Source organism: Bacteroides sp. QWL-09, from assembly GCF_058683585.1.
In genome coordinates this window covers 1,787,818-1,845,488 of the sequence record NZ_CM178748.1, presented here as the reverse complement: position 1 = coordinate 1,845,488, position 57,671 = coordinate 1,787,818, and the positions used below count along the sequence as shown (strand labels likewise).

General features: G+C 41.3%; 29 protein-coding genes, 4 tRNA genes, 6 rRNA genes and 1 pseudogene (2 of these 40 only partly in view). 29 read left to right on the top strand and 11 right to left on the bottom strand.

The window, feature by feature from the left end; translation table 11 throughout:
* On the bottom strand, positions 1-2,933 hold the 5' portion of the coding sequence (gene cas13a, locus AC4PG5_RS07180) for a type VI-A CRISPR-associated RNA-guided ribonuclease Cas13a (protein ID WP_492028263.1). The gene continues 751 nt to the left of window position 1, outside the view; 2,933 of the gene's 3,684 nt are visible here — the first part of the coding sequence; it begins with the start codon at positions 2,931-2,933; its stop codon lies off the left edge, out of view.
* Positions 2,934-3,573: 640 nt separating this feature from the next.
* On the opposite strand from cas13a, the gene AC4PG5_RS07175 reads away from it, so the two are divergent.
* From AC4PG5_RS07175 to AC4PG5_RS07165, 3 genes are all read left to right on the top strand, one after another.
* Positions 3,574-5,097, top strand: a complete 1,524-nt coding sequence (locus AC4PG5_RS07175) for a BACON domain-containing protein (RefSeq protein WP_492028262.1) — start codon at positions 3,574-3,576, stop codon at positions 5,095-5,097.
* Between the two features lie 92 nt (positions 5,098-5,189).
* Positions 5,190-7,865 (top strand): S8 family serine peptidase, encoded by a 2,676-nt coding sequence (locus tag AC4PG5_RS07170; RefSeq protein WP_492028261.1) that lies wholly within the window; start codon positions 5,190-5,192, stop codon positions 7,863-7,865.
* Between the two features lie 12 nt (positions 7,866-7,877).
* Positions 7,878-8,831, top strand: coding sequence for a PorV/PorQ family protein (locus tag AC4PG5_RS07165; protein WP_492028260.1), 954 nt, complete (start codon positions 7,878-7,880; stop codon positions 8,829-8,831).
* A gap of 144 nt (positions 8,832-8,975) precedes the next feature.
* Here the strand turns inward: AC4PG5_RS07165 and bglX (AC4PG5_RS07160) are convergent, their stop codons facing one another.
* From bglX (AC4PG5_RS07160) to AC4PG5_RS07135, 6 genes are all read right to left on the bottom strand, one after another.
* Positions 8,976-11,243, bottom strand: coding sequence for a beta-glucosidase BglX (gene bglX, locus AC4PG5_RS07160; protein WP_492028259.1), 2,268 nt, complete (start codon positions 11,241-11,243; stop codon positions 8,976-8,978).
* A gap of 93 nt (positions 11,244-11,336) precedes the next feature.
* A complete protein-coding gene (locus AC4PG5_RS07155) occupies positions 11,337-13,463 on the bottom strand; it encodes a glycoside hydrolase family 97 protein (protein WP_492028258.1) in 2,127 nt (708 codons plus the stop codon).
* 151 nt (positions 13,464-13,614) lie between these two features.
* On the bottom strand, positions 13,615-15,852 hold the full coding sequence (gene bglX / locus AC4PG5_RS07150) for a beta-glucosidase BglX (RefSeq protein WP_492028257.1): 2,238 nt from the start codon (positions 15,850-15,852) through the stop codon (positions 13,615-13,617).
* 23 nt (positions 15,853-15,875) lie between these two features.
* Positions 15,876-17,486, bottom strand: coding sequence for a glucoamylase family protein (locus AC4PG5_RS07145; protein ID WP_492028256.1), 1,611 nt, complete (start codon positions 17,484-17,486; stop codon positions 15,876-15,878).
* A gap of 110 nt (positions 17,487-17,596) precedes the next feature.
* Positions 17,597-19,099 carry a RagB/SusD family nutrient uptake outer membrane protein gene (locus tag AC4PG5_RS07140; protein WP_492028255.1) on the bottom strand — a complete coding sequence of 501 codons (1,503 nt, stop codon included), beginning with the start codon at positions 19,097-19,099 and terminating at the stop codon, positions 17,597-17,599.
* Between the two features lie 12 nt (positions 19,100-19,111).
* Complete coding sequence (locus AC4PG5_RS07135) at positions 19,112-22,171, bottom strand: SusC/RagA family TonB-linked outer membrane protein (protein WP_492028254.1); 3,060 nt, start codon at positions 22,169-22,171, stop codon at positions 19,112-19,114.
* A gap of 380 nt (positions 22,172-22,551) precedes the next feature.
* Here AC4PG5_RS07135 and AC4PG5_RS07130 point away from each other — a divergent pair, with 380 nt between their 5' ends.
* Both AC4PG5_RS07130 and AC4PG5_RS07125 read left to right on the top strand, forming a co-directional pair.
* On the top strand, positions 22,552-25,347 hold the full coding sequence (locus AC4PG5_RS07130) for a helix-turn-helix and ligand-binding sensor domain-containing protein (protein WP_492028253.1): 2,796 nt from the start codon (positions 22,552-22,554) through the stop codon (positions 25,345-25,347).
* A gap of 140 nt (positions 25,348-25,487) precedes the next feature.
* On the top strand, positions 25,488-26,396 hold the full coding sequence (locus AC4PG5_RS07125) for a DMT family transporter (RefSeq protein ID WP_492028252.1): 909 nt from the start codon (positions 25,488-25,490) through the stop codon (positions 26,394-26,396).
* A 25-nt stretch (positions 26,397-26,421) separates the two neighbouring features.
* Here the strand turns inward: AC4PG5_RS07125 and AC4PG5_RS07120 are convergent.
* Positions 26,422-26,484, bottom strand: a pseudogene (locus AC4PG5_RS07120) (hypothetical protein); the annotation flags it as partial.
* Between the two features lie 1,157 nt (positions 26,485-27,641).
* Here AC4PG5_RS07120 and AC4PG5_RS07115 point away from each other — a divergent pair.
* The 11 genes from AC4PG5_RS07115 (at position 27,642) to rrf (AC4PG5_RS07065) (ending at position 39,401) form a co-directional block, all read left to right on the top strand.
* Positions 27,642-29,165, top strand: a 16S ribosomal RNA gene (locus AC4PG5_RS07115).
* Positions 29,166-29,308: 143 nt separating this feature from the next.
* Positions 29,309-29,382 (top strand) — tRNA-Ile (locus AC4PG5_RS07110).
* A gap of 44 nt (positions 29,383-29,426) precedes the next feature.
* Positions 29,427-29,500 (top strand) — tRNA-Ala (locus AC4PG5_RS07105).
* A gap of 126 nt (positions 29,501-29,626) precedes the next feature.
* Positions 29,627-32,508 (top strand): 23S ribosomal RNA (locus AC4PG5_RS07100).
* A gap of 81 nt (positions 32,509-32,589) precedes the next feature.
* A 5S ribosomal RNA gene (gene rrf / locus AC4PG5_RS07095) occupies positions 32,590-32,700 on the top strand.
* 143 nt (positions 32,701-32,843) lie between these two features.
* On the top strand, positions 32,844-32,996 hold the full coding sequence (locus tag AC4PG5_RS07090) for a hypothetical protein (protein ID WP_492030773.1): 153 nt from the start codon (positions 32,844-32,846) through the stop codon (positions 32,994-32,996).
* Positions 32,997-34,342: 1,346 nt separating this feature from the next.
* Positions 34,343-35,866 (top strand): 16S ribosomal RNA (locus tag AC4PG5_RS07085).
* 143 nt (positions 35,867-36,009) lie between these two features.
* Positions 36,010-36,083, top strand: a tRNA-Ile gene (locus AC4PG5_RS07080).
* Positions 36,084-36,127: 44 nt separating this feature from the next.
* Positions 36,128-36,201: transfer RNA gene (locus AC4PG5_RS07075), tRNA-Ala, on the top strand.
* A 126-nt stretch (positions 36,202-36,327) separates the two neighbouring features.
* Positions 36,328-39,209, top strand: a 23S ribosomal RNA gene (locus AC4PG5_RS07070).
* An 81-nt stretch (positions 39,210-39,290) separates the two neighbouring features.
* Positions 39,291-39,401: ribosomal RNA gene (gene rrf, locus AC4PG5_RS07065) — 5S ribosomal RNA — on the top strand.
* The 16S, 23S and 5S rRNA genes sit together here with 4 tRNA genes alongside, the layout of an rRNA operon.
* A gap of 190 nt (positions 39,402-39,591) precedes the next feature.
* Here the strand turns inward: rrf (AC4PG5_RS07065) and AC4PG5_RS07060 are convergent.
* Entirely contained in the window at positions 39,592-40,746 is a 1,155-nt protein-coding gene (locus AC4PG5_RS07060) for an IS256 family transposase (protein ID WP_492028251.1), read from the bottom strand.
* 715 nt (positions 40,747-41,461) lie between these two features.
* Between AC4PG5_RS07060 and AC4PG5_RS07055 the strand changes: the two genes are divergently transcribed.
* The 9 genes from AC4PG5_RS07055 (at position 41,462) to AC4PG5_RS07015 (ending at position 51,908) form a co-directional block, all read left to right on the top strand.
* Positions 41,462-42,958, top strand: a complete 1,497-nt coding sequence (locus tag AC4PG5_RS07055; protein WP_492028250.1) for a 2-isopropylmalate synthase — start codon at positions 41,462-41,464, stop codon at positions 42,956-42,958.
* Between the two features lie 34 nt (positions 42,959-42,992).
* Positions 42,993-44,387: a 3-isopropylmalate dehydratase large subunit gene (gene leuC / locus AC4PG5_RS07050; protein WP_492028249.1), complete on the top strand. Its 1,395-nt coding sequence runs from the start codon at positions 42,993-42,995 to the stop codon at positions 44,385-44,387.
* A 48-nt stretch (positions 44,388-44,435) separates the two neighbouring features.
* Complete coding sequence (leuD, locus tag AC4PG5_RS07045) at positions 44,436-45,026, top strand: 3-isopropylmalate dehydratase small subunit (RefSeq protein ID WP_492028248.1); 591 nt, start codon at positions 44,436-44,438, stop codon at positions 45,024-45,026.
* Positions 45,005-46,537 carry a hydroxymethylglutaryl-CoA lyase-like TIM-barrel protein gene (locus AC4PG5_RS07040; RefSeq protein ID WP_492028247.1) on the top strand — a complete coding sequence of 511 codons (1,533 nt, stop codon included), beginning with the start codon at positions 45,005-45,007 and terminating at the stop codon, positions 46,535-46,537. The genes leuD and AC4PG5_RS07040 overlap by 22 nt, the downstream gene beginning before the upstream one ends.
* Positions 46,538-46,617: 80 nt before the next feature.
* Positions 46,618-47,679: a 3-isopropylmalate dehydrogenase gene (leuB, locus tag AC4PG5_RS07035; RefSeq protein ID WP_492028246.1), complete on the top strand. Its 1,062-nt coding sequence runs from the start codon at positions 46,618-46,620 to the stop codon at positions 47,677-47,679.
* Between the two features lie 205 nt (positions 47,680-47,884).
* Positions 47,885-48,619: a glycosyltransferase family 2 protein gene (locus tag AC4PG5_RS07030; protein ID WP_492028245.1), complete on the top strand. Its 735-nt coding sequence runs from the start codon at positions 47,885-47,887 to the stop codon at positions 48,617-48,619.
* A gap of 3 nt (positions 48,620-48,622) precedes the next feature.
* Complete coding sequence (locus AC4PG5_RS07025; protein ID WP_492028244.1) at positions 48,623-49,267, top strand: lipid-A-disaccharide synthase N-terminal domain-containing protein; 645 nt, start codon at positions 48,623-48,625, stop codon at positions 49,265-49,267.
* Positions 49,257-50,798, top strand: a complete 1,542-nt coding sequence (locus AC4PG5_RS07020) for an ArnT family glycosyltransferase (protein ID WP_492028243.1) — start codon at positions 49,257-49,259, stop codon at positions 50,796-50,798. The genes AC4PG5_RS07025 and AC4PG5_RS07020 overlap by 11 nt, the downstream gene beginning before the upstream one ends.
* Before the next feature lie 84 nt (positions 50,799-50,882).
* Positions 50,883-51,908, top strand: coding sequence for an NAD-dependent epimerase/dehydratase family protein (locus AC4PG5_RS07015; RefSeq protein WP_492028242.1), 1,026 nt, complete (start codon positions 50,883-50,885; stop codon positions 51,906-51,908).
* On the opposite strand, the gene AC4PG5_RS07010 is transcribed toward AC4PG5_RS07015, so the two are convergent.
* Positions 51,903-52,568 carry a phosphatase PAP2 family protein gene (locus AC4PG5_RS07010; RefSeq protein WP_492028241.1) on the bottom strand — a complete coding sequence of 222 codons (666 nt, stop codon included), beginning with the start codon at positions 52,566-52,568 and terminating at the stop codon, positions 51,903-51,905. The genes AC4PG5_RS07015 and AC4PG5_RS07010 overlap by 6 nt on opposite strands.
* Before the next feature lie 17 nt (positions 52,569-52,585).
* A complete protein-coding gene (locus AC4PG5_RS07005) occupies positions 52,586-54,418 on the bottom strand; it encodes an LTA synthase family protein (protein ID WP_492028240.1) in 1,833 nt (610 codons plus the stop codon).
* Positions 54,419-54,507: 89 nt separating this feature from the next.
* Here AC4PG5_RS07005 and cysK point away from each other — a divergent pair, with 89 nt between their 5' ends.
* From cysK to AC4PG5_RS06985, 4 genes are all read left to right on the top strand, one after another.
* Positions 54,508-55,446, top strand: a complete 939-nt coding sequence (gene cysK / locus AC4PG5_RS07000; protein ID WP_492028239.1) for a cysteine synthase A — start codon at positions 54,508-54,510, stop codon at positions 55,444-55,446.
* Between the two features lie 39 nt (positions 55,447-55,485).
* Positions 55,486-56,310: a tetratricopeptide repeat protein gene (locus AC4PG5_RS06995; protein WP_492028238.1), complete on the top strand. Its 825-nt coding sequence runs from the start codon at positions 55,486-55,488 to the stop codon at positions 56,308-56,310.
* Positions 56,311-56,635: 325 nt separating this feature from the next.
* Positions 56,636-57,097 (top strand): helix-turn-helix domain-containing protein, encoded by a 462-nt coding sequence (locus AC4PG5_RS06990; RefSeq protein WP_492028237.1) that lies wholly within the window; start codon positions 56,636-56,638, stop codon positions 57,095-57,097.
* 99 nt (positions 57,098-57,196) lie between these two features.
* Positions 57,197-57,671, top strand: the start of a protein-coding gene (locus AC4PG5_RS06985) for a dipeptidyl-peptidase 3 family protein (RefSeq protein WP_492028236.1). The gene runs 1,574 nt beyond the window's last position; only the first 475 of its 2,049 coding nucleotides appear in the window; its start codon is at positions 57,197-57,199; its stop codon lies off the right edge, out of view.

Sequence of the window (57,671 nt, the reverse complement as noted above, 5' to 3'; positions counted from 1 at the left end):
TTTTTGTTAAGAGCGATCTTGTTTTTATTTCCTTTGTTGATCTCCACCCATTTCTTATGTAACAAGTTTCTCGTTTCCATATACTCTTCAATGAGTGAACGTCCTTTTTCGGGGATCTGAACTTTAAAGCTCTGCCATTCTGAATAATCTTTTGCGGTCACTTTAAAGGAAGGACTGTTTTTATCCGCTGTTTCTTGCTCGATGAGCTTTTTAAGGAGTTCCATTGTACCATATTTACGTATTAGGCGAATGGAGGCGTGAACCACCGGGGTGTAGTTGTCTTGTTGCATGTAACAGTCGTTACCAACGAATTGAGCCCCTTCTTTTTCTACGAAAGGCGATAAATCTGTTTCCCATCTCGTTTTCTCGGCGTCCGTCATTCGTCCACCTATTTTATTTTCCTCTTCGTCGGCTTTGTTCTTGGGACTATCGACGCTCAGTAGGCAAAGTCCGAGGATGTCGATGATAAACGAGAATTTCGTTCGATCTTTCTTCTTCATAGCCGAAGCTTGATATTTAATAAACTCGTTGCGAAGATCGCTCAGGTGTTGTGCATCGAGTAATTTGCAAAACGTATAGAAGGCGATATGGGCGTCCGAGTTGCTGTTGATCTGATGCTGAATGTTGATCTGGTCGATGAGTGTACGGTACTCGGGCTGAGTCTCTTCTTTGGATAGCTGTTGATTGGGGCTCAACAAAAAATCAATTTTTTGTTTTTTGAGGAAGTCGTCGAAGCCTTTAGCAAATAAACGCTCGATGAAACGTCTGGTATGATAAAATTGTCCGGCGCCTTTTTCTTTTTTCTTGTTTTCCTCTTGAACGGCTAAGCTGTGAATCTTGCTAAGATAATCTGCTATCGATTCCTTGTCCTTATCCATGGGAGGTATCTCCTTAAACGCATACTGATATTTTGAGTTTTTGTGGGCGTTTGACGACTTTTTGTCCTTTCCGGCCAGCTCTCGGTTCTTTTTTAAGACGAAGTTAACTGTTTTACCGAATTCTTCTTTATTACTATTGCTTAAAAACTGATTTAAGAAACAGTAGTTATAAACAAGCTTCAAGAGAAAACGATAGCTATCATAGGCTTTTGAGCCTTTCGTATCTTTAGCTGTTTTATCCTTTAAATGATAGAACGTTAGTTGGAGTGTGGATTTTCCTTCTTGCAAGCTGGATCCTTCGCTGTATATGGTTTTGAATCCCGGTGCAAATGGGATGGGGCATTTAGAGAGCGAGAACTTAAACCTCGATAAGAAAGTCTGAATATTCTGGGACGTGTAATAGTTGAGTACGTCGTTCGACTGTAACTGTTCTACAAAACGCGCTTTGGCTTGAGACAGATCGTTGTCGAGATAGGTCTTAAAGCGGGTGTTTGTATAGTGTTTGTCCAAGGGCCCGTCATAATCGAAGGTGTCGAGGTTGAAGATTGTGTTCAGACTGTCGGTCTTGTAGTGAACCACCTCGTTTCGTATCTTTTGTACGGCTCCACGCATGGCCCAGATGGTCTGTTTGAAGGATTCGATCTCGGTTGCACTACCGTAAGCGAGTTCCTCGTCAAAGAACAAACGATAGATCTCATTGCTGAAGTGATTCTCGCCATCGGTTGATGGGGTTGCTGTTTCGGGAGTTTCAAAGGCTTTGAGGCTTTTGGTTAGATCTGTGTGGCCTAAGATATCTTGAGTCTGTTGGCGGTCGACGATGTTTCGGATGTTGTTGGTGGCAAAGGCGCAGGCTTCGATGAGGTTAAGGACGAAGAATTCGTTGCGCTTAACCGAAGAGAGGGTCGAGCTGTTGGTCTCCTCGTTGAATTGATGCAAGGCGGCTTTCCCTTTTTGTAGGAGTTGCTGGTGTATGGCGTTCTCTATCTGATGGGTAACGGTGTTGTGAATGGTCTTCGGATCGAGATAGTGTTGAGCTTGCTTTAAGGTTAGAGTTTTGTTTTTATTCTTGTTCTTTATGGGGAAGTAATGTTCGATGTACTTCACCACTTCATTATAATAGATCGTCAGTTCTTTGTTGGCACGGTTAGCCAAATAATTGGGATTGTCTTTTCCGTTTCGGTCTTTTGCTCCAAAGAGGTCTTTCTGGTAAAGTTGCAACGCTTTCTTAACCGAGAGGTTGAATTGGAAATTGGTCTCATCACTGGGCTCTGGAAAGAGGAGAGATGTGGCGTCGAGTCCAAAGGTTTCTTTTAGATGGCTCAAGTTGAGCTTCCCGTTTGCTTTATAATCTGCTTCCCACTCTTTTAGACACGTTTTTCGCGAACTGAGGGTATTGTCTTTGTCGTAATCGACCACAATCCGGTTCTCGATGACCGATTTTCGGGTAAAGTTTTTCTTGGTTTCGAGATAATATGATACCCATTCTTGATAAGAGATGAGGTCTCTAGAGTCTTTTGTGGAGAGGTAACTCGAGAGGTCGTCTAGAAGACAAAAATTCTTTGGCTGATTGGTCTTGTCTCTGTAGTTGAGTGAGGAACGGAATTTGTGTTTTAAGCGGTGTTTTAGTTGGGCCATTTCGTCAGATGAGACGTCGAGTGGTTTTAATTGAACGCTTTTGTTCTCTATAATACCATTGATGATGCTGTCGAAAAGTTTCTCTAGCTTAGAAGCAAGTGATTTGGCTAAGTAGCCCGGTTTACTTTTGCAATCCTCGCATAACTCTTTTCTGTTTTTCTTCGATTGGCAGGTTTCGCAAAGTTCGATCTTTATCTTCGAGCTGTCTTCGAGTGTCTTCTTGAGTATACTGGTTTTGAAATTGTCATTTTTTAGATGATTGATAATTCTGCAGGTCTCATCTTTGGGATCGCTTGGGGAGTTTCTTTTTGTATTTGGATATTCTAAAATGAGCGATCCTTTATTACTCCTGCGATGCATCAGCACCATTGGCTTTTTAGCCTCTTCGCCTTTGTCTATTTTAACTTTGGTTATTCTCATGATAAATTTGATTGACGATTATAAATTTGATCAAAAATAAGGAATAAAAAGAAATATAAAGTGGTTTTTGAGCTTAAAAGCAAAATGATTTTTTGGCACTTTTATGTTAAACATTAATATGAGATAATAATTGGGACAACACTTTGTCGTCATAAGGCCATTTTGTCTAGAGTCGTTTTTTAATCTAGATTTTTTTCTATTTAGTTAATGGCTTGAAAACGTTGAATTAATCGATGATCTCTGTTTTATGTTTATTGTTTTCGATGTTTATTTATTAAAAATAATAAAATTATTATTCAACTTTTTTATTTTACTATTGTTGTATTACATTATAATTCGTTTTTATTTCTGTGAAATATTTTTTTTGAAATAAAAAATAGATATTTGACTTATTGCTTCTTATTTATTTGTTTTATATTTTATTTTGATGCTTATTTTGATGCATTGACAAATTCTTGTCTTAAATTATCTCTAAATTTATGCAACGTGATTCTAATGTTGTTTGTTCGTAATTTTTTTATTGTATATGATTTAATGTTGTAATATAAATATGATTTTATTTTAGCTATAGGATTAATAAGGTTTTCGTTCTATAGTGGCATTTGTATTCAGAACCTGTTATTTAAATCTACAAAATCTTATGAAAAAAAACGTGCTTTTAATTGTTCTGATTAGTCTTTTAGGCTTTTCATCTTGTCAACAAGATGACGACATTGATTTGAGTGTTTCAGAGTCATCACTGGATTTACCAAAAGCTGCTTCTGAAAATAGAATTAGTATTACAACTAATTCTGATTCGTGGAATGCGTTCTCTAATGTAGAGTGGATTTCAACTGAGGAAGAAAATGAGGAATTGATCGTTACCGTAACGGAAAACAACACGACACAGGACCGTATCGGTAAGGTTGTGGTGATTGCCGGAGAGATGACGCAGACCATTGATATTCATCAAGCTGCTTCCGACGTTACGATCGTAACCTTGCCTGATCAGCTGGATATAGACCAGTGGGGAGGAACGTATCAGTTTGATGTTGATGCAAATACGCAGGACTGGGCTATCTCGTCCGATGTGGATTGGGTCAAACTGACTCCAAAACAGTTTAAGGGAGAAGTGGTTGTTGAGGTTGCTGAAAATACCGAAAGACTTTCAAGAGTTGCGACTCTTAGCCTTACCGGTGGCTCAACGGTCAAGCAATTCTTGATTAAGCAAGATGGAATCATGTTCTTTATCTTCCCATGTTTGGACTTTGGATCTAACGGGATTGCCATTAAGAATTTTGAATTGGCTCGTCGGAGTGACTTGGTTAAACAACCGGATGGATTATTTAATGCGGATCAATGGATGTACCAAACGAAGAGTAAAGCTTTTGATGTGATTACTTATCAGATTCCTGCAGCCGGCTTAGCTAAAGTGATTTTGTTTGCGGCTAACCAAGATATTCTTACCACTGAGTTGGACAATTACAAAACGTTCTTATTGGATAATGGCTATACTGAAAAAACGACAAATGTATTTGTTAATCCTGAAAAGAATACTGAGGCTGCCATTCATCCTGAAGCCCAAGATCCACAAATCATCTTCTCGTTTGTTCCGACTCAACCACAAGCTTATCCTACATTTAGTGCATTCCCTTATGGATTTGAGAATTTCAATGGGCTAGAAGCTGATGTCAGGGCTTATGAAGCTGCCAATAATGGAACGTTTAATGATACGAAATCAAGTATTGATCCGGCGGAAGACAGTAATTTCTTGTTCTTTGACGTGGCTAATAGTGAAGCGGTCGCTAGAGCTTATTTTATTAATAATGCTGACCCGAAGGTTGTTTCTGAAACGGCTCAATATTTTAAAGATTGGTCGAAAGGTTTCTTCCAATCTAATGGACAATATTATGTAACAAATGAGTTTTCTGCCTTATTGGAAAAAGAAGGTTTTGAATTTTCTAACCCATATAAGGATTGGTTGGTGTATAAGAATGCTGCAAAGAAATTGACGATGGTGGTTAGGGTTGCAAAATATACCGATTTTGATTACCCTGTTCTTGATCTGCAAATTTTCCAAACTTCTGAGGCTTCATCTGCTTCGGTTTGGTTCGAAAGAAGAGCAAAGAAGTCTTTGAAAACCGAAAAGATTACGCTGTCTCGTTATGGACGCTTTCTTAAATAATGGGTCATAGATGAGTTGTTGAGTAAAATGCCTCGACACGATTTGTTTGAGGCATTTTATTCTTGTGTTTTGTTAATCTTAATGTTGTGTATATGAAAAAAAAATATGTGATGCTTTTCTTGTCCGGAATGTTCCTTTTCGGATGTAATGAAAATGAGACTGAACCACTGATACAAGAGGATCATGTGGTTAAAGATATTGGTTGTGAACCGGGAATTATTCGTGTAAGGCTTACTCGAGAACTCGGAGATCATTTAGTGGTTGATCACCAAAATGCACAGGTACGAAGTGGCATTAATACGATTGATTCTTATCTGAAAGAGATTGGCGCAACTCGCATGGAGAGGGTTTTCCCTAATGCCGGGCAGTTTGAAGAGAGAACGCGTAAGGAAGGTCTGCATCTCTGGTATGATATTGTTTTTGATCGGTCGAAACCTGTGACGAGGGTCGCTAACGATATGGAGAATATTAAGGGGGTTGATTATGTCGAGAAGATTTATAACCCTTATTTACCTCCTTGCCGGGTCTGGCGTGCTGAGGGAACAACGGCCACGCGGGCGAATACGATGCCTTTTGATGACCCGAAGCTCTCTTTGCAATGGCATTATAAGAATTTTGGAACGTTTTATAAGGCTGTTGCCGGTGCGGATATTAACCTTTTTGAGGCTTGGAAGCAAGAAACCGGTAAGCCGAATGTGATTGTTTCGGTGGTTGATGGCGGTATTGATATCACTCATGAGGATTTGAAAGAGAATATTTATGTCAATCAGGCTGAGTTTCATGGTGAGGCAGGCGTGGATGATGATCAGAATGGATATATCGATGATGTTTATGGGTATAATTTCTGTGATAGTTCTCCGGAGATTCTTCCTGATGATCATGGAACACATGTTGCCGGAACGGTAGCTGCCCGAAATAATAATGGTATTGGGGTTTGCGGTGTTGCCGGTGGTGACGGAACGTCGGGCAGCGGGGTGCGACTGATGAGTTGTCAGATCTTCGTTGAAAAAAGGAGTGGCGGTAGTGCTACGGCGATTAAGTATGGAGCTGATAATGGAGCGGTGATCAGTCAGAATTCCTGGGGATATAATTATCCGGGACCGTCGACTATCCCTGCTTCCGAGAAAGCTGCTATCGACTACTTTATTAAATATGCGGGTTGTGATAATGATGGAAAACAGTTGCCTAATTCTCCGATGAAGGGAGGCGTGGTGATTTTTGCTGCCGGAAATGATGATCAGGATTATCGGTCTTATCCTTCGGCTTATGCTCCGGTGGTTTCTGTTTCGGCTATGGCACCCGACTTTAAGAAGGCTTGGTATACGAATCGGGGGGACTGGATTACATTGATGGCTCCCGGTGGGGATGAGTTTTATTCTAAAGGCATGGTCTATAGTACGACTCCCGGAAATACTTATGGGTATATGCAGGGAACTTCTATGGCGTGTCCTCACGTTTCGGGTATTGCAGCTCTTATCGTGTCTAAATTTGGTCATCAGGGTTTTACGAACGAAGATTTAAAGAATCGGTTGACGACTTCTTTTTTACCTCATGATATTGACGTGATAAATCCTCAATATAAAGGTCGATTGGGTAAAGGGTATATCGATGCCAATAAAGCGTTGGCTGTTAATGCTCAGAAAGCACCCGCACAGGTTGCTGATGTGGAAAAGACGGCTAGCTTTGTTTACTTAGATTTGTCTTGGAAGGCTGTTGCCGATGAAGACGATCAGACCGCTTCTCTATATAAGGTTTATTACTCAACGAGTGAGTTAAATGCCGGTAATTATCAATCGGCTTCGGTTAAAGTGGTCGATGGTTTTATATATAAGCCGGGCGATTTGATCTCTTTTAGACTGACGGATCTAAAAATGAATACCAATTATTACTTGGCTTTCGTCGCTGAGGATAGATGGGGATTGGCTTCTGCTCCTACGTTTGTAACGGCAAAGACAAACGAGAATCATCTTCCGATATTGACTCTGGAGGGTGATGAAAATATTCGAATTACCGGCAGTGAGGCTGCTCAAATTAAAGTGTTGATCAATGAACCGGATGGACAGAATTGGAATTATTCAGTGGTAGGCAAGACAACTGGCGTTACGATCTCAAAAGTGACCGGTGGTCTTCTATTGAAGATTTTGGCATCGAATGCTTATGGACACTATTCGTTTGATTTGAATGTGACGGATGAACTGATGGGCAAAACAACGGTCACCATTAATTATGAGATTTATGAGAATCATCCCCCTCAGTTAATCAAAAAGGTCGATCAGTTGTTTATTCCTCTCAATAAACAGGTGGTGCTTAATTTGAGTGATTATTTCAAGGATGAGGATGGACAGCCTTTGACTTATAAGATCGAACGATCCGGTAGCTCTAGTATAAAGGCGGCGCTTCAAGGCGATCAACTGTCGATCAATGCACTTAAACTGGGTGGAACGCAGATCACGGTGGCGGCATACGATCCCCAAGATAAAAATGTCAGAACAACTGTCAAAGTGATGGTGGTGACGAACGATCTGGTCTATACGGCTTATCCGATACCGGCAACTAAGGTGTTGAATGTGAGATTGAATGATGAGGTTCAAGATGCGGTGATCACGGTTTATAATATCATGGGAAATCCGGTACTGAAGAAGGTGGTACATGTTCAAGACGGGAATCGGTTGGTAGCCTTGGCTGTTTCCGGTTTACCTCCATCAACGTATGTGTTGCATGTTGAATCGAATGGGAAGTTGTATAAACAAACTTTTATTAAAAAATAAATTGATCTGACTATGTTGAAGAAAATATTTATGTTGATGGTCTCTTTGGGCTGCACCTATTGGGTGTGTGCACAAGAGAGTCGTTATCTCCCTTTTCTTGAGATAAACCCCGATGTTAGAGCGGCTGCTATGGGGAATTCCACGATGGGGGAAGCTAGAGGAATGTATCTTTACTCTAATCCGACTTCTTTACTGAATGAGGAGTGTACTAAGAGAATCTATTCTTCTTATACTTTTGCTTTTTTGCCTAAGATTAATGATGATCGGGAGCGCTATCATGCTTTCTCAGCAGGTCTTCGTTTGTTTGATAGGCATGCTTTAATGGTGGGATTTCGTTATATCGGCGGATTATCTGTGAATGCGGTCGATGCTAACGGTAATCCTCAATCGGCCATCAAACCGAACGATTGGTCTATTGATCTGGCTTATGCTTTTAAGTTCAACGATCGATGGTCGGCTTATTTAGGTGGAAGTTTTATTCAGTCAAAATTGGATAAATCCTCTTATCTGATGGGAGCTAATGGTGGGGTTTATTACAAGAGTCAATGTAATCGCTGTCATCGTGCTTCTTATACCCTTGGTTTGGGATTTAACAATATCGGTGGGGCAACGATGAAAGCTAAAGGAATTAGTGACTTGAAGATGCCGGGATCGGTAAGTGCCGGGGGATCGATGGCGCTTCCTTTTAATAAGAATCATCGTTTGAACGCGACGTTGTCTACCCGCTATTTTATGATCCCCTCGTCGGCTGCGACGCTGACCACAAGCTTGGGATTAGAATATGAACTGTTTAATCGAGTGGCTTTTCGTACCGGATATTTTATGGATGGGGATGTCTCGGCTAATAACTATTTTTCTATGGGAGTTGGTTTGAGATGTAAGTTTGGTAGTATTGATGCGGCTTATGCCATGAAGAAAAACAAAGATTTTAATGTTATCCGATTGGGGGTCTCTTTCCAGATGTAACCTGATTTGTGAGTGATGGACTCGTTTGAGTCATTGATTGAATCCCCATGAACAACCGAGTGATACCGGTGTTTATGGGGATTCGCCAGTTTTTAAGATTGAAATCTGTTCGAGTATACTCGACTAGCTCGTGGATTTATAGATTTATTGCAAACTGAACTTTGCCGTTTGTAGCGATTCGCTATTGGTCCCGATCATTACTTGGAAGTCGCCCGGTTCGCAAACGAAATCGAGATTGCCGTTGTAGAACTTGAGCATCTCGCTATCGATGGTGAAGGTGATTTCTTTTGACTCTCCTGCTTTGAGGGCGATCTTTTGGAAACCTTTCAACTCTTTGACCGGACGCGTGATGGAGCCAACTTCATCTTTTAAATAGAGCTGAACGACTTCGGTACCTGCACATGGGCCGCTGTTGGTCACGGTGACTGTGGCGGTGAGGCTCTGGTTGATGTTCATGGTCTGTGCGCTCAGGGTGATGGGGCTATACTTGAAAGTGGTGTAGCTTAATCCGTATCCGAAAGGATATAGAGGGGTGTTGCTGACATCCAGATAATTGCTTCTGAACTTCTCGAAGCTTTTTCCGAGTAAAGGGCGTCCGGTGTTTTTGTGAGCATAGAACAAAGGCACTTGTCCCACATTTCTTGGAAATGAGGTGGTGAGTTTTCCCGAAGGGTTCACGTCTCCAAAGAGGACGTCACCAATGGCATAAGCGGCTTCTGTTCCACCAAACCAAGCATTGAGGATGGCCGGAACGTTCTCCGATTCCCAAGATAGAACTAATGGGCGACCGGTGAAAAGAACGAGTACAACGGGTTTACCGGTTTTCAACAAGGCTTGGAGAAGCTCTCTCTGAGCATCGGGCAGCTCGAGGTTGGTACGCGAACTTGACTCGCCACTCATCTCTGACGATTCGCCGAGTGCGGCAATGATGACGTCGGATTGTTGGGCTACGGCAAGTGCCTCTTTCAAGAGATCGTCTGAGCTGCGTTGGTCGCGGCCTAGGGAACGACCGAATAGGGTTGCGCGTTCTTCGTATGCGGCGTCGTGCATCAGGTTACTGCCTTTGGCATAGACGATGTCGGCTTTCTTGCCAACGACACTTTTCAAGCCATCGATGAGGGTAGCGGCACTGTTTTCACGCGCTGCAATGCTCCAAGTGCCGACCATGTTCGAACTGGTGTTGGCCAACGGACCGACCACGGCGATTTTACCTTGTTTCTTCAGAGGGAGTAGATGTTGATCGTTCTTGAGCAACACACAACTTTCGGCAGCAATTTGTCGCGCGAAGTCGCGGTGTTCTTTGGTGAAGACCGATTTGGCACGACGTTTAGGATCGCAGTACTTATAGGGGTCTTTGAAGAGACCGAGTTTGTACTTGGCTTCAAGGATGCGGCGACAAGCTTGGTTGATGTAATCGACCGATAGTTCACCGCGTTCTACCGCTTCTTGAAGGTATTTGGTGAAGCAGTCGCTTACCATATCCATATCGATACCTGCTTTGAGGGCTTGCCGGGTGACTTGCTCCATGTTACCGATGCCGTGGGCTACCATTTCGGGGATTCCGGTATAGTCGGTGACTACAAAACCGTTGAAGCCCCATTGGGTACGTAGGACGTCGGTCATCAACCAGCGACTTCCGGTAGCGGGGACGCCATCGACATCGTTGAAGGAAGCCATCACGCTACCTGCTCCGGCATCGACTGCAGCTTTATAAGGCATCATGTATTCGTTGAACATGCGAATGCGACTCATGTCGACGCTGTTGTAGTCACGTCCGGCTTCGGGAGCACCGTAGAGGGCGAAGTGTTTGACGCAGGCGAGGATGGCATCTTTACGGGTGAGATCGTCGGTTTGGTAACCTTCGACCATCGCTTTGGCTATTTGTGAACCGAGGTAGGAGTCTTCGCCGCTACCTTCGGCAACGCGTCCCCAACGAGCATCGTGACTGATGTCGACCATCGGACTGAAGGTCCACCCGATACCGTCGGCAGTGGCTTCTATAGCGGCGATGCGTGCGGTCTTCTTTATGGCTTCGAGGTTCCATGAACACGATAGCCCCAAAGGAATCGGAAAGACGGTTTCGTAGCCGTGAATCACGTCCATACCGAAGATCAACGGTATGCCGAGGCGGCTTTTCTTTACGGCTGCTTCTTGGATGGCTCTGATGCGGTCGACGCCTTTGAGGTTGAGCAGACCGCCGATCTCGCCTTTCTCGAAACGAACGGGAGAAACGTCGCTGCTGGCTTCGCCGGTTACGACATCACCGGCACCCGGTAGGTTGAGCTGACCGATTTTTTCTTTGAGGGTCATGCGACTCATGAGTTGGTCGATAAAGGTTTTCATCTCTTTATCGCTATCAGCATAGGCGTGTATGCTGATCAGACAAATCAGTGCGATTAGAATCTTTTTCATACAATCGTTTAGTATCATTAGTTATTAATTGAATTTCTGGTTTTTTTATGTTTTAGCTTGTTGAGTGCTTTTTGCTTTAGTTTTCCTTTTTCTTTAGTCCTTTATTTCTTTAAGACTGATGGCATAACCGCCACCGGGGGCACAGTGGATGGAAAGCTGACTCTTGGAAGTGACCTTTTTCTGTTCGATGGTGTAGAGCATCGGACGTTTGGCGTAATCGGCCTTGCGATGATCTTTGTAGAGGGTTGCCATATAGCTCTTCTTAGGGTCTAAGAAGTCTAGCTTTATCGTGGAGGTGCGGGCTTGGGCGTTAACCGAGCAGCCAACGTACCAATTGTTGCTGTGCTTGTCGCATCGGGCGATGGTGACGAAAGCTCCGGGTTCGGCTTCGAGGACGACCGTACGTTTCCAGTCGACCGGAACGTCTTTGATGAATTGGAAGGCGTCGGGATGTTTCATATAGTTCTCGGGCAGATCGGCTGCCATCTGGAAGGGTGAGTAGAGCACGACATAGAGAGCGAGTTGTTTGGCTAGAGTGCTACTCAACGTCTTCCGACAATTGGCGTCGTAGGCACTGAAGTCGAGTTGGAAGATGCCGGGGGTATAGTCCATCGGACCGCCAACCAACCGGGTGAAGGGGAGGATGGTGGTGTGATCGGGACGGTTGAAGGCAAAGGCTTCGTACTCGGTGCCGCGACCGGACTCGCAAGCCAAGAAGTTGGGATAGGTACGATGAAGTCCTGTGGGGTGAGCCGACTCGTGTATGTTGATCATGATGTGGTGTTTTGCCGTCTCTTCGATGGTGTGTAGCACATGGTTGACGAACGTTTGTCCGTAGTGGTATTCTCCGGCAGGGAGAAGACGACCGACATAGCCGGTTTTGACACTCGGATAGCCATAGGTGTTCATCAACCGGTAGGCTTCTGGCATGTGTCGTTCGTAGTTCATGATCGATCCTGAAGTTTCGTGGTGCATGATGAGGCCGACATGTTGTTGTTGGGCATGGCGACTGATGGTGGAAAGATCGAAGTCGGGGTAGGGGGTAACAAAGTCGAACACCTTCTCTTTTTGATGATCGAACCAGTCCTCCCACCCGATGTTCCAACCTTCGATGAGTAGGCCGTCGAACCGATGACGTGCGGCAAAGTCGATCGCTTTTACCACATCCGCGGTGTTGGCTCCGTGGCGACCGTTAGGAGTGGCCCGTTGATAATCGAACTGATCGATCTTGAGGTTCCGAGGGTCGCAATAGTTCCAGGTCTTTCCATTGGGGACGAACATGTGCCACCATATTCCCATATATTTCATGGGCTTAATCCAATCGGTCGTGGCTAGCTTACAAGGTTCGTTCAGATTGAGAATGAGTCTTGAGAGAAGGATACCTTTGGCATCCGGAGTGGCGATGATGGTACGCCAAGGGGTTTGAAAAGGGGTTTGTATGCGTCCTTTATGGCCTTGCGGATCGGGGGTGAGATGACTCTGGAAACGATATTGCCCATCGGTTTGCGAGAGGGTCAGTGCCATTGCCGGATAGTCGATCAGTGCCGCTTCGTGAATGTTGAGGTACCACCCATTAGCCTTTTTTAGGAGCAAAGGGGTTTGTACGCTATGGTCGTTGATGAGGGTCGTCGAGGTGAGGTCTCGTTTGGCCTTCTGTAGGGTGTCGGGCAAAGCGGAAAGGGACGAGATCTGATATACAAACTCGTTGGAGTCGTAATCACCCGGTATCCAATAGGCTTTGGCGTCTTCGGTAATATTAAAGGCGGTTTGCTCTTCTTGGATACGGAAATGTGTTAATGAGGGCTGATCGGGGAATTCATATCGGAACCCGAGACCGTCGTTGTAGAGTCTGAAACGAATGTTCAGACTGCGTTTTTGTGGGGTGCTCTCTTGAAGGGCAACCCATAGTTCATTGTAATGGTTGGTGATGGTCTGTTCTTCGCCCCATACCGGTTGCCATTGTTCGTTGAAGGTGTGGGTGGTGTGACGAATGCACACAAAGTTGGTGGTTAGGTCGGGGAGACCGTCTAGCTTAAAACCGAGCTGACTTTTTCCGATGAGTGTGGTGGGTCCGCTTTTGAGCTCATAATAGGGGGTGCCTTGATCGAGCATGAACCGAAGAGTCAGCTTCTTATCGGGTGAGAAAAGAGTCTGAGAATGCCCTTCATAGGCAATGGATAAGAGGATGAAAAAAAGTAATAAAAGAGGCTTTATTCTCATGGTTTATCGGTTTGATAGGGTATAAGAAAGGCTGTGTTAGTTAGGCTCATAAAGCCTAACTGACACTACAGTAGAGTCTTAGCGGGATAAAAGTGTATGAGTGATTTAAACCTTTGATGTCGCTAACACAGCCAATTCTTAATGGTTGTTTTTACTCTAAAATGAAACGGGCTTGATTGGTGGTGGTACTCGATCCGCCCACATAAACCGTGAACTCTCCCGGTTCGGAGTCTTTAACGAGCTGAGCGTTATAGAACGAGAGGAGGTCGTTGGTTATGGTGAAGTCGACTTTTACGGTTTCACCGGCTTTGATGGCGACTTTCTTAAACCCTTTGAGCTCTTTCACCGGGCGACTGACCGAAGCGACCATATCGCGAAGGTAGAGTTGGACGATTTCTTCACCATCTCTCTGCCCGGTGTTGGTTACGGCTACTGAGACCACTAATGATCCATCTTTACGCATGGTCGGCTGACTCAAGCTGGGTGGCGCATAGCTAAATGTGGTGTAGCTTAATCCGTATCCGAACGGATAGAGTGGTGTGTTCGGTGAATCGAGATAGCGCGAGGTGAATCGCTCTTGGGTCTCGGGACGTCCCGTCATCAAGTAGTTGTAGTAAATGGGAATCTGACCCACCGAACGAGGGAAGCTCATAGTGAGCTTTCCCGATGGATTTTTATCACCGCTCACAACATCGGCAATGGCTGGTCCGGCCATACTTCCCAGATGCCAAACCTCGAGAATGGCTTGGAACGCTTGCTCTTCTTCGGTGATCACCATCGGGCGACCGTTGTGCAAGAGTAGGACCATTGGCTTACCGATTTGACGTACTTCTGCAATAAAGTCTCTTTGGATCTTTGATAATCGAATATCGGTTTTGCTTGCGGCTTCGCCACTTTCAAATTCTTGTTCTCCCATGCACATCACAACCACGTCGGCTTGTCGTGCAGCTGTCAACGCTTCCGGAAATCTCGAACGATCGTCGCCTTCGTAAGGACAGCCTTCGGCAACTAGAAGGCGACTGTTGGGAAATTCTTTGGCAAAAGCTTCGTGGATAGGGGTAACGGTCTCTTCACGTCCTCCGGTATGCCATGTGCCGAGTTGATTTCTCTTATTGGTCGCCATTGGGCCGACAAGCGCAATGGTGCGGGTTGACTTCGACAGAGGAAGGAGGTTGTTCTCGTTTTTCAATAGAACAATGCTGCTTTTGGCGACGTCATGTGAGGCTTTGAAAAAAATCGGATGCTTCAAGGTGGACTTTGCCCGTAGGGTGTCACAATAGCGATAAGGGTCGTCGAACAAACCGAGTTTATATTTCATTTCGAGGACCTTGCGACAAGCACGGTCGATCTCTTTCTCGGAGATCGCTCCTTTCTTGAGGTTCGATTTGGAATAGTTCATGAAAATATTCGATTGCATGTCCATGTCGACTCCGGCGCGTATCGATTGTGCTCCGGCATCGGCCGAATCTTTCGCCGTACCGTGGTTGAGAAGTTCGTAGATCCCGGTATAGTCGGTAACAATCATTCCTTTAAACCCCCATTCTTTACGGAGCAGATCGGTCAGCAACCATTGGTTTGATGTGGCCGGAACACCGTTGATGTCGTTGAATGAAGCCATGATGGTTTGACAACCTTCGTCGATGGCAGCTTTGTAAGGCGGCAGGTAGAACTCTCGGAGTTGACGTTCGCTCATATCGACGGAGTTATAGTCTCTTCCGGCAACCGGAGCACCGTAGGCCGCGAAATGTTTCACGCAAGCCAATAGGGTGGTGGTATCTTTTAAATCGTGCCCTTGTATGCCTCGAACTTGTGCGCGAGCAATAGCCGATCCTAGGAAGGTGTCTTCACCTGCTCCTTCGGCTACGCGTCCCCAACGCGGGTCTCTAGCGATGTCGACCATTGGAGCAAAAGCCCAATTTAGTCCGTCGGCAGCAGCTTCGGTAGCCATGGAACGTGCGGCGAGTTCGATCTTTGTCGTATCCCATGAACAGGCCATAGCAAGAGGTGTGGGGAAGGTGGTGCGATAGCCATGAATGACATCGTAGCCAAAAATAAGTGGGATGTGCAGACGAGAGTGATCGACAACCTCTTTTTGCATACGATAGATAAAGTCGGCAGTCAGTGCATTAAACACACCGCCTACTTCTCCTTTTTTGGCTTGTTCGATGAAGTTGTTGTTCGAGATCGGACCGGTCACATCCCAATAGCTTGAGAAAAGTACGGTCTGTCCAATCTTCTCTTCCAGAGTCATCTTCGACATCAGATCTGAGATGAAGTGATTCATCTTTTGATCGGAGTCGGCCGTTAGGTCTGTGGTCGACTTGCAGCCGAACGTGATCCCGACAGTGGTTAGAAGGAGAGTGATCGGTATGATTTTATTTATTTTCATGATTTTCTTGTTTCTCTATTTCCTTATTTAATATGAGGCGAGGTAAAACCAAGCTTTCTCAATCCGGAGAGTATCTCTTCATTTCTCATAAAGGTGTTCCACAATAAATTGGAACGGTAGTTTTCCATCATCACGACAATCGGCCCTTGATCGATGGCCAAATAACTCTTGTAGACTTGTTTTTCGGCACTGACTCCTAAATTGATGGAATCGTAGAAGCCGTAAGGACCAAAGAGTTGGCTACCTAGCTCTCTATAGAAGTATTTTAAGACCTGCATACATTCGTTCGGAGCATAAGGGATCGATGAAAGAGCGGCTGTTGGTGAAATAGTGCCGTTATCGTTGTTACCCGGTGCATGTGCCAGATATCCAACTACAGGACAATCGGAAGCGGTTAAGCCCCAGAAGTTTTCTGAGTATCCTTGATGTTTTTTAGGATTCTCGATGCAGTAAGCCCGGTTGATCAAGACATGATTCTTGTTTTGTTCGAAATAGTTGTCACAAAAATCGTCTTTCAGATTTCGAGGATCTAATCCCAAGAAGGAGTAATGGGTGAAGAAAAGCGGACCACCTTTCTCGGAATCGTTACCTAAAGGTAAAGTGATGCCGTAGTAGCTTCTTCCATTTTTGATTCCACTGTTGTTGCAATATCCATTGGTGTAAGTTTCTTTATCGATGGGATAAGTGGGGGATGAGGCTGCCAAAACGTAAACAATAAGTCCTTCATTCCAACCGCTGATGCCCATATTCATCTCGAAACCGTACTCTTTCGACCAATGCCAGAAGAGTTTCTTTTGTCCTTGGGTATAATAATTCCATTCTACTCCTCTCCAGATCTGATCGATATCGGCTGCTAGTTTCTTTTCAGCATCCGATGAACTTGGCGTATTGAAATAAGCTTTAGCCGTTAAAAGGCCCTGCATGAGGAAAGCGGTTTCTACCAAGTCACCACCATTATCTTTGGGGCTAAAAGGCTTCACTTTGCCTGTACTTCCATAGTACCAATGGGCATAAGCCCCGTGAAAGCGATCGGCTGTGGTTAGGAAGTCGGTCATCGTTCGGATATACTCATAGGCTTGTTGGCGGGTAATGTATTGGCGTTCGGCTCCGGCAATGAGAGCCATGATACCAAATCCTGTACCTCCGGTAGTGACCACATCAAGATCGGCGGGAATATTGCTTCTCTCTCTAGCGAGTTTACAAGTCGGATGCGCAAAGTCGTAGAAGTATTTTAAGGTGGTAGATTGAACTTTATCTAAAAGTTGGTCATCGGTCATCAACATTAGCTTGACGGTTTGTTGATCTCTTTTGGCTTCGTAGCTGTGCGGGTATCCTCCTTGTCCGGTGATTCGGTAAGTAATTAAGTCGTTGTCTTGAACTTTCTCGATTTGGTCGGTATAAGGGGTGGTCTTGATTCCTGATGCTATTTTTTCAAATTCGCCATTATTGATGGAGCGCCAAAGATCTAAAGAGGCAGTGTTCGATGAACTCCAGTTTAGGGTAACGGTCGTGCCTGAAGCATTAAGGGTGAATGATGGAATTTCTTCAACAACTGGTGCGTCACTGGCGTTCTTATCGCAGCTGAATGAAAAAAGACTCAAAATGCAAACTAATATGTAATTCATTATTTTCATGGGTGTGTGGTGTTAATGGTTTTACTACTATTTATCGAGCAAAGATGGAAAAAAAAATATCATATGACTCGATAAATAATAGTAAATTAATTTCTCACGCGACTCTGTGATTAATTATAACCAGGGTTTTGAGTCAAAGCGCCTTCGCTCTTGTCGATTTCCGACTGTGGAATAGGGAACAACTCGTGCTTGCCGACAACAAAGCCCGGAATGACATCCTTGGCAATACCCCAACGTACAAGATCGTAAAAGCGTTCAAACTCCATGGCTAACTCGAACTTGCGCTCTTTGCGTATCGCCTGACGAAGTTCGTTCTGAACGCGTGTGGTGACTTTTGGAAGAAGGGAGCTATTACCATTGCGTGCGCGATTTCTAACCATCTCTAGTTTTGCTAAAGCTTCAGTGATATTGGCTTCGTCGCCAAGTTCGCAACAAGCTTCAGCATAGATTAATAGGATGTCGGAGTATCGGATGAGACGAATATTCTTCCAGTTACCGTAGTCATATTTTGAGCGACCGTATTTAGCAACTTCTTCTTTCTTAACGTATGCTTTCTTGTTAAAGAACGGGTGACTGCTTGGATCGGCATTCATCACTTCTCCTTCGAGAGTTTCGCCATTGGCGATCACCGTGGTGGATTTACGTGGATCATGCTCGGCATCGAAATCATTCACTAACGACTGACTAGGGCCATTAAATCCCCAACCTAAGTCGGGTGTACCGCGGAAACCTTGCATCTGTGAGAACATCGATCCCATATAGATTTTAAGAGACGGTTTTTGTTCGCAGTTGACTTCCAAAATAGATTCCGGACCGAACTCTGATTCTTCATCAAAGATTTTATCATAAGGAGTCGACAGATCGTTATCTCCCGAACTGATGATCATTTGAGCATAATCTTTTGCTTTTTGCCAGTTTTTCTCATAAAGATAGGTCTTAGCAATGATAGCTAATGCAGCATTTTTAGTGGCGCGACCTCCATTACCTGAAGCGACAAGTGCAGCTCTTGTGGGTAAGAATGGGATGGCAGCTTCAAGATCTTGGATGTAGCGCGACCGGACCTCGTTAATATTCATACGAGTGGGTAAGGCTTCACCTTCCGCAAGGATGTGATCCAAATAAGGAACATCGCCAAAGGCTTGGGTCAGGCGATAGTACATCAATGCTCTGATGAACAGCACTTCTGCCTTGTATTGTGCTTTTTTAGGATGATCGTCCGGCAATTGACCGATAAAGAGCATCGCTTCGTGAGCGGTGTAAATGGTTGAGTAGCAAATGCCATAGAAGCCGTTGAGTAAACCATTCGACGGGTTATAAGTCATTTGTTCAAAAGCGATAACATCGCCACCTCCATCGGAAGGGTTACTCCCTTTGGCACCTTCTGGTGTGGTATAGTTGTGCATTGCAAATACAGGCCATAGGTTGTTCCAATCTTTAGAAGCACCGTAGGCTTGTTGTATTTTACCTTCAGCTAAAATTGCTTGGTCTAAGTTGCTTTCCGGCATGTTTTGTTCGTGCCAGCGTCCCTTTGGATAGCGATCTAGGAAACTGTCTGAACAGGATGAGAAAGCTAATCCTATTAAAAGTGTTGAGGATAATATTATTTTTTTCATGTGTTTTACAAATTAAAAGTTAAACGATACGCCTGCTGTGTAAGTTGCCGGAATTGGATAGGTTCCGCCGTTGTCAATGCCGCCGTCTAGGATGCCACCACCAACTTCCGGAGTAAATCCGGTATTCTTCTTGAAGGTGTATAAGTTTTGTGCGTTGACGTAAACACGTATGTTCGATACATTCCATTTTAACAGAAGACTTTTAGGCAAAGTATAACCGAGTTGTAGACCTCGAACTCTAAAATAAGACCCGTCTTCGATTAAGTTGGTTGATGATAAGAAATTATTCGATCTTGAATAGTTTAAGATAGGCTCTTTGGTTGAAGTTCCTTCTCCGTGCCATCTGTTCATCTGACTTTCATAGAAATTGAACTGAGTGAACGATGGGAGTTTTTTCGTATTCATGATCTTATTGCCGGCCACGCCGTTAAAGTCGACTGAGAAGTCGAACCCTTTATAAGCCATGTTTAAGTTCAAACCGTAAGTGAATGTAGGGATCGGCGAACCGATAAACTGACGATCTTTGTCATTGATTTTTTTGTCACCATTAAGGTCGGCATATCGAATATCCCCTGGTTTAGAACTCCATGAAGTTGCATAGGTGTTTTGGTAATCATTAACCTCTTGTTCGTTTTGGAAGATACCGTCTTGTACATAGCCATAGAATGAACCGACAGGATGTCCAACTGATGTTCTGTGATAATCTCCGGTAATGATATCAGCGTCTTTGTTTCCTAACGATAGAACTTCGTTCTTTAAAGTTGCTCCATTTACACTGATGCCATAGCTAAAATCGTTGATGCGATCGTTCCAGCCTAACATGAACTCGAAACCGCTATTTTTGATGGAACCTGCATTGGTAATGGCGTATCCGTTACCGACAGTAACTGATGGAGCTACTTTGGCCAATAAATCGTTAGTGGTTTTGGTGTAATAACCTAAATCTGCACTGAGGCGGTTGCCAAAGAATTTTCCTTCAATTCCAAGATCGATTCCGGTCATGATCTCCCAATGAATGTTTTTGTCTACTTCATATTCTGCAATAGGAATGTAGTAGGTCTTTCCATCAACGGTAACTTGTCGACCTCTCGGATTAATGGTTGGTAACCAAAGGTAGTTTCCGATCTTATCGTTACCTAGACGACCCCAGCTCGCTTTTAATTTTAAAAAGTCGATTTTATCTTTTAGACTGCTCATAAAGGCTTCTTCCGAGATGACCCATCCTAGACCAACAGAAGGGAAATATCCCCAACGGTGTTTGGGCGAAAACTTAGAAGAACCATCGGCACGGAATGTCGCAGTCAGCAAATAACGGTCTTGATAAGCGTAGTTCACGCGAGCTAAATATGAAATAAAAGATTCCTCACCAAAGAAATCATTGTTTTTTTTGTTGCCTTCTGCACCTTGGTTAAGCATCCAGAACTCTTTTGGGACAATATTCATGTCTTTTCCACCGATTGTATCGGCTGAAGCGTCAAACCCTTTTTCTCTTTTTAAGTAAGCCGTGTAACCCACTGTTGCATTGATGCGATGCCCTTTAATCTGCTTCTTGTAGTCTAAAAGGAAGTCTGCTTGATATTTCTCATATTCAGCGGTAGCGCGACTCAAAGAATTAACTTCTCGTTTTTGTGAAGAGATTGAAGTTGAGTTGTTGACATTGTATTTTGGCGAAAAACGGCTATTCATATTGATGCCTAGATCGGTATAACCTACAGCCTTAAATTGGAAATCTTTCCAAAAATTAAATTCGAGATAGGCATTGCCAACGCCTCTATATCCGTAGCTTTCGTCTACTCCTTTATTAAGTTCCATAGTGGCTACCGGATTACCTAAGTCTTTTTGAATGTTAGGTGATGGAGTATATTTGCTTCCGGGGTTCTCTGGATCGATATCACTTTCCGGAGCATAAGGAGAGTAGTTTGGAATAGCTCTGACAGCTTCCCAAACGTTAGCCGATTGTCCCGATTTACTCCAACGGCTTAAGTTGAAGTTAGAACCGATTTTAATGGATTTGTTGACCTTGTAGTCTACCGCATAACGAAGGTTGTAGCGATTGTAATTATCGTATTTTACCACACCGTCTTGATAAAAATAGCCTAATGAGAAAACACTAGATACTTTTTCCGATGCACTTGATAAAGACAGGGAGTGACTAGTGATTGCGGCTGGACGTAAAATGTGAGATAACCAGTCGGTTCCTTTTCCTTGAAGTTCGCCGTGCCAAGCTTGATAAGGATGTTCAGTCGTTGCTTGGTTTTTAAGAAGTTCGTTGTAAAGTTCGCTAAATTGATCGGCATTGGTTAGTTTTACTCGATCGTTTTGCCCAACATATTGAACGCCACCATAGCCATCGTAAGAAACGGATAGGCGACCTTCCTTAGCTCTCTTCGTGGTGATAATGATGACACCATTCGCTCCTTGTACACCAAAGATGGATAAAGATGACGGGTCTTTCAAGACTTCTATTGAGGTAATATCGTTAGAACTTAAGAAGTCGATGTTGTCGGTCAACATACCGTCGACAACAAACAATGGATTTGTACCCGATTGGATGGTACCTACACCACGTAAACGGATCGTTGGACTACCACCTGCCGAACCGGTATTGGTGATCATTAAGCTAGGAATCTTTCCTTGTAAAGCTTTTACCGGGCTATAGTCCGGTGATAACTTAAGATCTTCACCTTTTACTGAAACAATCGAACCGGTGAGGTCGCGCTTGCGTGCTGTACCGTATCCCACAACAACGACGTCTTCGAGTCTCATGACGTCTGATTCTAAGGTCAAGTTGAAGGTTCCGGATTGTTCGACGGTTACAGTTTTGCTTTTCATCCCAATGGATGAGAAGGTCAATATGCTTCCTTTTTTAAGATTAGATAAGGAATAATGTCCTGTAATGTCTGTTACAGTTCCACCCGTTGTGCCTTTCACTAGAATAGTTACACCAATTAATCCCTCTCCGGATTCTTTGTCGGTTACCGTACCTTTTACTGATAACCCACTATTTTGTGCAGAAACACAAATAAAGCCAAAGAGCAATAGTAGTGTGGTAATAAATGTAATTTTTTTCATAATAAAATTTTTAAGTAAACATAAAAAACACTGCTTGATCAATCTGAAAACTCGGTTGATCTCGAGCGATTATGATCACAAAAATATTTAGGTTTAAGTGGCTTGCCAAGACTTGGAGATAGACAAAAGTATATCATCCGTTTATTGTTTTTTATAGAGCACATCATTTATATATCAATGGTGTTTAATTATTTGATTATTAATAATATAGATATATTATTTTTTCTGCTTTTTTTCTAATAATCCCGCCTCAGTAAAGCTAGGATGTGGATATGAAATAGATAAAGATAAGTATAATAGTTGGCGATTCTTATTTTATTATTTAATATTGTATTCGAATCAATTTTAAAGCGATTCATTTATTAATCAAGGTTTCCTCTATGAAGAAAAACACATTGTTTCTTTTTTTCTTATTCTTCTCTTTCTATGTACATGCCAATGATTTTTTTTGGTATAACATTTCTAATTATGGTGTTCGTGAGTATTCTGGCGATATTCAGAATTGGGGAGGTTGTATTGATCAAGAAAATGATTTGATCTATATTGCCAACAATTCCGGGCTATTAAGTTTCGATGGAAATAACTGGATGTTGAATGCTTTGCCACAGCAGCAGAATCTTAGAGCAGTTCATAAAGTAGGGAATAGAATCTATACGGCTGGCGATAATTGCATAGGGTATTGGATAAAAAATGAAGATGGGACTTTATCTTATACGTCTTTAGAGGCACTAATTGATCATTCAATGATATCGGAAGATAGTTATTGGAGCATAGCTGATGATGGTCGGTTTGTCTATTTCCAGAGTTTCTCTCAAATTCTTCAATATGATGGTTCTTCTTTTAAACAAATCTCTAAAGATTGCCATATGCTGCTTCAACAATGTGGTAAGGATGTTTTTGTACATCGATTATTCGGCGGAATTTTTCAACTAAAGAATGGAGCTTTTCAGGAGTTTGTGCCGGCGATTTACCTAAAAGATCAAGAGATGAAGTTTTTCTTGAAAATAGGAAAAGATCGATATCTGTTTGGTACGAATGTTGGACGAATCTATCTTAAAGAGTCTAAAGACCAAGTACCTAAAGAGTGGATTTATGATTCGACTTTATTGAAACCTTATGTGATGGATTGTGGTGCGTTAATTTCAAACGATCGTTTGGCTATAGGAACATTGGGAGGTGGAATATTTATTTATGATTTGAATGGAACGTTACTTGAGAAAATAGATAGATATGACCAATTGAAAAATAACACGGTGCACCGACTGCTCTATTATCGTAATAATTTATGGGCAACGTTGGATAACGGCATCTCGAATATACAAGTTAATCCGTTAATGAGACTCTGGAAATCGAGTAATGACATCGGTAACTTTCATACAGCATGCTTTTATAAAGGGCACTATTATATTGGAACGAACGAGGGACTTTTTGTTAATGAAGGATTTAATCAAGTCTTATCTAAAATTGGAAATTTAGGAGAAGTGATGTCTTTTAAAGCGGTTAAGGGCGACTTGTTATGTGGTACGAATAGGGGATGTTATCGATTGAATAAAGGAAATTGGGAATGGATTGCTCCTATTAAGGGTATTTATCACTTTGAGTATGTGGCTGACAATGGGAAAGAATATTTAGTAGCTTGTACTTATCTTTATATCACGTTCTTTGAATATATCAATGGGCAATGGCGATTGCACAGTCAAGTGGCTAATTTAACAAATACCTTTGAACAAATCATGTCCGAGAGCATTCGCTTATTGTGGGCTATTCATCCTCAAAAAGGAATCTTTAAGGTTCGTGTTGATGAAAAGCTTGAGAAAGCTGATGAGATTGTCCAATACAAAGATCGTCCGGGATTGACAGACTACCGTCGGATTAGTATTCAACGTATTGATGGAATTACTTATTTCTTTTCTCCGGAAGGGGTGTATAACTACTCTCCGGATACGGATCAATTTGTGTTGAATAACAAGTTGACTCGCGATTTGAGTGCAGCTAAAGGGTTTAATTGGGTGGCTCATGCTAAAGATAATGAATATTGGGTGTGCAGAGGACATGAACTATTCCTTTATCGAATAACTTTAAATGGTGCTGTAGAGATCGGACGAGAATCGTTTTCTAATTATAATCTGACTCAGTTAAAAAATAAAGTGTATGTCAGTCATTTAAAGGATGATCTCTATCTGTTTTCATCAGTAGACGGCGTTGTGTCTGTGAATGCAGCTCTTATCAAGAAAGCAAAACATTACTCTGATAAGCCTATTCGCTTGTCGATGGTTTCATATTATATGAATGGTAAGTGGGAACATGCGTCGTTAGATGAGGAAAATCAAATAGATATCCCTTATAATGCTACAAATGTTCGGTTTATGGTAGCTCAGCCCATTTCTACAAGTTCTAATTTGTTGAAATTTAAGTTGGAAAATGGTGATGAAAATGCCTGGAGTGATTGGGTCAAAAATGGAACGATTGAGTTTAGTAAACTTTTAGCAGGTGAGCATCATCTTGTGATTCAAGATTTTTGGGGAAATAAAAAGACCTTGAAGATTAATGTGTTCTTACCTTTCTATTTATCGAGAATAGCGCTTGTTTTATATATTCTTTTATTGTTGTTCGTTGTGTTTATGCTGACCAGAAAGCGTTACCAAAGGAAAAAAGAGAAAATGATGAGACAATATCAGTTGGAACAGCATTTGAAAGATGAACAAATCGTCAAATTGACTAACGAGAAGCTTAAGGAAACCATAAATGCTCAAAAAAATGAGATTAATAATAAGTTGCGTGCAATTTCTCAAAAACAGGAATTGCTACTTGCCATTTCTGATGAACTAGATCGACAAAAAGAGTTTTTAGGGGATCGCTATCCTCGAAATCTATACGATAAACTTAAGAAGATTGTTTCAAGAGGGATGAGTTTAGATAAAGATTTTATCTTGTTTCAGAATTATTATCAAGAGGTTAATCGAGATTTCTTGGTCTTCTTAAAATCTATACATCCGGAATTGTCTTCACAAGATCTTAAATTCTGTTGTCTGATCCGTTCTAACTTATCGACCAAAGATATTGCTGCGGTTTTGAACATTACTCAGAAAAGTGTTGAACTTAAACGATATCGTTTAAAGCGTAAGTTGGATCTTGAGGGATCATTGTCCGATTATTTATTGGGGGTCATGCCTTAATTGACGCTTTCTGATTGCTCCCTTTTTTCTTTTGAGGTATTGCTTAAATAAAGATAGAAAAAGCTTGTTGGAATAGAAAGTATTACTACTTTTGTGTGCCGTTTTGATAAGGCTATTTGTTGTCTTAATTTAATCATACTATGGAAAAAAATAAGCAGTCTGTGGTTTATGCCGGAGTGGCTGTGTTGAGTTGGTCTACAGTGGCTACAGCGTTTAAAATTGCGTTAAAGCATCTGACTCATTTTGAGATGATTCTAATAGCTAGTTGCACGGCTTTACTGATCTTTACTTGTCTCCTGACTTGTCAACGAAAATGGCATTTAGTACGGGAGTTGTCTCCTAAACTGTGGCTATATTTTGCAGTCATTGGGCTTATTAATCCTGTTTCTTATTATTTGGTTTTATTTAAAGCTTATAATCTTCTTCCTGCTCAAGTGGCTCAACCTATTAGCTATGCTTGGCCAATCGTACTTTTACTCCTTCTAGCGATCTTTGGGCATCAACCCATTCCTCCTAAAAAATATTTTGGTATGTTTTTGTCTTTAGTTGGTGTGGCGTTTATTAGTATGGGAGGAAGTTTTAATGGCAAAGTGATCGGTGTTGAAGGGTTACTATTAGCCGGATTGAGTGCTTTTCTTTGGGCTAGTTATTGGCTGATTAGTAATCGGAATGAAAGTATTGATTCAAGCGTGAGTCTGTTTATGAGTTTTTTGTTTGGCGCTTCTTATTTATTGATTGGAGCATTGTTTGTTGGCGTTCATATTGGTTCATCTACTGCACTGGTTTCTGGGATATACATCGGATGTTTCGAGATTGGAATTCCTTTTATCTTCTTTGGACTAGCAATGCGAACAACGACTAATCCGGCTTTAATTAATCAAATGTGTTATTTTGCTCCCTTCTTATCCCTTTTCTTTATTTCTATTGTTTTAGGAGAAGAAATTGTATTCACCACATATATTGGTTTGGGTTTAATTGTTTTTGGTATTATTTATAATCAGTATTTTGTGAAGACGCCTTTGCATCGGAAAAAACTAAAATTACGATAGCTCTTCGGTTGGAGACGATTTGGCATCAGCTGACGTGTTCAAGAAATTCTTCCTTATCAATGGTTCCTTTCGCAACCACGCGAGGATAAAGCGGTTGTTCCTCGCCGGTTTGTTTAACATCTCCCGAAGGGTAAAGGTCAAATAAACACTCATTTCTTTTCTTGTTTTTATAGTTCGATTAAATGGTTGGTTCACTAAAGCTAGTGTATTCCGTCGCAAGGGGTAAGTCGTTGGGATGCGATGGCTTATTAGTTTGCCTATAGGTGTTCTTTTGTTCGCCTATAGGCAAACTTTTGTCCGCCTATGGTGTTTCTTTCGTTCGCCTATAGGCAAACGATTAAACATTTCCTAACAAAATTACTAAAGACTGCGAATAAAAGCAATAGATGAAGCTTGAAAATTTCACAAAAGCCTAGCTTTTTGGTATGCAAAACATGAGATATTAATTCGAAGGTTGGGTTGGCTCCGAGTGGGGTCGTTAAGTTTGTGCTTATTTTGTATCTTTATGGTTTAACCGATGCCTTAATCATGAATAGAAATCACATTAAAGAATCTGGATTTCGAATTAAAACTTATTCTAAGAAAGAATTAGTTTGCCTTTATTTGTCCTAGACAATGCCCAGATGTGCTATGCGGACGTCTTATTGATGCTTCTGCATATACTACTTGTTCGCGCTCTCGCGCATGCGTGTGAATATTATATGGTGTGTCTTTTCCACCGACTTGGTTCACTCCCTTGAAATTATGCTTTATAACACATCTGTTATCCAGTTGATTACGTTTTTTTATTCAAAAAACTTTCAAAAAACCTTTCTAAGTATTTGCGTATTGGTGTTTAATGCTCTACTTTTGCATTCGCTTTGCAAGAGAGACAAAGCCTTTTGATTGAAATGTTGCTTTGGTTTGATCGCTAATGGTTGCGAGGATATTCTTTTTTAAGATCTCTTTATGTTGATCTTAAATTAGCTGAAAGATTAATTCTAAAAAAAAACTTTCCAAAACGTTTGGTGTTTTGCTTAAAGAGTTTTACCTTTGCACCCGCTTTTGAATCGAAGATTTGATCAGAAGCCACGTTCTTTGAAATATTGATAAACAATACAAGTAGTACAAGTAAAAAAACAAGAACCGTCAATACTTATTATTAGGTATTATTAGATCGTCAATAAATTTTTACGGTATCCTGAACAGAGCTAACAAGGTATTGGCTTTTATTTATATAAGAGTTAATATTCAAACAATATTATTACAATGAAGAGTTTGATCCTGGCTCAGGATGAACGCTAGCTACAGGCTTAACACATGCAAGTCGAGGGGCATCAGGGATTAGCAATAATCCGCTGGCGACCGGCGCACGGGTGAGTAACACGTATTCAACCTTCCGATAACTCGGGGATAGCCTTTCGAAAGAAAGATTAATACTCGATAGTATATTTTCTTCGCATGTTGAAAATATTAAAGAATTTCGGTTATCGATGGGAATGCGTTCCATTAGGCAGTTGGCGGGGTAACGGCCCACCAAACCTACGATGGATAGGGGTTCTGAGAGGAAGGTCCCCCACATTGGAACTGAGACACGGTCCAAACTCCTACGGGAGGCAGCAGTGAGGAATATTGGTCAATGGACGGAAGTCTGAACCAGCCAAGTAGCGTGAAGGATGACTGCCCTATGGGTTGTAAACTTCTTTTATATGGGAATAAAGTGCGCCACGTGTGGTGTTTTGTATGTACCATTATGAATAAGCATCGGCTAACTCCGTGCCAGCAGCCGCGGTAATACGGAGGATGCGAGCGTTATCCGGATTTATTGGGTTTAAAGGGAGCGTAGGTGGGCTGGTAAGTCAGCTGTGAAAGTTTGCGGCTCAACCGTAAAATTGCAGTTGATACTGTCAGTCTTGAGTACAGTAGAGGTTAGCGGAATTCGTGGTGTAGCGGTGAAATGCTTAGATATCACGAAGAACTCCAATTGCGAAGGCAGCTGACTAGACTGTTACTGACACTGATGCTCGAAAGTGTGGGTATCAAACAGGATTAGATACCCTGGTAGTCCACACAGTAAACGATGAATACTCGCTGTTTGCGATATACAGTAAGCGGCCAAGCGAAAGCGTTAAGTATTCCACCTGGGGAGTACGCCGGCAACGGTGAAACTCAAAGGAATTGACGGGGGCCCGCACAAGCGGAGGAACATGTGGTTTAATTCGATGATACGCGAGGAACCTTACCCGGGCTTAAATTGCAAATGAATATAGTTGAAAGATTATAGCCGCAAGGCATTTGTGAAGGTGCTGCATGGTTGTCGTCAGCTCGTGCCGTGAGGTGTCGGCTTAAGTGCCATAACGAGCGCAACCCTTATCTTTAGTTACTAACAGGTCATGCTGAGGACTCTAGAGAGACTGCCGTCGTAAGATGTGAGGAAGGTGGGGATGACGTCAAATCAGCACGGCCCTTACGTCCGGGGCTACACACGTGTTACAATGGGAGGTACAACAGGCAGCTACACGGCGACGTGATGCTAATCCCCAAAACCTCTCTCAGTTCGGATTGGAGTCTGCAACCCGACTCCATGAAGCTGGATTCGCTAGTAATCGCGCATCAGCCACGGCGCGGTGAATACGTTCCCGGGCCTTGTACACACCGCCCGTCAAGCCATGAAAGCCGGGGGTACCTGAAGTACGTAACCGTAAGGAGCGTCCTAGGGTAAAACTGGTAATTGGGGCTAAGTCGTAACAAGGTAGCCGTACCGGAAGGTGCGGCTGGAACACCTCCTTTCTGGAGCGATACCGTTCAAATGACGATTAATGGTTCTTGGTTTTTGTACTACTGGTACTTGTTTATTTAAGATATAGATCTTTAATAAGGATAAACAAGAGATAAAAAGAAGCCGGGCCTATTTTAGGCACGAGTGTACTGACAGTCCTATAGCTCAGTTGGTTAGAGCGCTACACTGATAATGTAGAGGTCGGCAGTTCAACTCTGCCTGGGACTACCGATGTACGAGATTTGGATGACCATCTCTTTTTTTGTTACTTCGGGGGATTAGCTCAGCTGGCTAGAGCACCTGCCTTGCACGCAGGGGGTCAACGGTTCGAATCCGTTATTCTCCACCTTTTCTTTGAGACATAAGAAAAACGATCTTTGACATGTTGTACAAAAAGTAAAAATTTAGTAAGAGCTAAAAGTATATATCAAACTTTACGCATGTTACTTTTATAGTAACAGTGAACGTTTGTAAGAAAGTAAATAAGGGCGCATGGCGGATGCCTTGGCTCTCGGAGGCGATGAAGGACGTGATAAGCTGCGATAAGCTGCGGGTAGGTGCAAATAACCTTTGATCCGCGGATTTCCGAATGGGACAACCTGATATTTTGAAGAAATATCATCCTGATTATGTCAGGAGGCTAACGCAGGGAACTGAAACATCTTAGTACCTGTAGGAAAAGAAAATAATAATGATTCCCCTAGTAGTGGCGAGCGAACGGGGAACAGCCCAAACCATCCATGTTACGGCATGTGATGGGGTTGTAGGACCACGTTGTGGAATCTGTTTAAATGAGAAGAATGATCTGGAAAGTTCAACCATAGCGCATGATAGTTGCGTATTCGAAGTTTAAAAGATCCTAGTGGTATCCTGAGTAGGGCGGGACACGTGAAATCCTGTCTGAATCTGCCGGGACCATCCGGTAAGGCTAAATACTCCCGAGAGACCGATAGCGAACCAGTACTGTGAAGGAAAGGTGAAAAGCACTTCGAATAGAAGAGTGAAATAGTCCCTGAAACCGTGCGCCTACAAGCGGTCGGAGCAGCTTTATGCTGTGACGGCGTGCCTTTTGCATAATGAACCTACGAGTTACTTTTACCGGCCAGGTTAAGGATCTTGAGATCTGCAGCCGAAGCGAAAGCGAGTCTGAATAGGGCGTATAGTCGGTAGGAGTAGACGCGAAACCAAGTGATCTACCCTTGACCAGGTTGAAGGCTAGGTAACACTAGCTGGAGGACCGAACCAATAAGCGTTGAAAAGCTTCTGGATGAGTTGAGGGTGGGGGTGAAAGGCTAATCAAACTTGGAGATAGCTCGTACTCCCCGAAATGCATTTAGGTGCAGCCTCGTGAGTTACTAATGTGAGGTAGAGCGACTGATAAGATGCGAGGGCTTCGCCGCCTATCAAGTCTTGATAAACTCCGAATGCGCATTAGTTTAATCACGGGAGTGAGGGCATGGGTGCTAAGGTCCATGTCCTAAAGGAGAAGAATCCGGACCACCAGCTAAGGTCCCCAAATATACACTAAGTTGAACTAACGAAGTCAGATTGCTAAGACAGCTAGGATGTTGGCTTGGAAGCAGCCATTCATTTAAAGAGTGCGTAACAGCTCACTAGTCGAGGAGTTTGGCGTGGATAATAATCGGGCATTAAGTGTATTACCGAAGCTGTGGGATATGTAAATATCGGTAGGGGAGCATTCCACTACGCGTTGAAGGCCAAGCGTAAGCTTGTCTGGAGCTTGTGGAAAAGCAAATGTAGGTATAAGTAACGATAAAGGGGGTGAGAAACCCCCTCGCCGAAAGACTAAGGTTTCCTGATCAACGCTAATCGGATCAGGGTTAGTCGGGTCCTAAGGCTCAGCCGACAGGTGATGCCGATGGCAGAACAGGTTAATATTCCTGTACTACCTTTAAGAGTGACGTGGGGACGGAGGAGTGACAATGCCGCGAACAGACGGATGTTCGTTAAAGGGTGTAGATGTTGATCGATACAGGCAAATCCGTATCGAGAGTCGAACCTGATAGTATGGAGCGTTCTTCGGAACAATTCAATAGCGCATGTAACCATACTCCCAAGAAAATCCGCTAAACATAATCTTTGAGGTACCCGTACCGTAAACGGACACACGTAGTTGGGTTGAATATACTCAGGCGCTTGAGTGAATCACGGTTAAGGAACTAGGCAAATTGACCCTGTAACTTCGGGATAAAGGGTCCCACAGCGATGTGGGCGCAGAGAATAGGTCCAGGCAACTGTTTAACAAAAACACAGGGCTGTGCAAAATCGAAAGATGAAGTATACAGCCTGACACCTGCCCGGTGCTGGAAGGTTAAGAGGAGATGTCATCGCAAGAGAAGCATTGAATTGAAGCCCCAGTAAACGGCGGCCGTAACTATAACGGTCCTAAGGTAGCGAAATTCCTTGTCGGGTAAGTTCCGACCTGCACGAATGGTGTAATGATCTGGACACTGTCTCAACCGTGAGCTCAGTGAAATTGTAGTATCGGTGAAGATGCCGATTACCCGCGATGGGACGAAAAGACCCCGTGAACCTTTACTATAGCTTAACATTGAATTTGGGCCATTGATGTGTAGGATAGGTCGGAGACTTTGAAGCAGGTACGCTAGTATTTGTGGAGTCGCTGTTGAAATACGACCCTTTGATTGTTTGAGTTCTAACTCGCTTTTGCGAGGACATTGTTTGGTGGGTAGTTTGACTGGGGTGGTCGCCTCCAAAAGTGTAACGGAGGCTTCTAAAGGTACCCTCAGGACGATTGGTAACCGTCCGTAGAGTGTAATGGCATAAGGGTGCTTGACTGGGAGACAGACAAGTCGATCAGGTAGGAAACTAGAGCATAGTGATCCGGTGTTTCCGCATGGAAGGGACATCGCTCAAAGGATAAAAGGTACTCCGGGGATAACAGGCTGATCCCTCCCAAGAGCTCATATCGACGGAGGGGTTTGGCACCTCGATGTCGGCTCGTCACATCCTGGGGCTGGAGAAGGTCCCAAGGGTTGGGCTGTTCGCCCATTAAAGTGGCACGCGAGCTGGGTTCAGAACGTCGTGAGACAGTTCGGTCTCTATCTATCGTGGGCGTATGAAATTTGCGTGGCTCTGACACTAGTACGAGAGGACCGTGTTGGACTGACCTCTGGTTTACCAGTTGTGCCGCCAGGTGCATCGCTGGGTATCTAAGTCGGGATCGGATAAGTGCTGAAAGCATCTAAGTACGAAGCCGGCCACAAGATTAGATTTCTTAGGGTCGTTATAGACGATGACGTTGATAGGACGCAGGTGTAAAGGTGGCAACATCAAAGCCGAGCGTTACTAATTGCCCGTGCACTTTCTTACAAACGCGCGTTGTTTGTTATATCCATTTAGCTATCCTTTTTAGGAGTCTAAATTTTTACTGTACACATGTCATAACCTTTTTTAGGTGGTTATAGCACGAGGGTTCCACCTCTTCCCATTCCGAACAGAGAAGTTAAGCCTCGTCACGCCGATGGTACTGCGTAACAGTGGGAGAGTAGGTAGCCGCCATTTTGATTGACCCTTCGATTCAGTAATGTTTCGAAGGGTCTTTTTTTTGTGCCCTGCCGTGCCGTTGTCTTGGGTATCGGTCTGGGCTGTCTGGTGCAACTAGTACCCTTAATCGTCAGTTTGCTTCAACCAAATTGAACTCCAAAATGGAGAAGCAAGGTAGCGGATATATTAAAGATAATTCTGCTGAGATGAATACATTCTTTGATCCTTCCGGTAAAGAGACGACTGATATGTTCCTCTATTTCAGTCCTGTCTTGTGCTGCCCGCGCTGTTTTGTACCATGCAATAGTGTTTGAACTTGTCTTACCTTGCCTTCTTATCTAATCCAATCCAATGTTGTGCTACATTATCTCATACCATCCCATCCCATCTTATTTCATTCCATCCCATTCCTTCGATGCTATGTTATCTCCTATCGTGCCATGTCTTTTGACCCCGTCCATGAATCTGATGCAGCTTTTCTTCTTCAAACCTCCATTGATAGGCCCCGATTGAATATACAGATGAAGAGACATTGACTGATGTTAGGTACACCTACATCTACATCTTACCGCGCATGATTGCCACGCTGTACATTATCACTGTACATAACTACACGTAATAACCCACATTACACAAACGTGCATAGTTATGTGCGATTGCATATAACGTATATCGTTACATCTGACAGATCTATTGATCCAGCCAGTTTAATCAATATACTCTTATATTCACATAATCACCATAAATGCCTTTGGACTACTTTGAATAGCCCTGAATTATTCAGAATCCTTATCCATCTCTTATTCTTTATGGGTAATTACCGTTGTAAGCCATGATTAGAGTCGTACTATAACTCCAATATTTTGTCGATTGATTATTTACGGATTTGTTTCCTTTTGAAGGTGATATTGTTGTTGTGTGTTTCCTTTTCGATATAATAATTTAGTCTCACTTGTTGCATGACTATCTAATTTGATGATTCAATATCGTTTTATGCGTTCTAAAAGATTTTTAGCTAAATATTGATTTATAGATAGTTATATTTCATTGATTCTTTTTTTTACAAATAAAGTTCAATAAAATTTGAATATGTACAATTAATGCTCTACTTTTGCATCCGCTTTGCAAGAGAGACAAAGCCTTTTGATTGACATTTTGCTTTGGTTCGATGGCCGAATGGGTTCTCCGGATACTTTTTTCAGTAGTTTCCTTTTGAGGTGACTTTGATTCGCTTTAAAAATTAAATTAAAAATAACTTCGAAAAGAGTTGTTGTTTTAATATTAAAGTTTGTATCTTTGCAGTCCGATTCGCTTAGGTTTTCAGCCTTTCGATTTTGAATGGTTCTTTCGCAAGAGAGTTTACTGATTTGAAGTTGAAAAAACCTGAAAGATTAACTTTAAAAAAAACTTTCCAAAACGTTTGGTGGTTTGCTTAAAGAGTTTTACCTTTGCACCCGCTTTTGAATCGAAGATTTGATCAGAAGCCACGTTCTTTGAAATATTGATAAACAATACAAGTAGTACAAGTAAAAAACAAGAACCGTCAATACTTATTATTAGGTATTATTAGATCGTCAATAAATTTTTACGGTATCCTGAACAGAGCTAAAAAGGTATTGGCTTTTATTTATATAAGAGTTAATATTCAAACAATATTATTACAATGAAGAGTTTGATCCTGGCTCAGGATGAACGCTAGCTACAGGCTTAACACATGCAAGTCGAGGGGCATCAGGGATTAGCAATAATCTGCTGGCGACCGGCGCACGGGTGAGTAACACGTATTCAACCTTCCGATAACTCGGGGATAGCCTTTCGAAAGAAAGATTAATACTCGATAGTATATTTTCTTCGCATGTTGAAAATATTAAAGAATTTCGGTTATCGATGGGAATGCGTTCCATTAGGCAGTTGGCGGGGTAACGGCCCACCAAACCTACGATGGATAGGGGTTCTGAGAGGAAGGTCCCCCACATTGGAACTGAGACACGGTCCAAACTCCTACGGGAGGCAGCAGTGAGGAATATTGGTCAATGGACGGAAGTCTGAACCAGCCAAGTAGCGTGAAGGATGACTGCCCTATGGGTTGTAAACTTCTTTTATATGGGAATAAAGTGCGCCACGTGTGGTGTTTTGTATGTACCATTATGAATAAGCATCGGCTAACTCCGTGCCAGCAGCCGCGGTAATACGGAGGATGCGAGCGTTATCCGGATTTATTGGGTTTAAAGGGAGCGTAGGTGGGCTGGTAAGTCAGCTGTGAAAGTTTGCGGCTCAACCGTAAAATTGCAGTTGATACTGTCAGTCTTGAGTACAGTAGAGGTTAGCGGAATTCGTGGTGTAGCGGTGAAATGCTTAGATATCACGAAGAACTCCAATTGCGAAGGCAGCTGACTAGACTGTTACTGACACTGATGCTCGAAAGTGTGGGTATCAAACAGGATTAGATACCCTGGTAGTCCACACAGTAAACGATGAATACTCGCTGTTTGCGATATACAGTAAGCGGCCAAGCGAAAGCGTTAAGTATTCCACCTGGGGAGTACGCCGGCAACGGTGAAACTCAAAGGAATTGACGGGGGCCCGCACAAGCGGAGGAACATGTGGTTTAATTCGATGATACGCGAGGAACCTTACCCGGGCTTAAATTGCAAATGAATATAGTTGAAAGATTATAGCCGCAAGGCATTTGTGAAGGTGCTGCATGGTTGTCGTCAGCTCGTGCCGTGAGGTGTCGGCTTAAGTGCCATAACGAGCGCAACCCTTATCTTTAGTTACTAACAGGTCATGCTGAGGACTCTAGAGAGACTGCCGTCGTAAGATGTGAGGAAGGTGGGGATGACGTCAAATCAGCACGGCCCTTACGTCCGGGGCTACACACGTGTTACAATGGGAGGTACAACAGGCAGCTACACGGCGACGTGATGCTAATCCCCAAAACCTCTCTCAGTTCGGATTGGAGTCTGCAACCCGACTCCATGAAGCTGGATTCGCTAGTAATCGCGCATCAGCCACGGCGCGGTGAATACGTTCCCGGGCCTTGTACACACCGCCCGTCAAGCCATGAAAGCCGGGGGTACCTGAAGTACGTAACCGTAAGGAGCGTCCTAGGGTAAAACTGGTAATTGGGGCTAAGTCGTAACAAGGTAGCCGTACCGGAAGGTGCGGCTGGAACACCTCCTTTCTGGAGCGATACCGTTCAAATGACGATTAATGGTTCTTGGTTTTTGTACTACTGGTACTTGTTTATTTAAGATATAGATCTTTAATAAGGATAAACAAGAGATAAAAAGAAGCCGGGCCTATTTTAGGCACGAGTGTACTGACAGTCCTATAGCTCAGTTGGTTAGAGCGCTACACTGATAATGTAGAGGTCGGCAGTTCAACTCTGCCTGGGACTACCGATGTACGAGATTTGGATGACCATCTCTTTTTTTGTTACTTCGGGGGATTAGCTCAGCTGGCTAGAGCACCTGCCTTGCACGCAGGGGGTCAACGGTTCGAATCCGTTATTCTCCACCTTTTCTTTGAGACATAAGAAAAACGATCTTTGACATGTTGTACAAAAAGTAAAAATTTAGTAAGAGCTAAAAGTATATATCAAACTTTACGCATGTTACTTTTATAGTAACAGTGAACGTTTGTAAGAAAGTAAATAAGGGCGCATGGCGGATGCCTTGGCTCTCGGAGGCGATGAAGGACGTGATAAGCTGCGATAAGCTGCGGGTAGGTGCAAATAACCTTTGATCCGCGGATTTCCGAATGGGACAACCTGATATTTTGAAGAAATATCATCCTGATTATGTCAGGAGGCTAACGCAGGGAACTGAAACATCTTAGTACCTGTAGGAAAAGAAAATAATAATGATTCCCCTAGTAGTGGCGAGCGAACGGGGAACAGCCCAAACCATCCATGTTACGGCATGTGATGGGGTTGTAGGACCACGTTGTGGAATCTGTTTAAATGAGAAGAATGATCTGGAAAGTTCAACCATAGCGCATGATAGTTGCGTATTCGAAGTTTAAAAGATCCTAGTGGTATCCTGAGTAGGGCGGGACACGTGAAATCCTGTCTGAATCTGCCGGGACCATCCGGTAAGGCTAAATACTCCCGAGAGACCGATAGCGAACCAGTACTGTGAAGGAAAGGTGAAAAGCACTTCGAATAGAAGAGTGAAATAGTCCCTGAAACCGTGCGCCTACAAGCGGTCGGAGCAGCTTTATGCTGTGACGGCGTGCCTTTTGCATAATGAACCTACGAGTTACTTTTACCGGCCAGGTTAAGGATCTTGAGATCTGCAGCCGAAGCGAAAGCGAGTCTGAATAGGGCGTATAGTCGGTAGGAGTAGACGCGAAACCAAGTGATCTACCCTTGACCAGGTTGAAGGCTAGGTAACACTAGCTGGAGGACCGAACCAATAAGCGTTGAAAAGCTTCTGGATGAGTTGAGGGTGGGGGTGAAAGGCTAATCAAACTTGGAGATAGCTCGTACTCCCCGAAATGCATTTAGGTGCAGCCTCGTGAGTTACTAATGTGAGGTAGAGCGACTGATAAGATGCGAGGGCTTCGCCGCCTATCAAGTCTTGATAAACTCCGAATGCGCATTAGTTTAATCACGGGAGTGAGGGCATGGGTGCTAAGGTCCATGTCCTAAAGGAGAAGAATCCGGACCACCAGCTAAGGTCCCCAAATATACACTAAGTTGAACTAACGAAGTCAGATTGCTAAGACAGCTAGGATGTTGGCTTGGAAGCAGCCATTCATTTAAAGAGTGCGTAACAGCTCACTAGTCGAGGAGTTTGGCGTGGATAATAATCGGGCATTAAGTGTATTACCGAAGCTGTGGGATATGTAAATATCGGTAGGGGAGCATTCCACTACGCGTTGAAGGCCAAGCGTAAGCTTGTCTGGAGCTTGTGGAAAAGCAAATGTAGGTATAAGTAACGATAAAGGGGGTGAGAAACCCCCTCGCCGAAAGACTAAGGTTTCCTGATCAACGCTAATCGGATCAGGGTTAGTCGGGTCCTAAGGCTCAGCCGACAGGTGATGCCGATGGCAGAACAGGTTAATATTCCTGTACTACCTTTAAGAGTGACGTGGGGACGGAGGAGTGACAATGCCGCGAACAGACGGATGTTCGTTAAAGGGTGTAGATGTTGATCGATACAGGCAAATCCGTATCGAGAGTCGAACCTGATAGTATGGAGCGTTCTTCGGAACAATTCAATAGCGCATGTAACCATACTCCCAAGAAAATCCGCTAAACATAATCTTTGAGGTACCCGTACCGTAAACGGACACACGTAGTTGGGTTGAATATACTCAGGCGCTTGAGTGAATCACGGTTAAGGAACTAGGCAAATTGACCCTGTAACTTCGGGATAAAGGGTCCCACAGCGATGTGGGCGCAGAGAATAGGTCCAGGCAACTGTTTAACAAAAACACAGGGCTGTGCAAAATCGAAAGATGAAGTATACAGCCTGACACCTGCCCGGTGCTGGAAGGTTAAGAGGAGATGTCATCGCAAGAGAAGCATTGAATTGAAGCCCCAGTAAACGGCGGCCGTAACTATAACGGTCCTAAGGTAGCGAAATTCCTTGTCGGGTAAGTTCCGACCTGCACGAATGGTGTAATGATCTGGACACTGTCTCAACCGTGAGCTCAGTGAAATTGTAGTATCGGTGAAGATGCCGATTACCCGCGATGGGACGAAAAGACCCCGTGAACCTTTACTATAGCTTAACATTGAATTTGGGCCATTGATGTGTAGGATAGGTCGGAGACTTTGAAGCAGGTACGCTAGTATTTGTGGAGTCGCTGTTGAAATACGACCCTTTGATTGTTTGAGTTCTAACTCGCTTTTGCGAGGACATTGTTTGGTGGGTAGTTTGACTGGGGTGGTCGCCTCCAAAAGTGTAACGGAGGCTTCTAAAGGTACCCTCAGGACGATTGGTAACCGTCCGTAGAGTGTAATGGCATAAGGGTGCTTGACTGGGAGACAGACAAGTCGATCAGGTAGGAAACTAGAGCATAGTGATCCGGTGTTTCCGCATGGAAGGGACATCGCTCAAAGGATAAAAGGTACTCCGGGGATAACAGGCTGATCCCTCCCAAGAGCTCATATCGACGGAGGGGTTTGGCACCTCGATGTCGGCTCGTCACATCCTGGGGCTGGAGAAGGTCCCAAGGGTTGGGCTGTTCGCCCATTAAAGTGGCACGCGAGCTGGGTTCAGAACGTCGTGAGACAGTTCGGTCTCTATCTATCGTGGGCGTATGAAATTTGCGTGGCTCTGACACTAGTACGAGAGGACCGTGTTGGACTGACCTCTGGTTTACCAGTTGTGCCGCCAGGTGCATCGCTGGGTATCTAAGTCGGGATCGGATAAGTGCTGAAAGCATCTAAGTACGAAGCCGGCCACAAGATTAGATTTCTTAGGGTCGTTATAGACGATGACGTTGATAGGACGCAGGTGTAAAGGTGGCAACATCAAAGCCGAGCGTTACTAATTGCCCGTGCACTTTCTTACAAACGCGCGTTGTTTGTTATATCCATTTAGCTATCCTTTTTAGGAGTCTAAATTTTTACTGTACACATGTCATAACCTTTTTTAGGTGGTTATAGCACGAGGGTTCCACCTCTTCCCATTCCGAACAGAGAAGTTAAGCCTCGTCACGCCGATGGTACTGCGTAACAGTGGGAGAGTAGGTAGCCGCCATTTTGATTGACCCTTCGATTCAGTAATGTTTCGAAGGGTCTTTTTTTTGTGCCCTGCCGTGTCTTGCCGTTGTCTTGGGTATCGGTCTGGGTCGTTTGTTGCCACGAGTACCCTTTGATACCGTTTGTCTGGTAATGTTCAGAAAAGTGTGTATGTTTTATTTCTTAGGCATAAATATTTCTCAAAAATATAATTATTCTGTTTTGATAAAAAGCTTTGATTCAAGAAAGTTGTAAATTGGATATTTAAATACATCTTTATTCATAGCCACATTGCCAAGCAATAATATCACAGAATCATAGTTTGGCATCGCGCCACGCATTTTCAGCACTCTTTTAAAATCCTTATTGAGTCGTTCAATCCAATTGGTTGTATATATCATACCTCTTATTTCTCTCTCATATTTGAAATAAGTGAAATAGAATTTGTACCTTTCATGTTTATACCTTTTAAGCATGGGGTAACTCTTCACCCATTTATCTATAAAATCTAGGAATTGTTTATGTGAGCTTTCAGGGGTGACCAAATCTTGATCTGGCCTAAATACTATCTGCATTTCAGCCGCAATTATTTTTTTATCTCGAGGTTTAATTTTCCCCAATATATTCCTCTTTAAATGCACCGTGCACAATTGGATATCTGCACCAGGAAATGCATGTGCGATAGAATTTTCAATACTAGATAAGCCATCGCATACAAATAAATTAATCTCACTAACTCCTCTTTCTTTTATATCATCGAATATATCAAGCCAGTTGGAAGCACTTTCGGTTGGGAAATTCACAATTGATAAGACCTCACGAGTTCTATCTTCTTTTACTCCTAATATTACGTAGTATGCTTCATTTGAAACCGAGTCATTGCGCCTGGTGGCAACATACGTAGCATCAATATAAACGATTGGATAACGTGCATCTAATCTACGGTTCAGCCACGCAGAAACATCTCCACGTGCCGTATCAAGGAGCCGGCTTACTTGACTCTTACTATAATGCTTACCGTAAAATTCCTCAGAGATATCACCAACTTGCTTGGTGGTCAAGCCTTGAGCGTATAAACTACAAATTAAGCGCTGAACTTCAGCTTCTTGATCTTTAAGTACCCCTAATAAAACAGGATAAAAGTTGCTCTCACGACTCCGAGGAACGCGAATCTCAAACATTTGACCGCCATGACATACTCGACGATCACGATAGCCATTACTCACATCATCAGTCTGAGAATTATAAATCTTACGCTCTGATTTCATTAAGGATTCCATCCCTAAACGGATTAATTCCTGAAATCCTTCTTTACCATTTGTAAGTGAAGAAATAATTTCAGACATTTGTTCTTGTGTAAATTCCATTTCTCTTTCATTTTAGGTTACAATACAAATCTAAGAAATATTGGGATTTACACACTTTTTAAAACGCTATCCAATACCATGGCATCTTGTCTTGTGCTGCCCACGTTGTTTTGTACCATGTCATGTGTTTTAAATCCATTCATGAATCTGATGCAGCTTTTCTTCTTCGAACCTCGGTTGATACGACCCTATTGAAAAATGCAGAAGGGACGTCGACTGAAACTAAACAACTTTTATTCTATCTCTTCTTTGTTTAAAACTCTTTTTCAGGCTGATCTCTCCTTTTAAACTTCTTTTAACTCCACCGAGAATCTTCGAATGGATTAATCTTATCCATTTAATTTATTGGTATAATCTTTTCTATTTAAGGCATGGATGCAATCAATGTGTTTGTTGTTTATATGTAATAAATATGATATTTTTATATAGATACAATTGATTTTGTTATAAAATGATTGATAATTCATCGAAAATACTACATATTATTTGGATCTTTTAAAATATTCTATACCTTTGTGAAATCAAACAAAAATGATTAGAAAATGAATTCTATTTTTGTACATATTCTGCTTTCTGGTATTATTATTCTGCTATCGAGGTTTAGTGGAAGTGAGTGCTGTGTGTAGATATGTAGATTAAAATATTCGAAAGCCTTTCTCACTTCCAAGTGAGAAAGGCTTTTTTTTTGATTACTATTTATATAAAAGATATAACCATGGATAATAGATTATTTATTTTTGATACGACTCTTCGTGATGGTGAACAAGTTCCCGGTTGTCAATTGAATACTGTTGAAAAGATACAAGTAGCCAAGGCTCTTGAAAGCTTGGGGGTGGACGTCATTGAGGCTGGTTTCCCTGTTTCAAGTCCTGGCGATTTTAATTCAGTCATTGAAATATCGAAGGCAGTAACGTGGCCCACAATCTGTGCATTGACACGAGCTGTAGAGAAAGACATTGATATTGCAGCTGAAGCCCTAAAGTTTGCAAAACACAAGCGCATTCATACTGGGATAGGTACGTCTGATTCTCATATTAAATATAAATTTAATTCTAACCGTGATGAAATCATCGAAAGAGCTGTTGCAGCAGTGAAGTATGCTCGACGTTTTGTTGATGACGTAGAGTTTTATGCAGAGGATGCCGGGCGTACAGATAATGAATATTTAGCTAGAGTTGTTGAAGCTGTTATTAAAGCTGGTGCAACGGTAGTCAATATTCCTGATACTACAGGTTATTGTTTACCCAATGAATATGGGGAAAAAATTAAATTTCTATTAGAAAATGTGAATGGTATACACAATGCTATTATATCTACTCATTGTCATAATGATTTAGGAATGGCCACAGCTAATACAATGGCTGGTATCTTGAATGGAGCACGTCAAGTAGAAGTAACAATCAATGGTATTGGCGAACGTGCTGGTAATACTGCTTTGGAAGAGGTTGTGATGATCTTGAAGAGCCATCATGATATAAATATTGAAACCAATATAAATACGCAAAAGATTTATCCGACCAGTAGAATGGTTTCTAGTTTAATGAATATGCCGGTACAAGCTAATAAGGCGATTGTTGGTCGAAACGCTTTTGCTCACTCATCTGGCATTCATCAAGATGGAGTTCTTAAGAATGTTCAGACTTACGAAATTATTAATCCGAATGATGTGGGTATTGATGATAACTCTATTGTATTGACAGCTCGTAGCGGTCGTGCTGCTTTAAAAAGTCGTTTGTCGGCTTTAGGAGTGAAATTAAATCAAGAGCAGTTGAATTTGGTATATGCTGATTTCTTAAAATTAGCAGACAAAAAGAAGGATATCAATGATGATGATGTTTTATTGCTTGCGGGTGCCGATAGAAATAGTAATCATCGAATTAAATTGGAGTATTTACAGGTGACGAGTGGTGTTGGAGTACGTTCGGTTGCTAGTATCGGATTGAATATTTCTGGTGAAAAATTTGAAGGATGTGCAAATGGAAATGGTCCTGTTGATGCCGCGATTAAAGCTTTGAAGAAGGTTATAGATCGACATATGATTTTGAAGGAATTTACTATTCAAGCAATAAGCAAGGGCAGCGATGATATGGGTAAAGTACATATGCAAGTGGAATATGATAATCAAATCTATTATGGCTTTGGGGCGAATACAGATATTATAGCAGCATCAGTTGAAGCTTATATTGATTGTATCAATAAATTTAGAGTTTAAGGGTTTAGTTTTTTACATATAAAATAATTAATGAATGAATACGTTATTTGATAAGATCTGGGATAAGCATGTCGTGATGCAGGTGAATGATGGTCCTGCACAATTGTATATTGATCGTTTGTATTGCCATGAGGTTACTAGTCCTCAGGCTTTTGAGGGGCTTCGTAAACGGGGATTAAAATGTTTTCGTCCGGAGAAAGTCTTTTGCATGCCTGATCATAACACACCAACACATGATCAAGATCAGCCGATTGAAGATTTAATTTCTAGGGATCAAGTTGAAACATTAGCTAGAAATGCCAAAGAGTTTGATCTCATGCATTTTGGTATGATGGATCAACGTAATGGTATTATTCATGTCGTTGGTCCTGAACGCGGCTTGACTTTGCCGGGCATGACGGTTGTTTGTGGAGATTCTCATACTTCAACCCATGGAGCTATGGGAACTGTAGCTTTTGGTATAGGTACGAGTGAAGTGGAAATGGTATTAGCTTCACAATGTATTCTTCAATCCAAACCTCTAACGATGCGTATTAATATTGAGGGTAAATTAGGTAAAGGGGTAACTCCTAAAGATGTGGCTTTATATATGATGGCGGAACTAACGACTGCAGGAGCTACGGGGTATTTCATTGAGTATGCCGGGAATGTCGTTCGTGAAATGAGTATGGAAGGCCGATTAACGCTTTGTAATTTATCGATTGAGATGGGGGCTCGTGGAGGAATGATCGCTCCAGACCAGATTACTTTTGACTATATTAAAGGAAGAGAATATGCTCCTAAGGGAAAAGATTGGGATGAAGCTTTATCTTATTGGCAAACTTTAAAGAGTGATGCGGATGCTGTATTTGATAAAGAAATTTATTTTGATGCTAATGATATTTCTCCAATGATTACTTATGGTACTAATCCCGGAATGGGAATGGGAATAACTGGTGAAATTCCGACAACAGAACACATGAGTTCAGTGGAGAAAGTTTCGTTTGAGAAGTCGATGGCTTATATGGGATTTACTCCGGGTGAGAAAGTGTTAGGAAAGAAAGTTGATTATGTCTTTTTAGGAGCTTGTACCAATGGGCGAATAGAAGACTTTAGAGCATTTTCAACTCTTGTAAAAGGTCGGAAGAAAGCTGAAAATGTAGTCGCTTGGTTAGTTCCGGGATCTTGGATTGTTGATCGTCAAATTCGTGAAGAGGGGCTGGACAAAATTTTGTCTGAGGCAGGTTTCGAAATTCGTCAACCAGGTTGTTCAGCTTGTTTAGCGATGAATGATGATAAAGTTCCAGCAGGGAAATACGCGGTATCGACTAGTAATCGAAATTTTGAAGGTCGTCAAGGCCCTGGTTCACGTACACTGTTAGCTAGTCCGTTGGTTGCTGCTGCAGCTGCTGTGACAGGAGTGATTACCGATCCTAGGGAATTGATTTAAGTTCAATGGTGTTAGCGTTACTGATAAATGTGATAATTATAGAAGAATATGAAAAGAAAATTTAATATATTAAGAAGTACTTGTGTTCCCTTGCCGTTAGAAAATGTAGATACCGATCAGATCATTCCTGCCCGCTTTTTGCGTGCAACCGATCGTGAAGGATTTGGAGAAAAACTTTTTTATGATTGGCGTTATGATAAAGAAGGAAATGTTATTGATGATTTCGTATTGAATAATCCGAATTATGGTGGAGAAGTTTTAGTTGCCGGCAAAAATTTCGGATCAGGATCTAGCCGCGAACATGCGGCGTGGGCTATTGCTGACTATGGGTTTAAGGTTGTCGTTTCAAGTTTCTTTGCTGATATTCATAAAAATAATGAATTAAACAATTTTGTTTTGCCTGTTGTTGTGAGTGAATCCTTTTTGGCTAATTTATTTGCTTCAATAAGTGGAAATCCTGAAATGCAAGTGGAAGTTGATCTTCCAACGCAAACGATTACCAATCTTTTGACAGGTGAAAAAGAATCTTTTGAGATTAATACTTATAAAAAACATTGTTTAATGAATGGGTTAGATGACATTGATTTCTTATTAAGTAATAAAGAACGAATTGAAACATGGGAAAAGGGGTCAAAATAGAGATCATGGACACCACTTTGCGAGATGGTGAACAAACAAGTGGAGTCTCTTTCGTCCCGCATGAAAAATTAATGATTGCTCGTCTACTTCTGGATGATTTGAAAGTTGACCGAGTAGAGGTTGCTTCTGCCCGAGTGTCTGATGGTGAGTTTGAGGCGGTTCGGATAATCTGTGATTGGGCCGGCAAACGGGGCTTATTACATCAAGTTGAAGTGCTTGGATTTGTTGATGGGGGAGCATCAGTCGATTGGATTTATAACGCTGGTTGTCGGGTGGTCAATTTACTATGTAAAGGTTCATATAAACATTGTACTCAGCAATTAAAGAAAACTCCGGAGGAACATTTAGAAGATATTCTTGAAGTTGTTGACTATGCTGATAAAAAAGGCATTGCTGTTAATATCTATTTAGAGGATTGGAGTAATGGGATGAAAGATAGTCCGGATTATGTATTTAAGTTAATGGATACGCTTCGGAAAAGTTCGATAAAGCGCTACATGCTTCCTGACACTTTAGGTATACTCAATCCACTTCAAGTGATTGAATTTATGCGAAAAATGAAGAAACGCTATCCAAATACGCATTTTGACTTTCATGCGCATAATGATTATGATTTGGCTGTTAGCAATGTTTTGGCTGCCGTTTTAAGCGGAGTTAAAGGACTTCATACCACGATCAATGGATTAGGTGAACGAGCTGGAAATTCTCCATTATCAAGTGTACAAGCTATTTTGAAAGATCATTTTAATGCGGTTACCAATATTGATGAGAGCCGTTTAAACGATGTGAGTCGAGTAGTGGAATCTTATTCCGGTATTACTATTCCTGCTAATAAACCGATTGTAGGAGAAAATGTATTTACTCAAGTGGCCGGTGTACATGCTGATGGAGACAATAAAAACAATCTTTATTGTAATGATCTATTGCCTGAGCGTTTTGGGAGAAAACGTGAATACGCACTTGGGAAAACAAGTGGTAAAGCTAATATCAGAAAGAACCTTAAGGATCTTGGATTGGAGCTAGATGAAGAGTCTATGCGTAAAGTTACCGAGCGAATTATTGAATTGGGCGATAAGAAAGAACTGGTTACTCAAGATGATTTGCCATATATCGTGGCTGATGTCTTGAAGCATGGCGTTTCTAACGAACGTGTTCGCTTAAAAAGTTATTTGGTGACGTTAGGCTACGGACTTAAGCCCGTAGCTACATTAAAGATTGAGATTAATGGATGTGAATATGAAGAGAATTCCAGCGGAGATGGTCAGTATGATGCTTTTGTACGTGCTTTACGTAAAATCTATAAAGTCACTTTAGGACGAAAGTTTCCACGACTAACGAATTATGCTGTGACGATTCCTCCCGGTGGACGGACAGACGCTTTTGTGCAAACAGTGATCACCTGGGAGTATGAGGACAAGGTCTTTAGAACACGAGGCTTAGATGCAGACCAGACAGAAGCAGCGATTAAAGCGACTCTGAAAATGTTGAATATGATAGAAAATGAATACTAAAAAAGTGTTCTCTGTTCGAATAAATTGTATATTTATAAAATAAAGAATTAACGTATAGAACGTTTTAAAAAAGATAAGATATGAATTTTAATATTGCAGTATTGCCAGGAGATGGTATTGGACCTGAGATTGCAGAACAAGGAGTTAATGTAATGAGTGCTATTTGCCGTAAATTTGGTCATCAGGTTGATTTTACCTATGCTATTTGTGGAGCACATGCTATTGATCAAATCGGAGATCCTTTTCCTGAAGAAACTTACCGTGTGTGTAAAGAAGCTGATGCTGTTCTATTTGCAGCAGTGGGGGATTTGAAGTTTGACAATGATCCTACAGCTAAGGTTCGTCCGGAACAAGGCTTATTAGCCATGCGTAAGAAATTGGGCTTATTTGCTAATATTCGCCCCATACAAACGTTTAAATGTTTACTTCACAAATCACCATTGCGCGCTGAATTAGTTGAAAATGCCGATTTCCTCTGTATTCGCGAATTGACGGGTGGTATGTATTTCGGCGAGAAGTATCAAGATGACGAGAAAGCTTATGATACGAATTTGTATACTCGTTCTGAAATAGAACGTATCTTAAAGGTCGCATTTGAATACGCGATGAAGCGCAGAAAGCATTTAACTGTAGTTGATAAGGCTAATGTGTTGGCTTCATCACGTTTATGGCGTCAAGTCGCTCAAAAGATGGCTTTAGAATACCCGGAAGTCTATACCGATTATATGTTTGTTGACAATGCAGCTATGCGCATGATTCAAGAACCTACCTTCTTTGATGTATTGGTTACAGAAAACACTTTTGGCGACATTCTTACAGATGAAGCATCGTGCATTACTGGATCTATGGGGCTTTTGCCTTCAGCTTCCACTGGAGAAGGGACACCCGTTTTTGAGCCTATTCATGGATCTTGGCCACAAGCTAAGGGGAAAAATATAGCTAATCCGATTGCCCAAATCCTTTCTGTAGCTATGCTATTCGATTATTTTGATTGTAAAGAAGAGAGTGAACTTATTCGAAAAGCGGTTGATGAATCTTTAGAATGTAATGTTCGTACACCGGAAATACAAATTGATGGTGCAGGCGTTTTTGGCACAAAAGAAGTTGGGCAGTGGATAGTCGATTATATTGATCGGGTTTAATTTTGCTTTGGACTTAACTGAGAAGAAATAATATCTCTCTTCTATTAAAAAAGACTAATGTTTTTAATAAATATTAGTCTTTTTTTTCTGTTTAATAAGATCTTGTTGTTACTTTGTAGGCTTGTTAGATTTGAATAATTAAAAAAGATTGATTATGATTATTTGAATCTGATTGTTTATATACAATGAATAAATGCTGTTGATCATGAATAAAACTGTTAATTACGATTTTACGATAGTTGTACCTATCTACAATGAAGAAGATAATATTTTGACGTTGGAGTCTAAGTTAAGCTCTTTCTTGCCAGAATCCAAGTATTCTACTTGCGTCCTTTTTGTTAATGATGGGTCAAAAGATCAGAGTTTACCTTTAATTAAAGAGATCTGTGAACGAAATGAAAGTTTCTATTATATCTCTTTAACTCGGAATTCTGGTTTAAGTGCTGCAATGAAAGCAGGTATTGATGCAACAGATTCGCGTTATGTTGGTTATATGGATGCCGATTTGCAAACAACTCCGGAAGATTTTAATCTGTTATTGAATGAAGTCGATCATGCCGAACTTGTGATGGGTATTCGTGCTAATCGGAAAGATTCATTTTTTAAGAAGATACAATCGAAAATAGCCAATGGATTTAGGCGAATGATGACACATGATAATGTACAAGATACTGGTTGTCCATTGAAAGTTATTCATACAGACTATGCCAAACGTATTCCTTTTTTCACAGGGATGCACCGTTTTCTTCCAGCTTTGATTCTATTGCAAGAAGGACGAATTGAGCAAATCCCAGTACGTCATTTCCCCCGTTTAGCCGGTGAATCAAAATATCATTTATGGAATAGACTCGTATCGCCATTTTTAGATTGTTTTGCTTATCGTTGGATGAAGAAGAGATATATCAATTACAGCATTAGTGAGAATAATATAACTAAATAGTGGATGAAATACGGTCTTGTTGTTTATATCATTGGCTTTTTAGCGCAAGCCTTTTTCTCTGCTCGTATTCTTTTTCAGTGGATATTATCGGAACGAGCTAAAACAGTTCTTTCCCCATCTATCTTTTGGATATTAAGCCTCGTCGGCTCTTATTTGCTTTGTCTTTATGGATGGCTACGTGATGATTTCTCTATTGTTTTGGGGCAATTTATCTCGTATTATATTTACTTGTGGAATTTAAATGAGAAGGGAGTCTGGAGAAAAATGCACGTTGTAGCTAGATGGGTATTAGGAATTACCCCTATTTTGGCTGTTGCTTTTGTCTTACACGATTTTGATCGATTCATCGAAACTTTCTTTAAAAATGAAAATATTCCATTGTGGTTGATCGTTTTTGGATCAATGGGGCAAATCATTTTTACTTTTAGGTTTGTTTATCAGATGTTTTATTCCTATCGAAATAAGGAATCTTTATTGCCATCCGGATTTTGGATTTTGAGTTTGATCGGATCGTCTGTGATTGTATCTTATGGAATTGTCCGATCTGATCCTGTGTTAATATTAGGGCAATCAATCGGATTTATTGCTTATAGTCGGAATTTGTTTTTGAGTCATCACCATTCTAATATTGCGAAAGATGAAAAATAAATATTTTTACTTCTTTTTGATTTTGGCTGTATTACCTATTCTAATCTTTAGAGATTATACTCCTGATAACGAGCTACGTTATCTCAGTATTGTTGACGAAGCTTTGCGGAACGGGAACTTCTTTACTTTCACTAATCATGGGTTACCATACGCTGATAAACCTCCTTTGTATTTTTGGATAATCATGTTTGGAAAGGCTTTGTTTGGACAGCACCAGATGTGGTTCTTATCTCTATTTTCTTTCTTGCCCGCATTAGTTGTTGTTTATGTCATGGATTTCTGGGTCTCAAAAGAAGTCTCGGTAGAGAATCGGTGGTTGGGAAAGATTTGGTTGATGAGTTGTGGATTGTTCTTGGGATCGGCCATTGTACTACGTATGGATATGTTGATGTGCATGTTCATTGTCTTAGCGTTATATGCTTTTTACAAGATGTATAAAGGTCAATCCGGTTTGATAATGTGGCTTTTTCCTTTCTTCATATTTATGGCTGTTTTCTCAAAGGGGCCAGTTGGCTTTTTAATTCCTTTTGTCTCTACAACTGTTTATTTGTTGCTGACTAATCGCTTGTCGACGTTTATAAAATATTGGGGTTGGAAAACATGGAGCGTTTTATTGCTTGGCTTTTCGATTTGGTTTTTAGGTGTTTATTGGGAGGGAGGAATGCCTTATTTGAATAACTTAGTGTTTCACCAGACTTTGGATAGAGCGGTAAAGTCTTTTCATCACGAAGAACCGTTTTATTATTATTTTATTTCTATTTGGTATTCATTGGCTCCTTGGGCCATTTTGGTGATTTCTGTCATTGTTTTAGGCTTATCCAGAAGATTGATGCGCACTGATCTTCAGAAGTTCTTTTCAGTGATCATTCTGACAACACTGTTGACGATGTCTTTAGTCAGTGCAAAATTATCTATTTATTTATTGCCAACCTTTCCTTTCTTTGTCTATCTTGCGGTGACCTTGATGCATCATTTTAAGTGGAACCGTTGGCTAGCTTTATCTCTTGCCATTCCCTATTTTGTTTTTGTAACCATATTACCGGCTTTCCTTTGGTTGATACAGCAAGAAGATGGAGCATATTTGAATCAAAGCTATTTGTATATCTCGGCTTCTTTGTTAACAGTAAGTGGTCTATATGCTCTTTATGCTTTATATAGAAAAGAAATTTCCCGTTCGGTATATTCATTGGGCATAGGTCTATTTGTTGCTTTATTTATTGGAGGGCTAGCCTTACCTTCTATTAATCATGAAATAGGCTATGGCGAACTATGCCGTAAGGCAGTCAGCCTTTCCGAGGAAAAACAGTTATCCGGATATCATGTCTTTAAAATCAGACGGCCGGAGAACATGGATGTGTATTTGCATGAGAGTGTAAAGGATATAACACAGGAAGATTTGAAAAGTTTGAAACTTCAAAATACATTGCTTTTGTTGAAGAGTGGTGACCTACTTTCTAATAAGGAATTATCTGAGATCGTTCTCAATAAAGAAAAGTATGAGGTGGGTCGATACATGATTGTTGTTTTTTGAATCCGATCGATGACTTCTTTTAATGAAGTAAGCTATTGATGGTTTGCGTTTTACGCTCTTTTTAAAAGATATAAATTTGATTAAATGAAAGTATTAGTTACCGGCGCAGCTGGTTTTATAGGATTACACACTGTTAAAGCATTAATAGAGAAGGGGTATGATGTCGTTGGGTTAGATTGTCTTAATTCATATTACGACGTCTCTTTAAAATTCGATCGCTTAAATGAGCTTGGAATTGATCATAACAGAATTAGCGATGGAGTGAAAATCTCTAGTCTTTTACATGCCAAATTCCATTTTGTAAAGTTAGACCTGATTGATAGAGAGGGGTTAGCGTCTTTGTTTGTAAATGAGTGTTTCGATGCTGTTATCAACTTGGCAGCTCAAGCCGGGGTTCGATACTCTATAGAAAATCCCTATGCCTATATTGATTCTAATGTTGTTGGTTTTCTGAATATTTTGGAGAACTGTCGCCATCACTCCATCTCTCATCTTGTTTATGCAAGTTCAAGTAGCATTTATGGCTTAGATGAGCATGTCCCTTATTCGGAATCCGATCAGACTGATACGCCGGTTAGTTTGTATGCTGCGACTAAGAAATCGAATGAACTTATGGCACATGTATATAGCCATTTGTACGGATTACCCACAACCGGTGTTCGCTTTTTTACGGTATACGGACCATGGGGACGGCCAGATATGGCGCCTTTCTTGTTTCTAAAAGCGATACTTAATGATGAACCGATTAAGGTTTTTAACCATGGTAACTTGAGTCGGGACTTTACTTATATAGATGATATCATTAAAGGTGTTGTTGCTATTTTAGAAAAGCCATCAGAAAAGTCAAATCCCTATCAGATTTATAATATTGGTCATTCTTCGCCTGTCTCTTTAATGGATTTTATTTCAATTATTGAGCGTATATCACGTAAGAGTGCACAAAAAGAAATGGTGGATATGCAACCAGGTGATGTTCTTTGTACCTATGCAGATACGCATCTCTTGCAACAAGATTTTGGATACACTCCTTCTGTTTCTATTGAAGATGGTATTCAGCACTTCTATAATTGGTTTATAGAATACTATAAAAAGTCGTCCTCTAACTTATAGACTTTGAACTGTAGAATAAATAATTATTCCTAAAACTGTTATTAATCCGATATAGATGGTGTATACGTAATGGTTCTTAGTGTCTATTGGTTGATAAATTTTGAATTGACGTAATAGATAGTATATAAGAAAGGCTCCTGTGCTTCCGACAATGCCACCGACTACTAAATCTCCGGGATAGTGTAAACCTAGGTATAAGCGAGTATAAGAGTTTAGAAAAGCCCAGCATAAAATAAACAGACTAAGTTTACGTTTCTTTATTAAAAGTATGAGTATGGTGGCTAATCCAAACGAGTTTGCAGCATGACAAGAGGGAAAGCCGTATGCACCCCCACGACGACCATTAACAATATAGACAAGATCTGCAATCGGACTGTCGGGATTGGATGGGCGTAAGCGTTCAACAAATGGACGAATCGCCGAACTACAAACTTGGTCTGCAAAAGTTATGGTGAGCCCGATCGCTAAAACATAAGCTAAAGCCACTTTCCAATTTGTGCTTTTTAGTAATACATATAAAATGCTGGCATACATTGGAACCCAAATAATCTTACCGGTGAAAGCAGTCATAAAATAATCCCAAAAAGGTGAGTGGATCCCATTGAAAAAGAGGAATACACTGGTGTCAAAGTCGGCTATTGTTTTGATTAAATCTGTCATTTCTGGTAAAATATTAGTTATCGTTTAGCTAAATCATCATACAATTTCTGCAAGAAGGCTTGTCCTTTCTCTAAATTAGCACCTTTGTTAGGACCTTCGTCTGTTTGTATACGATTGGACTCACAATTAAATACAAGTTTGTTCTCGGGAGTAATCATTCCAAATGCATTTGGAACGGTGAAATATCCGAAATGTGGAGAATTAGGGTTAAATATGTTTTTGCTAAATTTAAACTCCTGATGAGATATCCCCAATTGTTGCAATAAGGTTGCTGCAATGTCTATTTGTGATCCATAAGTATCTATTTGATGAGGGGCTTTGATTGCTCCTCCCATAAAGATCAAAGGTATCGTATGATTTTCAATTTTTTGATTGTCTGCAGAACAGGGGTAAGCCCCTTGATGATCGGGTACAAGCACAATTAATGTATGATCCCAACTTGGGCTTTTTTTGAGTTGATTAATGAAATCGCCTAGGCATTTATCTGTATATGAAAAAGCATTTAAAATATTGTCGTTAAGCTTATGATAGGGAACGTCAAACGGCTCATGGCTACTTGACGTTTGAATCATACTAAGGAAAGGCTCTTTCAATTTCTTGTTTTGGGAATCCTTTAAGACATAATTGAAGAGATGTTCATCGTGTACTCCCCACTTGCTTGTACGTTGTGACAATGGAAAATCTTTATCAGAAATGATCTTCTCAAACCCTGATGATACGAGATACGATCTCATATTTGTGAAATCAGCATCTCCCCCATAATAATATTGAAGATCATATCCGGCATTCTTTAAACTAGATGGAATGGATGGTAAGTTTTCGGTCTTCTCAGGATACTTCATGATGCTAGTGGTCGGTTGTGCGGGGTAACCACTAATGATAGAGACTAAACCTCTATCTGTGCGAAAACTGTTTGCATAGAAATTTGTAAAGAGGATGCCTTCTTTGCCAAATTTATCCATATTGATAGCAACGTCGGGTACCCCACCCATAGAAGCCATGATATGTGTTGAAAAACTTTCTAATATGATGAAATAAATATTAGGCCTTTGGGTCTTGATTAACTGTGGAATACTATCTGTCGTTGGCTGCTCTACCAATTCATTAAATAAACGATCGGCCTTTTGAACTTCCATAAAACGGTATTGTTTATCGAAATTCCCCTGATGAGTCATAGAATACATGAGGCTGAATATCGGATTTATAGCAGCATGATTCATGCGCTGATCTTGACTGAAGTAGACTTTACTCAAGTTCATGGTTGAGACCGAGAATCCCCCACGTATAGGAATAAAAAGTAAGCCGATACAGAGTAGAATCCCTCCGGAAATACTTAATCTCTTATAAGGTATTTTGAGGGTGATCTTTGATTTGATGATGAGTTTCTTAAAAAAGAGACTGAGTAAAATTCCATAAGCTATTATGGCTAATACACCTTTGATGATAAACCAATAGCTGACGCTTGCCAAAGCATCTTTAGGAGAAGAAAAGAAATAGAAGAGTGGGGTCGAGTCTAATCGAAATCCCCAAAATCCGTATAACCCGAGATCTATAATAAAGATGAAGGCGATTAAGAGTGAGGCTATATTAAAATAAAAGTACGCCCCTTTTGCCAGATTATTCGATTGACTCCATGCCGAAGCTAGGATAAATAAACCGGGGATAATTGTAAAATAGCCGGCTAGTGATAAATCGAGCGGGAGGCCATGATACATGACCTTTATAAAATCGAATGCTGATGTCTTTTCATATAGTTCATGATAGTAAAGCATGAACAACGGTTTTTGGAATATGAAAATAGCAAGAAATAGCAGATATGTCGTTACAAATAATATTAATCTTTTCTTCATGTTGTTTGTGTAGTTAAAAGATTGAATGGTACAAAGATACAATTCTTTTCTTTATCTTTGTCTATTCATATTGCAAAAGGTAGACTATTATGACTAAAATAAAGAAGAATTTGATTGATTTAATCGGCAAAACTCCGCTGGTTGAACTCTCGAAATACAGTGATAAATATCAGTTGTCTAGACCGATTATTGCTAAAATAGAATCCGTTAATCCAGGGGGAAGCGTGAAGGATCGTGTTGCATTAGCAATGATTGAAGATGCTGAATCTAAAAAAATATTAAGCCCGGGTGCTACTATCATTGAACCTACAAGTGGAAATACGGGGGTAGGCTTGGCCATGGTTGCGGCTATTAAAGGTTATCATTTAATACTGACTATGCCTGAAACGATGAGTGTGGAACGTAGAAATTTATTAAAAGCTTTAGGAGCCGAAGTCGTACTTACAAGTGGCATTGGAGGGATGGCTGCTTCTATTACGAAGGCGGAAGAATTGAAAAAAGCCATTCCCGGGTCAGTCATCCTTCAGCAGTTTGAGAATCCGTCGAACGTACACGTCCATGAGAAAACAACCGGAGAAGAAATTTGGGAAGACACCGATGGCCTTGTTGATGCTTTTATTGCAGGTGTTGGCACAGGAGGTACGGTGTCCGGTGTCGGAATCGCATTGAAAAATCATTCTTCGGATATTCACGTGATAGCAGTTCAACCGGCATCTTCTCCTGTACTTACGGGCGGAAAGCCCGGGTTGCATGCCATTCAAGGCATTGGAGCTAATTTTATACCTAAGATTTATGATGAGTCTGTGGTTGATGAGGTCGTAAGTGTTTCTGATGAAGAGGCTCTTTTGACCACTCGGGAGTTGGCTCTTAATGAAGGCTTACTTGTTGGAATATCTTCCGGAGCAGCAGTTTATGCGGCGCGAATGCTTGCTCAGAAAGACGGCTATAAGGACAAAAAGATTGTTGTTTTACTTCCGGATACTGGTGAACGTTATCTCTCTACGTCACTTTTTTCTTTCGATGATTGATTCTTAATTTATAGGTGTATAATAAGATTTAAAAGGTATATGTTATTAAAGAAAATAGGATTCGTTTTTGCATGCTGTTGTTCCTTGACGGTATCTGCCCAGTCTTATGTTGAGTTATCGAACAAGGCTGTGGATTACATTCAGAAAGATAGTTTTGCTCAAGCGGAACGTCTTTTGATTGAAGCGTTAAAATTGGAACCACAAAATGTTCATAATGTTTTATTATTCTCCAATTTAGGACTTGTTCAACGTGAGATGGGCAGTTATGATAAGGCTATCGAGTCCTATTCATATGCTCTTAATTTATCTCCATTTGCCATTCCGATCTTGCTCGATCGTGCTTCTTTGTATATGACGATAGGAAAAAGCGATCACGCCTATCTTGATTATTGTCAGGTATTGGATAAGGACAAAAAAAATGAAGAGGCGCTGTTAATGCGAGCTTATATCTATGTTACTCGCCGGGATTACTTAGCTGCTCGTATCGATTATAGTACACTTCTAACTACAAATCCGTTGCATTATAATGGTAGACTAGGGTTGGTTACTCTTCTACAGAAAGAAGGAAAATTCAAAGAAGCTATTGATGGAATAAATTTGATTATTAATTCTAATTTGAATGATGCTCCTCTTTATGTTGTGCGTGCGGATATTGAAAAAGATATGGGGCATGCTGATTTGGCTTTGATTGATTTGGATGAGGCTATTAAGTTAGATAAAGATCTTGTGGATGCATATCTATTACGTGGAACTGTATATTTAAACCAAAATAAAAAAGTTTTAGCAAAATCAGACTTCGAAAAAGCCCTTAAATTGGGCGTTTCGGCGACAGAATTGTATCAACAACTTGAAAAATGTAAGTAGTTTATTAAAGATCCGATTTAGTTACTTTTTCCTTCTATTCCTGATAAATATTACCCCGAAATGTTAGTCTCTTTTTGGGGCTGTATTGTTTTATTTAATCGACTTTTAGAGGTTATTGCTTACAATTTTCTATGAAGCCTAGTCGAATTGTTAAAGTTTCTTATTGATTTGATTCTTAACGCACTTTTTTGTTTCTTCATTTGTTTTTTTATTAAAATACACAGAAAAAAGTTGCGTATTTGAAAAAAATATAAGAAATTTGTAACATGTAACGTTGTATTGATACAATTTAAATTAATAAACAAACCCTAACCAGTTAATCCAGATGAGTGATTTAGAAAACAAAAAAACAGAAGAAGCTCCACAAAAGCGCCCTTATAATTTGAGGGAAAAGAAGGAGAAAAAAGCAGCGTACAGATCTTTGATTAGACCTGAATTGGCAGATGAATTGTATGACAAAATTCTAAACATCGTTGTCGTTCAGAAGAAATACAAAGATCCTGATTATTCTGCTAAGGATTTAGCAAAAGAGCTAAAGACTAATACTCGTTACTTATCAGCAGTAGTTAATTCTCGTTTTGGCATGAATTATTCTTGTTTGTTAAACGAATACAGAGTGAAAGAAGCTTTGCATTTATTGACTGATAAGAGATATGCTGACAAGAATGTAGAAGAAATTAGCGCAATGGTCGGATTTGCAAATCGTCAATCTTTTTATGCCGCATTCTACAAGAATGTAGGTGAAACTCCTAATGGTTATCGTAAGAAACATTCTGAGAATAAGTAAGATTTGCATTTTTGTATTGAACAGTAAAGGAATTACCTCTAAATGGTTAAAATTTGGGGATAATTCCTTTTAAATTTTATAAACTCTAAATCTTTTTTTATGAAATTGCATTTTTATTCAATGGCTTTGGCTGCAACACTTCTGACTTCTTGCGGCGGAGCTAAAAAAACAACTGTGGAAACAGAAAAATTTGATTACAAAGTGGAACGATTTGCTGATTTACAGATTTTGCGATACAAGGTGCCCGGATTCGAGGAATTATCGCTTAAACAAAAAGAATTGATTTATTATTTAACGCAGGCTGCACTTGAGGGACGCGACATCCTATTCGATCAAAATGGCAAGTATAATTTGCGCATTAGACGTTTGCTGGAAACTGTGTATACGAGTTATAACGGAAATAAGGAATCATCCGATTTTAAGAATATGGAGATTTACCTTAAACGAGTATGGTTCTCTAATGGCATTCACCATCATTATGGTGCGGAGAAGTTTATTCCTGAATTTTCAGAAAGTTTCTTGAAAGAGGCTGTTGCTTCGGTTGACTCTTCAAAATTGCCTTTAGCAGAAGGAC

Coding starts and splice junctions, on each gene's coding strand:
- AC4PG5_RS07175 (WP_492028262.1), top strand. CDS start 3,574: ATGAAAAAAAACGTGCTTTTAATTGTTCTGATTAGTCTTTTAGGCTTT.
- AC4PG5_RS07170 (WP_492028261.1), top strand. CDS start 5,190: ATGAAAAAAAAATATGTGATGCTTTTCTTGTCCGGAATGTTCCTTTTC.
- AC4PG5_RS07165 (WP_492028260.1), top strand. CDS start 7,878: ATGTTGAAGAAAATATTTATGTTGATGGTCTCTTTGGGCTGCACCTAT.
- bglX (WP_492028259.1), bottom strand. CDS start 11,243: ATGAAAAAGATTCTAATCGCACTGATTTGTCTGATCAGCATACACGCC.
- AC4PG5_RS07155 (WP_492028258.1), bottom strand. CDS start 13,463: ATGAGAATAAAGCCTCTTTTATTACTTTTTTTCATCCTCTTATCCATT.
- bglX (WP_492028257.1), bottom strand. CDS start 15,852: ATGAAAATAAATAAAATCATACCGATCACTCTCCTTCTAACCACTGTC.
- AC4PG5_RS07145 (WP_492028256.1), bottom strand. CDS start 17,486: ATGAAAATAATGAATTACATATTAGTTTGCATTTTGAGTCTTTTTTCA.
- AC4PG5_RS07140 (WP_492028255.1), bottom strand. CDS start 19,099: ATGAAAAAAATAATATTATCCTCAACACTTTTAATAGGATTAGCTTTC.
- AC4PG5_RS07135 (WP_492028254.1), bottom strand. CDS start 22,171: ATGAAAAAAATTACATTTATTACCACACTACTATTGCTCTTTGGCTTT.
- AC4PG5_RS07130 (WP_492028253.1), top strand. CDS start 22,552: ATGAAGAAAAACACATTGTTTCTTTTTTTCTTATTCTTCTCTTTCTAT.
- AC4PG5_RS07125 (WP_492028252.1), top strand. CDS start 25,488: ATGGAAAAAAATAAGCAGTCTGTGGTTTATGCCGGAGTGGCTGTGTTG.
- AC4PG5_RS07090 (WP_492030773.1), top strand. CDS start 32,844: ATGGAGAAGCAAGGTAGCGGATATATTAAAGATAATTCTGCTGAGATG.
- AC4PG5_RS07060 (WP_492028251.1), bottom strand. CDS start 40,746: ATGGAATTTACACAAGAACAAATGTCTGAAATTATTTCTTCACTTACA.
- AC4PG5_RS07055 (WP_492028250.1), top strand. CDS start 41,462: ATGGATAATAGATTATTTATTTTTGATACGACTCTTCGTGATGGTGAA.
- leuC (WP_492028249.1), top strand. CDS start 42,993: ATGAATACGTTATTTGATAAGATCTGGGATAAGCATGTCGTGATGCAG.
- leuD (WP_492028248.1), top strand. CDS start 44,436: ATGAAAAGAAAATTTAATATATTAAGAAGTACTTGTGTTCCCTTGCCG.
- AC4PG5_RS07040 (WP_492028247.1), top strand. CDS start 45,005: ATGGGAAAAGGGGTCAAAATAGAGATCATGGACACCACTTTGCGAGAT.
- leuB (WP_492028246.1), top strand. CDS start 46,618: ATGAATTTTAATATTGCAGTATTGCCAGGAGATGGTATTGGACCTGAG.
- AC4PG5_RS07030 (WP_492028245.1), top strand. CDS start 47,885: ATGAATAAAACTGTTAATTACGATTTTACGATAGTTGTACCTATCTAC.
- AC4PG5_RS07025 (WP_492028244.1), top strand. CDS start 48,623: ATGAAATACGGTCTTGTTGTTTATATCATTGGCTTTTTAGCGCAAGCC.
- AC4PG5_RS07020 (WP_492028243.1), top strand. CDS start 49,257: ATGAAAAATAAATATTTTTACTTCTTTTTGATTTTGGCTGTATTACCT.
- AC4PG5_RS07015 (WP_492028242.1), top strand. CDS start 50,883: ATGAAAGTATTAGTTACCGGCGCAGCTGGTTTTATAGGATTACACACT.
- AC4PG5_RS07010 (WP_492028241.1), bottom strand. CDS start 52,568: ATGACAGATTTAATCAAAACAATAGCCGACTTTGACACCAGTGTATTC.
- AC4PG5_RS07005 (WP_492028240.1), bottom strand. CDS start 54,418: ATGAAGAAAAGATTAATATTATTTGTAACGACATATCTGCTATTTCTT.
- cysK (WP_492028239.1), top strand. CDS start 54,508: ATGACTAAAATAAAGAAGAATTTGATTGATTTAATCGGCAAAACTCCG.
- AC4PG5_RS06995 (WP_492028238.1), top strand. CDS start 55,486: ATGTTATTAAAGAAAATAGGATTCGTTTTTGCATGCTGTTGTTCCTTG.
- AC4PG5_RS06990 (WP_492028237.1), top strand. CDS start 56,636: ATGAGTGATTTAGAAAACAAAAAAACAGAAGAAGCTCCACAAAAGCGC.